Annotated in this window: 41 protein-coding genes; 16 read left to right on the plus strand and 25 right to left on the minus strand. The window is 53.9% G+C overall.

The window, feature by feature from the left end; translation table 11 throughout:
* Window positions 1-133: 133 nt before the first annotated feature.
* The 4 genes from ACVBEJ_RS01900 (at window position 134) to ACVBEJ_RS01915 (ending at window position 6,044) form a co-directional block, all read left to right on the plus strand.
* Window positions 134-1,987, plus strand: a complete 1,854-nt coding sequence (locus ACVBEJ_RS01900) for a DUF294 nucleotidyltransferase-like domain-containing protein (RefSeq protein ID WP_447127900.1) — start codon at window positions 134-136, stop codon at window positions 1,985-1,987.
* Window positions 1,988-2,677, plus strand: a complete 690-nt coding sequence (locus ACVBEJ_RS01905; protein WP_447127901.1) for an exonuclease domain-containing protein — start codon at window positions 1,988-1,990, stop codon at window positions 2,675-2,677. It begins immediately after the preceding gene.
* Between the two features lie 450 nt (window positions 2,678-3,127).
* Window positions 3,128-5,026 carry a propionyl-CoA synthetase gene (locus tag ACVBEJ_RS01910; protein WP_447127902.1) on the plus strand — a complete coding sequence of 633 codons (1,899 nt, stop codon included), beginning with the start codon at window positions 3,128-3,130 and terminating at the stop codon, window positions 5,024-5,026.
* A gap of 13 nt (window positions 5,027-5,039) precedes the next feature.
* Window positions 5,040-6,044, plus strand: coding sequence for a YhdH/YhfP family quinone oxidoreductase (locus ACVBEJ_RS01915; RefSeq protein WP_447127903.1), 1,005 nt, complete (start codon window positions 5,040-5,042; stop codon window positions 6,042-6,044).
* 144 nt (window positions 6,045-6,188) lie between these two features.
* Here the strand turns inward: ACVBEJ_RS01915 and ACVBEJ_RS01920 are convergent, their stop codons facing one another.
* Entirely contained in the window at window positions 6,189-6,614 is a 426-nt protein-coding gene (locus ACVBEJ_RS01920; RefSeq protein WP_447127904.1) for a hypothetical protein, read from the minus strand.
* A gap of 83 nt (window positions 6,615-6,697) precedes the next feature.
* Entirely contained in the window at window positions 6,698-7,237 is a 540-nt protein-coding gene (locus ACVBEJ_RS01925; protein WP_447127905.1) for a pyridoxamine 5'-phosphate oxidase family protein, read from the minus strand.
* 87 nt (window positions 7,238-7,324) lie between these two features.
* Between ACVBEJ_RS01925 and ACVBEJ_RS01930 the strand changes: the two genes are divergently transcribed.
* Window positions 7,325-7,561, plus strand: coding sequence for a hypothetical protein (locus tag ACVBEJ_RS01930; protein ID WP_447127906.1), 237 nt, complete (start codon window positions 7,325-7,327; stop codon window positions 7,559-7,561).
* Here the strand turns inward: ACVBEJ_RS01930 and ACVBEJ_RS01935 are convergent.
* The 8 genes from ACVBEJ_RS01935 to ACVBEJ_RS01970 all read right to left on the minus strand — a co-directional run bounded on the left by ACVBEJ_RS01935 (window position 7,515) and on the right by ACVBEJ_RS01970 (window position 18,806).
* Window positions 7,515-8,150: a Fic/DOC family protein gene (locus ACVBEJ_RS01935; protein WP_447127907.1), complete on the minus strand. Its 636-nt coding sequence runs from the start codon at window positions 8,148-8,150 to the stop codon at window positions 7,515-7,517. The two genes, ACVBEJ_RS01930 and ACVBEJ_RS01935, sit on opposite strands and share 47 nt — an antisense overlap.
* A gap of 96 nt (window positions 8,151-8,246) precedes the next feature.
* Entirely contained in the window at window positions 8,247-8,741 is a 495-nt protein-coding gene (mobB, locus tag ACVBEJ_RS01940; RefSeq protein WP_447127908.1) for a molybdopterin-guanine dinucleotide biosynthesis protein B, read from the minus strand.
* Between the two features lie 248 nt (window positions 8,742-8,989).
* The gene (locus ACVBEJ_RS01945; protein ID WP_447127909.1) at window positions 8,990-9,826 is read right to left on the minus strand and encodes a peptidylprolyl isomerase; all 837 of its coding nucleotides are present in this window, start codon (window positions 9,824-9,826) and stop codon (window positions 8,990-8,992) included.
* A gap of 98 nt (window positions 9,827-9,924) precedes the next feature.
* Window positions 9,925-10,605 carry a respiratory nitrate reductase subunit gamma gene (gene narI / locus ACVBEJ_RS01950; protein ID WP_447127910.1) on the minus strand — a complete coding sequence of 227 codons (681 nt, stop codon included), beginning with the start codon at window positions 10,603-10,605 and terminating at the stop codon, window positions 9,925-9,927.
* An 81-nt stretch (window positions 10,606-10,686) separates the two neighbouring features.
* Complete coding sequence (gene narJ, locus ACVBEJ_RS01955) at window positions 10,687-11,424, minus strand: nitrate reductase molybdenum cofactor assembly chaperone (protein ID WP_447127911.1); 738 nt, start codon at window positions 11,422-11,424, stop codon at window positions 10,687-10,689.
* A 129-nt stretch (window positions 11,425-11,553) separates the two neighbouring features.
* Window positions 11,554-13,092 carry a nitrate reductase subunit beta gene (gene narH / locus ACVBEJ_RS01960; RefSeq protein WP_447127912.1) on the minus strand — a complete coding sequence of 513 codons (1,539 nt, stop codon included), beginning with the start codon at window positions 13,090-13,092 and terminating at the stop codon, window positions 11,554-11,556.
* A 100-nt stretch (window positions 13,093-13,192) separates the two neighbouring features.
* Window positions 13,193-16,990 carry a nitrate reductase subunit alpha gene (locus ACVBEJ_RS01965; RefSeq protein WP_447127913.1) on the minus strand — a complete coding sequence of 1,266 codons (3,798 nt, stop codon included), beginning with the start codon at window positions 16,988-16,990 and terminating at the stop codon, window positions 13,193-13,195.
* 199 nt (window positions 16,991-17,189) lie between these two features.
* The gene (locus ACVBEJ_RS01970; protein ID WP_447127914.1) at window positions 17,190-18,806 is read right to left on the minus strand and encodes an antiporter; all 1,617 of its coding nucleotides are present in this window, start codon (window positions 18,804-18,806) and stop codon (window positions 17,190-17,192) included.
* Window positions 18,807-19,227: 421 nt separating this feature from the next.
* Here ACVBEJ_RS01970 and ACVBEJ_RS01975 point away from each other — a divergent pair, with 421 nt between their 5' ends.
* Complete coding sequence (locus tag ACVBEJ_RS01975) at window positions 19,228-21,072, plus strand: histidine kinase (protein WP_447127915.1); 1,845 nt, start codon at window positions 19,228-19,230, stop codon at window positions 21,070-21,072.
* 183 nt (window positions 21,073-21,255) lie between these two features.
* Window positions 21,256-21,903, plus strand: coding sequence for a two-component system response regulator NarL (narL, locus tag ACVBEJ_RS01980; protein ID WP_447127916.1), 648 nt, complete (start codon window positions 21,256-21,258; stop codon window positions 21,901-21,903).
* 233 nt (window positions 21,904-22,136) lie between these two features.
* Here the strand turns inward: narL and ACVBEJ_RS01985 are convergent, their stop codons facing one another.
* The 3 genes from ACVBEJ_RS01985 to ACVBEJ_RS01995 all read right to left on the minus strand — a co-directional run bounded on the left by ACVBEJ_RS01985 (window position 22,137) and on the right by ACVBEJ_RS01995 (window position 28,152).
* Window positions 22,137-23,552, minus strand: a complete 1,416-nt coding sequence (locus ACVBEJ_RS01985; protein ID WP_447127917.1) for a redoxin domain-containing protein — start codon at window positions 23,550-23,552, stop codon at window positions 22,137-22,139.
* Window positions 23,553-23,667: 115 nt separating this feature from the next.
* Entirely contained in the window at window positions 23,668-26,973 is a 3,306-nt protein-coding gene (locus ACVBEJ_RS01990; RefSeq protein ID WP_447127918.1) for a TonB-dependent receptor domain-containing protein, read from the minus strand.
* Between the two features lie 171 nt (window positions 26,974-27,144).
* Window positions 27,145-28,152, minus strand: a complete 1,008-nt coding sequence (locus ACVBEJ_RS01995) for a FecR family protein (protein WP_447127919.1) — start codon at window positions 28,150-28,152, stop codon at window positions 27,145-27,147.
* A gap of 197 nt (window positions 28,153-28,349) precedes the next feature.
* Between ACVBEJ_RS01995 and ACVBEJ_RS02000 the strand changes: the two genes are divergently transcribed.
* From ACVBEJ_RS02000 to ACVBEJ_RS02010, 3 genes are all read left to right on the plus strand, one after another.
* The gene (locus ACVBEJ_RS02000; RefSeq protein ID WP_447127920.1) at window positions 28,350-28,931 is read left to right on the plus strand and encodes an RNA polymerase sigma factor; all 582 of its coding nucleotides are present in this window, start codon (window positions 28,350-28,352) and stop codon (window positions 28,929-28,931) included.
* A 375-nt stretch (window positions 28,932-29,306) separates the two neighbouring features.
* Window positions 29,307-31,070, plus strand: a complete 1,764-nt coding sequence (locus ACVBEJ_RS02005) for a CRTAC1 family protein (protein WP_447127921.1) — start codon at window positions 29,307-29,309, stop codon at window positions 31,068-31,070.
* Between the two features lie 315 nt (window positions 31,071-31,385).
* Window positions 31,386-33,089, plus strand: a complete 1,704-nt coding sequence (locus ACVBEJ_RS02010) for a GNAT family N-acyltransferase (protein WP_447127922.1) — start codon at window positions 31,386-31,388, stop codon at window positions 33,087-33,089.
* A gap of 169 nt (window positions 33,090-33,258) precedes the next feature.
* Here ACVBEJ_RS02010 and ACVBEJ_RS02015 read toward each other — a convergent pair whose 3' ends face one another.
* Complete coding sequence (locus ACVBEJ_RS02015) at window positions 33,259-33,474, minus strand: SlyX family protein (protein ID WP_447127923.1); 216 nt, start codon at window positions 33,472-33,474, stop codon at window positions 33,259-33,261.
* A 115-nt stretch (window positions 33,475-33,589) separates the two neighbouring features.
* Between ACVBEJ_RS02015 and ACVBEJ_RS02020 the strand changes: the two genes are divergently transcribed.
* Window positions 33,590-34,783 (plus strand): NAD/NADP octopine/nopaline dehydrogenase family protein, encoded by a 1,194-nt coding sequence (locus ACVBEJ_RS02020; protein ID WP_447127924.1) that lies wholly within the window; start codon window positions 33,590-33,592, stop codon window positions 34,781-34,783.
* 338 nt (window positions 34,784-35,121) lie between these two features.
* Here the strand turns inward: ACVBEJ_RS02020 and ACVBEJ_RS02025 are convergent, their stop codons facing one another.
* The 6 genes from ACVBEJ_RS02025 to ACVBEJ_RS02050 form a co-directional block, all read right to left on the minus strand.
* Complete coding sequence (locus ACVBEJ_RS02025) at window positions 35,122-36,165, minus strand: efflux RND transporter periplasmic adaptor subunit (RefSeq protein WP_447127925.1); 1,044 nt, start codon at window positions 36,163-36,165, stop codon at window positions 35,122-35,124.
* A gap of 17 nt (window positions 36,166-36,182) precedes the next feature.
* Window positions 36,183-39,290, minus strand: coding sequence for an efflux RND transporter permease subunit (locus ACVBEJ_RS02030; protein ID WP_447127926.1), 3,108 nt, complete (start codon window positions 39,288-39,290; stop codon window positions 36,183-36,185).
* Window positions 39,287-40,642, minus strand: a complete 1,356-nt coding sequence (pepQ, locus tag ACVBEJ_RS02035) for a Xaa-Pro dipeptidase (RefSeq protein WP_447127927.1) — start codon at window positions 40,640-40,642, stop codon at window positions 39,287-39,289. The genes ACVBEJ_RS02030 and pepQ overlap by 4 nt, the downstream gene beginning before the upstream one ends.
* 44 nt (window positions 40,643-40,686) lie before the next feature.
* Window positions 40,687-41,280: a hypothetical protein gene (locus tag ACVBEJ_RS02040; protein WP_447127928.1), complete on the minus strand. Its 594-nt coding sequence runs from the start codon at window positions 41,278-41,280 to the stop codon at window positions 40,687-40,689.
* Window positions 41,267-42,715 (minus strand): M64 family metallopeptidase, encoded by a 1,449-nt coding sequence (locus ACVBEJ_RS02045; RefSeq protein WP_447127929.1) that lies wholly within the window; start codon window positions 42,713-42,715, stop codon window positions 41,267-41,269. The genes ACVBEJ_RS02040 and ACVBEJ_RS02045 overlap by 14 nt, the downstream gene beginning before the upstream one ends.
* Window positions 42,716-43,188: 473 nt before the next feature.
* Window positions 43,189-43,788: a helix-turn-helix domain-containing protein gene (locus ACVBEJ_RS02050; RefSeq protein WP_447127930.1), complete on the minus strand. Its 600-nt coding sequence runs from the start codon at window positions 43,786-43,788 to the stop codon at window positions 43,189-43,191.
* Window positions 43,789-44,135: 347 nt separating this feature from the next.
* Between ACVBEJ_RS02050 and ACVBEJ_RS02055 the strand changes: the two genes are divergently transcribed.
* Together ACVBEJ_RS02055 and ACVBEJ_RS02060 are read left to right on the plus strand one after the other, a co-directional pair.
* Window positions 44,136-45,488, plus strand: coding sequence for a peptide MFS transporter (locus ACVBEJ_RS02055; protein ID WP_447127931.1), 1,353 nt, complete (start codon window positions 44,136-44,138; stop codon window positions 45,486-45,488).
* A gap of 16 nt (window positions 45,489-45,504) precedes the next feature.
* Entirely contained in the window at window positions 45,505-46,212 is a 708-nt protein-coding gene (locus tag ACVBEJ_RS02060; protein WP_447127932.1) for a peptidylprolyl isomerase, read from the plus strand.
* A 215-nt stretch (window positions 46,213-46,427) separates the two neighbouring features.
* Here the strand turns inward: ACVBEJ_RS02060 and ACVBEJ_RS02065 are convergent, their stop codons facing one another.
* From ACVBEJ_RS02065 to ACVBEJ_RS02075, 3 genes are all read right to left on the minus strand, one after another.
* Window positions 46,428-48,959 carry a TonB-dependent receptor gene (locus ACVBEJ_RS02065; protein WP_447127933.1) on the minus strand — a complete coding sequence of 844 codons (2,532 nt, stop codon included), beginning with the start codon at window positions 48,957-48,959 and terminating at the stop codon, window positions 46,428-46,430.
* 382 nt (window positions 48,960-49,341) lie between these two features.
* Window positions 49,342-51,117 (minus strand): DUF885 domain-containing protein, encoded by a 1,776-nt coding sequence (locus tag ACVBEJ_RS02070; RefSeq protein ID WP_447127934.1) that lies wholly within the window; start codon window positions 51,115-51,117, stop codon window positions 49,342-49,344.
* Between the two features lie 270 nt (window positions 51,118-51,387).
* Window positions 51,388-52,662 carry a DUF3422 family protein gene (locus ACVBEJ_RS02075; RefSeq protein WP_447127935.1) on the minus strand — a complete coding sequence of 425 codons (1,275 nt, stop codon included), beginning with the start codon at window positions 52,660-52,662 and terminating at the stop codon, window positions 51,388-51,390.
* A 407-nt stretch (window positions 52,663-53,069) separates the two neighbouring features.
* On the opposite strand from ACVBEJ_RS02075, the gene ACVBEJ_RS02080 reads away from it, so the two are divergent.
* Entirely contained in the window at window positions 53,070-53,546 is a 477-nt protein-coding gene (locus ACVBEJ_RS02080; RefSeq protein ID WP_447127936.1) for an Lrp/AsnC ligand binding domain-containing protein, read from the plus strand.
* Between the two features lie 209 nt (window positions 53,547-53,755).
* The gene (locus ACVBEJ_RS02085; RefSeq protein ID WP_447127937.1) at window positions 53,756-55,051 is read left to right on the plus strand and encodes an HlyC/CorC family transporter; all 1,296 of its coding nucleotides are present in this window, start codon (window positions 53,756-53,758) and stop codon (window positions 55,049-55,051) included.
* A gap of 86 nt (window positions 55,052-55,137) precedes the next feature.
* Here ACVBEJ_RS02085 and ACVBEJ_RS02090 read toward each other — a convergent pair whose 3' ends face one another.
* Together ACVBEJ_RS02090 and ACVBEJ_RS02095 are read right to left on the minus strand one after the other, a co-directional pair.
* A complete protein-coding gene (locus ACVBEJ_RS02090; RefSeq protein WP_447127938.1) occupies window positions 55,138-55,662 on the minus strand; it encodes an FMN-binding protein in 525 nt (174 codons plus the stop codon).
* A gap of 227 nt (window positions 55,663-55,889) precedes the next feature.
* Window positions 55,890-57,173, minus strand: coding sequence for a porin (locus ACVBEJ_RS02095; RefSeq protein WP_447127939.1), 1,284 nt, complete (start codon window positions 57,171-57,173; stop codon window positions 55,890-55,892).
* Window positions 57,174-57,417: 244 nt separating this feature from the next.
* On the opposite strand from ACVBEJ_RS02095, the gene ACVBEJ_RS02100 reads away from it, so the two are divergent.
* Complete coding sequence (locus ACVBEJ_RS02100; protein WP_447127940.1) at window positions 57,418-57,660, plus strand: FeoA family protein; 243 nt, start codon at window positions 57,418-57,420, stop codon at window positions 57,658-57,660.
* Window positions 57,661-57,671: the final 11 nt, after the last annotated feature.

Genomic DNA, 57,671 nt, shown 5'->3' on the forward strand with positions numbered 1-57,671 from the left:
TGCGAGTCTTCTTACGGTGTTTCTCAAAGCCATCTGTCAGGGATTGTTGGCGCATCGGTATCTCTGGTTTGTGGATATGCTGCTATTATCGCTCAAACGATGAATTAATCAGAGTTGCCTTAGAAGAAAACCGATGACCATCAGCATAGAAATTCAGGCAGTGCGCGAGTTTATTCAGCAATGCCCACCGTTCGATGAACTTCCAGACGATTTGCTCACGCTGGCAGCCTGCAATATCCAGATCGACTACCACCGCAAAGGCAGCGACCTGAACCTGACCACCCAGGCAACACCGCGACTGTATATTGTGCGCAGTGGCGCCTTTGAAATACGCAACGAACATAACGAGTTGCTGGACCGGGCAGAGCCCGGCGGTTATTTCGGCTTCCCTTCCCTGCTGACCGGCCAGGCCATCAGCAATCATGTTCATGCCCTGGAAGACGGCTTGATCTATCTTTTGGACGAAGACAGCTTTTCCCGGCTGCGTTCCAGCAATCGCGTATTCGACCGGTTTTTCAATCAGGCTCACGCCAAACGACTGCGCGGTGCACTGCGGGTGCGCGACAACAGCTTTCACCTGACCCAGCGGGTGGCGGAGCTGATTGGCCGCGAACCGGTGGTGGCCCAGCGCAGCGAAACCGTTGCCCAGGTAGCACAACGTATGACCGAACAACGGGTATCCGCCGTCATGGTGGTGGACCACGGCAAACTGTGCGGGCTGATCACCGACCGCGACCTGCGCGCCCGGGTACTGGCGGAAAACCGCAGCTACGACACCGAAGCCCACCGGGTAATGACCCACAATCTGACTACCATCAACCCCGACAGCCTGGTGTTTGAAGCCACGCTGCTGATGACCGAAAAAGACATTCACCACGTTCCCATAGTGGATGACAAGAAACCCATCGGCATGATTACCGCCACCGATCTGGTGCGCTCGCAAAAATCCGACCCGGTGTATTTGATTGGCGAACTGGGCAAACAAAAAGACACAGAAGGGTTGCAAAAAGTTTGCCGGGACATCCCGGAACTGTTGCGCAATCTGATTCAGGCAGACGCCAGCGCCGAACAGATTGGTCGCCTGCTCACTTCTGTTACCGACGCCCTGACCCGGCAACTGATCACCCAGGCCATAGACACCCTTGGTCCGGCACCGGTGCCTTTTGTATGGCTGGCGTTCGGCTCCCAGGGGCGGCGCGACCAGACCGCTGTATCCGACCAGGACAACGGCCTGCTGATCAGCAATAACCTGACGGCGGAGCAGGCCCCCTACTTTCAAAAACTCGCCCGCTACGTCAACGATGGCCTGAACCTGTGTGGCTACAAATACTGCCCCGGCGACATTATGGCCAGCACCCTGCGCTGGCGGCAGCCGCTGGAGCAATGGCAAAAAGAATTTACCCAGTGGATTCACCAGCCTTCCAGCAAAGCGTTGATGCACGCCAGTATTTTTTTCGATATGCGCCCGGTGTACGGCGACGATTATCTGTTCGATGAATTACAGCAGGGCATTCTGAATGCCGCCCGCAACAACGATATTTTTCTGGCACAACTGACCGCCAACGCCTTGCAACTCACACCGCCGCTGGGCTTTTTTAAAAACTTTGTTCTCGAACACAGCGGCGAACACAAAAACCGTTTCGACGTCAAACTGCGCGGCATCATGCCCCTGACCGACCTGGCGCGCATCTACGCATTGGCCAGCGGGGATGGCGAAATCAGCACTCGCCAGCGCTTGCTCAATGCCGTAGACAACGGCGTACTGTCGTTAAAAAGCGCCCGCAATTTGCTGGATGCCCAGGAATTTATTTGCCACCTGCGGCTGGAGCATCAGGGCGAACTGTTAAACCAGGGAAAAACCGCAGACAACTACATAGCCCCCCGCAACCTGTCCAGCCTGGTGCGCCACCAACTGCGCGATGCCTTTGCGGTAATCGTGGATGCGCAATCGGTCATGCGCAAAGAATTTACCGGCGGGTTGATGTAAATGTTCAGCCACTGGTTCAACAACCGCCGTCGCCAAAAGCTATTACAACAGTGCAGCGATACCACCATGCAAAGCTACCTGGCGACACAAACTCCAGCGCCCCAGGATGATTTTCGCAATGCCGAATACCTGGTCGCCGACCTGGAAATGACTGGCCTGAATCCCGCTGAGGATCATATTTTAAGTATCGGTTTTGTACCCATTATCAACGGCAAAATACTGCTCGCCCAGGCGCAACATATTCTGGTAAACAGCCGTTTGGGTGTGGGACAAAGCGCCACCATTCACGGCATTCACGACGCTGAACTGGAAAATGCCCTGCCCGTAGCAGACGCCCTGAAACACCTGCTTGACGCCCTGCGCGGGCGAGTACTAATCCTGCACAGCGGCACCATCGACCTGGCGTTTATCCAACCGTTGTGCAAGCAACTGTTTAATGTGCCGTTGCTGGCACCGCTGATCGACACTCTGGAAGTGGAAAAAAAACGCCTGGCCAATAGCGGCAAGCTAGACCAACTCCCCCAGGATGGGCTGCGCCTGTTTACCTGCCGGGAACGCTACAACCTGCCCCCTTACAACGCCCACAATGCTCTGGCAGATGCACTGGCCACAGCGGAGTTATTTTTGGCTCAGGTGAGTTATACCTGCGACCACAGACCGCTGCCATTGAAGTATTTTTTGAGCCGGTGATTTTTAGAAGCACCCAATAGATTTTTGTTCTTCCATTGTATAGTGGCGCTCAGGGGCTGATAGTGCTATTCCAGACACGCTGCAAGTACATCCCTGTAAGCTCGGATGCGACTTCCCTGTCGCATACGGTCTGGAATAGCACTATCAGCCCCTGAGCTTCATATCGTGCGTCGGCGTATTTTTCGATAGAGATAAAAGTGAGCGATAGTTGACATGAAAATCAGCGGCAGGAAGGGCTTTTCCAAACTGTATGCGACAAGGAAGTCGCATCCAAGCCTATAGGGATATATTCACGGCGTGTTTGGAAAAGCCCTTCCTGCCGCTGATTGCCACCAAACCAGAAAAAAACAACCTCGCTCACCAAAAAGAGTCCGACCAATGTCGAATTCTTACTCCGGCATATCTCAACTACAGTGTTCCTACTCTCAAGACGCTTAGCGAGACACAGCCATGGTCAGTCAACAGCCCTACCAACAGCAATATTGCCAATTCCAACAAGACCCGGAGCAATTCTGGCGCGAGCAGGCAGACTTGATTCAGTGGTATCGAAAGCCGCAAAGCATTCTCAGCAAAGACAACAACGACTACTACCGTTGGTACAGTGACGGTGAATTGAATACCAGCTACCTGTGTCTGGACTATCACATCGAACAGGGGCGAGGTAAGCAAGCTGCCATCATTTACGACTCACCGGTAACCAACACCCGGTACAGCCTGAGCTACGAACAACTGCGCGACCAGGTGGCGCAATTTGCCGGTGGCCTGCGCAGCCTGGGTGTTGAAAAAGGCGACCGGGTAGTGATTTACATGCCCATGGTGCCGGAAGCGGCGGTGGCCATGCTCGCCTGCGCCCGCCTGGGTGCGGTGCACTCGGTAGTATTTGGTGGCTTTGCTCCCCATGAACTGGCAGTGCGTATCGATGACGCCAAACCCAAAGTGCTGGTGACCGCCTCCTGCGGCATTGAGGTAGACAAAATCATCGCCTACAAACCATTGGTGGATACCGCCATTGCCAGCGCCGAGCACAAACCGCAGCACACCGTATTGCTGCAACGCAACCAGTGCCAGGCAGACATGAATGCTCCCATGGATATCGACTGGCAACAACTGATGGCCGATACCCAGCCCGCCGAGCCGGTACCGGTGCTGGGTACCGACCCGCTGTACATTTTGTACACCTCTGGCACCACCGGCAAACCCAAAGGCGTGGTGCGGGACAACGGCGGTCACGCGGTGGCCATGCGCTACAGCATGAACACCCTGTACGACGTTCAGCCCGGCGATGTGTACTGGGCCGCATCCGACGTGGGCTGGGTGGTGGGGCACTCCTACATTGTGTACGCACCACTGCTGACCGGCTGCACCACCATTTTGTTTGAGGGCAAACCGGTGCGCACACCGGATGCCGGTGCCTTCTGGCGGGTGTGCGCCGACCACAAGGTAAAAGTCATGTTTACCGCCCCCACCGCCTTCCGCGCCGTGCGCAAAGAAGACCCACAGGGCACCCTGCTGCAAGCCTGCGACATTGGCAGTCTGGAACGTATCTACCTGGCAGGAGAGCGTCTGGACCCATCCACCTACCAATGGCTCAGCAAACACACCGGGCTGCCGGTACTGGACCACTGGTGGCAAACGGAAACCGCCTGGGCCATTGCCGGCAATCCCGCCGGGCTGGAGTTACTGGAGCCCAAAGCCGGTTCCGCCACCGTGCCCATGCCCGGTTATCAGGTGGACATTCTCGACGAAAGTGGCGCACCGGTAAGCGCCAACAAACAGGGTTTGATTGCCATAAAACTGCCCCTGCCACCCGGCACGCTGGCCACCATCTGGGGCAACCACGAACGCTTTGTGGCGGGCTATCTCAAGCAATTCCCCGGCTACTATGTCACCGGCGACGAAGGCTACATGGACAACGACGGCTACCTGTATGTGATGGGCCGCGCCGACGACGTGATCAACGTGGCCGGCCACCGCTTGTCCACCGGCGAAATGGAAGAAATTGTCGGCGCCCACCAAGCCGTGGCCGAATGCGCCGTAATCGGCGTTGCCGACGAGCTGAAAGGACAAATGCCCCTGGGACTGGTGGTACTGAAAGACGGCCAGAACATCGACCCCGCCACCCTGTCAGAACAACTGCGTCAGGACGTGCGCAAACAGATCGGCGGCATCAGCTGCTACAAAAACACACTGGTGGTGGACCGCCTGCCAAAAACCCGCTCCGGCAAAATATTGCGCCGCACCATGCGCCAGATTGCCGATGGACGGGAATATCAGATACCCTCCACCATTGACGACCCTGCCATTCTCGACGAAATCAAACAGCAACTGGCCACCGCCAGCAGTTTATAAAACGGAGCCCACTATGAGCCAACAAAACTACACCGCCTTTGTGGTGGAAGAAATCAACGAGCAGTTTGCAGGCCGTTTGCAAAACCGCTCGCTGGACGCACTGCTGGAAGAACCGCTTGCGGACGAATTACTGGTTCGCGTCAGCTATTCATCCCTGAACTACAAGGACGCCCTGTCCAGCACCGGCAACAAAGGCGTTACCCGCCACTACCCCCACGTACCCGGCATTGATGCGGTGGGCACCGTTGCACAAAGCGGCAGCGAACAGTTCGCCGAGGGCGATACCGTGATCGTCACAGGCTTTGACCTGGGCATGAACACCGACGGCGGCTACAGCCAATACATTCGCGTACCCGCTGCCTGGGCCTTGCCACTGCCTGCCGGCCTGGATCAGCAGCAAGCCATGATACTCGGCACCGCCGGGCTGACTGCTGGCCTTAGCGTCAGCCGTATCTGCAATCAGTTAAACCCCGACGACGGCCCCATTGTGGTATCTGGCGCCAGCGGCGGTGTCGGCTCACTGGCAGTGGCCATGCTGGTAAAACTGGGTTATTCGGTCACCGCCATCTCTGGAAAAAATGCCGACTTTCTCAAGCAACTGGGGGCAACGGAAGTCGTACCCAGGGCAGAATTTGCAGAACCGGAAAAGCGGCCACTGTTAAAAGCCCGCTTCGCCGGAGCCGTGGATACCGTGGGCGGCGATATACTCGCCAATATCATCAAATCCATCCAGCCCGGCGGTGTCGTCACCTGCTGCGGCAACGCCGCCTCCCCCAACCTGCCGCTCACGGTATTCCCGTTTATCCTGCGTGGAATCACCCTGGTCGGTATCGACTCCCAGGACTGCCCGCTGCAAGAGCGCACACAGGTGTGGAACAAACTGGCCAGCGACTGGAAACCGGAGCAACTGTTAGCGCTGTATCAGGAAATCACCCTGCAAGAGCTGGATGAGAATATTGAACGTATTTTGCAGGGCAAAATTCAAGGTAGGGTTTTGGTGAATGTGTCGGGCGGTTAATGCCATGAAAATTTACTAAAACGTACGTTGAATACGCGATGTGGGCTTTTCAAGACCGTCGGCGACAAGGAAGCCGCTGTCGAGCGTACAAGGGTGCTTACTTTGAGGCAAAAGGCACAGCGTGTCTTGAAAAGACCATGTCGCCTATCTTGTGAACTCCTTAGCATCAATAAATCCCGGTCTGATAACCAACAGGGATTTATTGATATATCGGTTCTCGCCATCCCGATAAGTATCCAGAGACATATCCCCTGAAAGCTCATAAATCGCCCACCCGGATGAAAAGCTATCAAGCAACTCTTGATTCCCGAGGATAAAATCCTGAGCCTCTCCCGGGTTAGAAAAGGCAATACCGCCCGGATACAGCCCCCAAAACAGTGGGCCAAACTTGACGACACCCTTCCCTTCCGAAAGTGCCTTTTGGTAGCTTAAATCACCAATGGTAAATATTGGGGAATTTATCTCAGAACGCTGTATTGGATTGAAGGCATCCTTTACGCCCAGCCAGATAATCAATGCCGAAAAAACCAAAACAATGGCTGTGTATTTTATAAATTTCACTGTTTTCATAAATGCAGGATCGGGCTATAACGCTGTAGTTTTTGGCAGCCGTAGCAACCTAAACAGAAAAATAAATCTGCCCCCCCTTTTCGTTAGATTATTCCAGTTTTCTTACCATCAAGGCTTTTGGTATTTTTCTCTCGCCAATATTCCTCAACGCCTTCTCGACCTTTATTATCGGCCCATTTTCTCAGTGTCGGCCTCTCACCAACTAATTCATAAAAGGGCACAGCATAACCACATGATGTTTGAACTATATCTAAATCTAGCTCAAATATTTGACGTGCCCCAGTGTATTCGGGAAATAGCTTTACCTGACTAGGCCAATCGCCATCCCGAGGATGGATAACTTTTGCTTGGCCATACAGTCTCAATATAAGTGGTTGTTTATCAAATGAGCAGAACATTATGGTCATTCGATTATTTTCTAGAATGTGGGCAGCAGTTTCATTTCCACTTCCAGTAAGATTGAGCCACGCCACTTTAGAATGATTTATTACTCTAAAACTATCCATGCCTTTCGGGGAGACATTGACAGACCCTTCACTTGCAGCCGTACCAACAAAGAAAACATGTTGGTTCTTTATGAACTCAATATGCTTTTCAGTTAAGACTTCAAACTTTTCTGCCATATGACTTCCTTATGTGTAACAGCTCGTTAACGAGTCTTCGGCCCAATAACAATTATAATCGGGCCACCAAACCCGGAATGTAACATATTGAGTTTTAAAGAAAACAGCTTCAAACACATCAGTATTTCACGTAAAATGCCGCCTATGTCTACAAAAAAACTAACAACGACCAATCGCTACCTGACAGCTACCGAACGGCGTTCTATGCGCATTCGCACTATTGCCAGCTCCACCGCTATTGAAACTGGCGAAGATATTCAGGCTATCGAGAAAAAGCTTATTCGGGAAACCCGCTCTCGCTATCACGTAACACTTGCCGGATAAGTTTCCCCAGTGGTTCATAGTTGCAATCCCACCCCGCCTGAATGGCGCTGAAATACTGGCTCTTTTTGTTATCCAACAGGCTGAAATCAAGTTCCGGCCATCCGGCCTGAAGTGCCATAATATTCGCAAGTAGCCTCGCCAATCGGCCATTTCCCTCACGAAATGGATGCACCAGAATAAATTCAACGTGAATAGTGGCAATTGCCTGCACTAACTGTTCTTCGCTATATCCTTCGCAAGGGGTATAAACAGACAGGTATTTTCTGTCTAATTCATCCAGCAGACGTGAGATTTGCGATGCAGCAGCGAACTCTACATCTCCCTTTCCCATATTGACCGAGCGTTGCCTGCCAGCCCATTCGTAAACATTACCCAACCACCTGTGGTGCCAGGCAGACAAGTCTGCCGCCGTAATGACCTGGTCGGTGGAAACATCAGAAATTACATCTTCGTACAGGAGGTCAAGCAACTCCAGCTCTACCTGATCCATCTCTACCGACGAAGTAATGTCTAACTTATTTAACAGAACCTGATTATTAGACCCAGGCTGGTTGGCCTTCTGGGTTGCCCGAAGTGTCGTATCGATCATTCATTGCAGCCTGCCTTTTCTAAAGCCGGATTACCATTTTACTGAGGCAGTGTAACAAGCTCTGTCGAAAGTTGGATATATTGACGGCTTACCGCTTTAACAGGCATCGAGGATCGAGCATGCAATAACCTCTATTTCATTCAAATCCAAACCCAACTGTCCCGCCGCAATCACCGCTTTAGACATATCATCCGTCGCCACCGCCACCACATTCACCGCATCCGGCATTGGCTCCGGATTGTGATCTGGCCGCACTACTTGCAGCTTGGGGTGCGGGGCGTATTTGTAGCCTTCAACCAGCACTATATCTACCGGATCAAGTTTGGCGATCAGTTCATCCAATGAGGGTTCCTGTTGGCCGCGCAGTTCGCGGATCAGCGCCCAGCGATCCGGAGAGGCAACAATCACCTGACGGGCGCCAGCCATGCGGTGACGGTGGCTATCAGTGCCGGGGTCATCCACTTCAATGTCGCAATGGGCGTGTTTGATGGTGGCCACGCTCAGGCCTCGGCGCTCGAACTCGCCGATCAGATGGGTAATCAGGGTGGTTTTGCCAGAATTTTTCCAGCCGATGATGCCGAATATTTTCACTAGCTGGGCCTTGTGCATTTTAGTAATTCGAGCTTCGTAGATTGTGGTCGCACGTCTGACGTCGCAAGTCGCACGTTGTCGAGCACAGCTCGACGTTGGTGTGAAGCCATTCTGTAGCCCGGGTAGAGCGCAGCGTAACCCGGGGTTGTGGGCTAGCTTATTCCCGGGTTCCGCTGCGCTCTACCCGGGCTACGAGGTGCTTGGTTTTAGCGTGCGACGTCAGACGTGCGACGTGCGGCCCAGTGTTTTTACATCAAATTCTCATCCATATCACCAAGTTCAATCCCTTGAATATCTGCCTCTCGAACAAGGCGCTGCAGGTAGTTACTCAGGGCCCGGCGGTGGTTGCGTTCGCCAAGGTAGTTGGCGATTTTCTGGTGGGCGGCTTCGTAGGGTACGGTTTCGCCCTCCACTTTTTGATCCACCATTACCACGTGGTAACCGTAGCGGGTGGCGATGGGCAGTTGCGCCAGGCCTTGTGGCAGGTTGAACAGTTGGCGCTCGAATTCTTCCACGGTCTGACCTTTGCTCACTTGCCCCAGCGAACCGCCCTGCTCCCGGGACGGGCAGGCGGAAAACTGCTCTGCCAAAGCACCAAACTGTTGCGGATTGTCTTGTAATTTTTGCAACAGGTTTTCCGCATTGGCTTTGGCCAGTTCGCGGTCATCCAGTGCATCCGGTGCCGCTGGCAGCAAAATATGGCGCACTTCCATCAGTGGTGGCGAACAAAACTTCTCGATGTTGGCGTCGTAGTAACGGCGGCATTCGTCTTCGCTGGCATGCTGAGCCGGAATTTCTTTGTTCAGCAATTCGCTGATCAGGTCTTCCCTGTCGTTGGCGGCCACTTCTGCATCCGCTTGTATCAGGCCCAGTTTGCGCGCTTGCTGAATCAACAGCTCTTGCAATACCAAACCGCGAGCGGCGCTGAAGGCGGCGTCTTCGATGGACTCCGCCGGATGGTTTTGCAGCTCCATACGCAAAGCGTTTTTGTCGATGGCTTTGCCGTTGACGGTGATGTTTGGGGCCAAGAGCTTTTCTAATGGATCACTCTGGTCGCTGGCGATTAGATTTGGTGCGTCACTCATAATCTTCTCCGTTTGAAGTTCGACGTTGGACGTTCGACGAAAACTCCGATCCAGCTACGAAGCTTCTCGTCGAACTTCAAACGTCGAACGTCCAACTGTTATACCTTCTGCCGAACCAACTGATATTTGCGACCAAAATACCACACCGGAGCGCTAACGATATGCACTAATCGGGTAAAGGGAAACACGACAAACAAGGTCACACCGAGGAACACATGGGCCTTGTAAATAAAGTGTACCGGGGCGATATTGGCCACCGCTTCGGCCATGTTAAAGGTCACAATATTCTGTGCCCAGTTAGCCAGCATCACCATCACCGAGCCGTCCAGGTGACCGGTGGAAACCACAATGGTGCTCAGCCCCAAAATCAGTTGGATGTACAGCAGAATCAATACCAGAAAGTCAGAAAAGCGGGAATTGGCTTTTACTCGTTCGTCGCTAAAGCGGCGTACAATCAGTCCGGTAAGACCGACAAAACACAACAGGCCAAAGGCGCCACCGGTGACCATGGCAACCATTTGTTTGGCTTCGGTGCTGATCACGTAGTGGTAAACCGACTCTGGCGTCAGCAGGCCGGCGATGTGACCGCAGAGTACAAAGATAATGCCGATATGAAACCAGTTACTGGCCCAGCGCATGTTTTTTTTGCGCAACATCTGGCTGGAATCTGCACGCCAGCTGTAGGGTTCTTTTTCAAAGCGAATACAACTGGCGATCACGCAGATTGCAAAGGCAATGTAGGGATAAATCCCGAATAAAAATGTGTTGGAGAAAGACATTTTGTTACTCCTACCTTTTCAAGGCTTTTGAATTGGGTCTTGTCATTGCGAGCGCAGCGCGGCAATCCAGGGTCTTTAAAGTCACTGGATTGCCGCGTCACTACGCTCCTCGCAATGACGGCTGGCATCCATCCACTGCACTGGCTTTTCCGCGTCTCTGGGTATGTCCACTGGTTTGTTCAAACCGCAACTGGCACCACCGTCTGCCGGGTTGGAGAAGGTTACTGCTTCTTCCTCCCACAGCTTGTCGATGGCTTCCGGGGTGTCGTCACGGTCTTCGCTTTTGGCGGTTTCCAGCAGTTCGGCCATTTCCACCCTGGCTCCGGCGATCACCAGCAGGGCATCGAACAAACAGTGGTAATCACTGCTGCGCTCCTGCAGGCGGGCGCTGACCATGGCGAGTATTTCGCTCACATCCGCCAGGCCCACGCGGGCGTCGATGTCGTCGCGAGTGGACAGATATTCCAGATACAGGGGGATGTAATCCGGCAATTCTTTGACATCGATTAAAAAGCCCGCCTGTTCGTATTGGCTCATCAAATCCACCATGGCCTGACCGCGATCGCGGGATTCCCCGTGCACGTGTTCAAACAGCAACAGTGACAGTGCCCGACCGCGATCAAACAGGCTTGTGTAGATTTCCTGGGCGTCCATCAGGTCGCTGTCGCAGAGGCGATTGACCAGTGCGGCAAGCTGCTGGCGGGACGGCGGGGGAATTTCTTTTGCCGCAGCAATAGCCGCATTTAATTCATCCCGCCCAGCCTGCAACTCAGCGCTGGGGTAGTTCATTAGCAGGGAGATAACCTGGAGTATTTTCACGACATATTCTCCACACTTGGGCATACCGTAGGGTGGATTAGCCGTAGGCGTAATCCACCGGTTGTGGTGCGATGGTGGATTACGCTAACGCTAATCCACCCTACATTTACATCAAGCTCAAACATGCACTTATTCCTCCCACACCTGAACCGTCTTCAACACATCGCGACGATTGGTTTTTTTGGTGCCGAACATATTGTGATCGTTGGCGCCGGAGCAGCCGTTGCCAAAACTGAAACCGCAGCCACCGCGCTCCGCGTAGGCGTCCACCAGGGCGTCTTCGCGGTGGGCGGTGGGAATCACAAAGCGGTCTTCGTAGTTGGCAATGGCCAGGTAGCGGTACATTTCTTCCGCTTGTTTTTTCGTCAGCCCCGCCTGTTCCAGAACCTGCAAATCTTCGGCACCGTCTACGTGCTCGGCACGTTTGTAGGCGCGCATGGCGAGCAGTTTTTCCAACGCTTCCACTACCGGTTTTTCATCACCGGCGGTCAACATGTTGGCCAGATACTTCACCGGAATGCGCAGGGATTTGACATCGGGAATTACTCCGTCCATACCGATGCTGCCTTTTTCGGCGGCGGACTGAATGGGCGACAGTGGTGGCACATACCACACCATGGGCAGGGTGCGATATTCCGGGTGCAGGGGCAGCGCCAGTTTCCAGTCCATGGCCAGTTTATACACCGGCGACATTTGCGCGGCGTCCAGCACGGAATCGGGAATGCCGTCTTTGCGAGCCTGCTCAATCACCTCCGGGTCGAACGGATCGAGGAATACATCCAGTTGCTGTTGATACAGGTCTTCGTCGTGGGCGGTGCTGGCGGCTCCGCCAATTTTGTCAGCGTCGTACAACATCACACCCAGGTAGCGGATGCGGCCCACACAGGTTTCCGAACATACCGTAGGCTGGCCGGATTCGATGCGCGGGTAACAGAAAATACACTTCTCGGATTTGCCGGATTTCCAGTTGAAGTAAATTTTCTTGTAGGGGCAACCGCTGATGCACATACGCCAGCCCCGGCACTTGTCCTGGTCGATCAGTACAATGCCGTCTTCCTCGCGCTTGTAGATTGCACCACTGGGGCAGGATGCTACACAGGCCGGGTTCAGGCAGTGCTCACACAGGCGCGGCATATACATCATAAAGGTGTTTTCGAACTCGCCGTAAATGTCCTTTTGTACGTTGTCGAAGTTTTTATCTTTGGCGCGTTTTTCAAATTCGGTGCCGAGAATTTCTTCCCAGTTTGGCCCCCATTCGATTTTTTCCATGCGCTTGCCAGAGATCACCGAACGCGGTCTGGCAATAGGCTGGTGTTTGGAAATGGGCGCGCTGTGCAAATGCTGGTAGTCAAAATCGAACGGCTCGTAGTAGTCGTCGATTTCCGGCAAGTCCGGGTTGCTGAAAATATTGCTCAGCACTTTCAACTTGCTGCCAATACGCGGGTTTATGGAACCGTCCTGGTTACGTACCCAGCCGCCCTTCCACTTCTCCTGGTTTTCCCACTCTTTCGGGTAACCGATACCGGGCTTGGTTTCCACGTTGTTGAACCAGGCGTATTCCATGCCTTCGCGGGAGGTCCATACGTTTTTACAGGTGATGGAACAGGTGTGGCAACCGATGCATTTGTCGAGGTTTAAAACCATGCCGATTTGTGAACGAATTTTCATGACTTGTACCTCGCAAATTCGGTGCTATTAGAAAAGGCTTCGGCGTTGATGCTCATAGCACCATTCGCTCTTATCAAGTTCAGAGAACGAATTTTCATGACTAGGCCTCCTCAATGTCGGAAGTCACAGGGCGGGGAAGATCCCCACCGTTCGGATATTGGTCGTCGTCCAGCCAATCCACTTTATCCATCTTGCGTACCACCACCATTTCGTCGCGGTTACAGCCCACGGTGCCGTAGTAGTTAAACCCGTAGGCCTGTTGCGCGTAGCCGCCGATCATGTGAGTGGGTTTCATCACTACGCGAGTCACCGAATTGTGGTGGCCGCCGCGAGTTTGCGTCATTTCCGAACCGGGAATATTCACGATACGTTCCTGAGCGTGGTACATCATCACCATGCCCTCCATCACCCGCTGGCTGACCACCGCGCGACAGGCGATGGCACCGTTGGCGTTAAACACTTCCACCCAGTCGTTGTCTTCGATGCCCGCGGATTTGGCGTCGGTTTCGCTCATCCAGATAATCGGGCCACCGCGAGACAAAGTGAGCATCAACAGGTTGTCGGAATAGGTTGAGTGAATGCCCCACTTCTGGTGCGGGGTAATCCAGTTCAGCTCAATTTCCTTGTTGCCATTGGGCTTGGTGCCCTTCACCAGCTTGGTGGTTTTGGTTTTGATGGGCGGCCGGTAGCTGATCATCTGCTCGCCGAAAGCCTGCATCCACTTGTGATCCTGGTAAAACTGCTGGCGGCCGGTGATGGTGCGCCAGGGAATCAGCTCATGGACGTTGGTGTAACCGGCGTTGTAGCTGACGTGTTCGTCCTCCAGGCCGGACCAGGTGGGCGACGAAATAATTTTGCGCGGCTGGGCCTGAATATCCCGGAAGCGAATTTTCTCGTCGTGCTTGGGCTCCGCCAGGTGCTTGTGGTCGCGACCGGTTATTTTGCCCAATGCATCCCAGGCTTTAACCGATACGTTGCCGTTGGTTTCCGGCGCCAGCGACAGCACCACTTCGGCGGCGTCGATGGCGGTTTCAATTTTCGGCTGGCCTTTGGATACCCCTTCTTCGTGGTCCACATAATTCAGCTCACGGAGCAGAGCCACTTCTTCGTCGGTGTTCCAACTAATGCCTTTGCCGCCGTTGCCGAGTTTTTCCAGCAGCGGACCAACGGAGGTGAATTTTTTGTAGGTGTTGGGGTAATCCCGTTCCACCACCACCATATTGGGGGCGGTTTTGCCGGGCACCAGATCGCACTCGCCGTGCTTCCAGTCTTTCACGTCGAAGGGTTGCGCCAACTCCCCCGGAGTGTCGTGAAGCATCGGTACGGTAACGATGTCTTTTTCCACCCCCAGGTTGTTGTTGGCAGCGGCCACTTCGGAAAACGCCTTGGCAATGCCTTTGTAAATCTGCCAATCGGAGCGCGCTTCCCAGGCTGGGTCGGCGGCTTTCGACAGCGGGTGAATAAAGGGGTGCATATCCGAGGTATTCAAATCGTCTTTTTCGTACCAGGTAGCGGTAGGCAATACGATGTCGGAATACATACAGGTGGAGGACATGCGGAAGTCCAGGGTAGTCACCAGGTCGAGTTTGCCCTGAGCACCTTCGTCCAGCCACTCTGCTTCTTCCGGTATTACACCGTTGCCGCGTTTTTTGTTGTCTTCATTGAGCACGCCGTTTTTGGTGCCCAGCAGGTACTTGAGCATGTACTCGTGGCCCTTGCCGGAAGACCCCAACAAATTGGAACGCCAGATAAACAAATTGCGCGGGAAGTTGGCCGGGTTGTCCGGCTGCTCGGCGGCAAATTGAATATTGCCGCTTTGCAGTTGCTGCACCAGATAGTCTTTGGGCTCCATGCCCGCCGCTTCTGCCGCCCTGGTCACATCCAGCGGGTTTTGGTTAATCTGCGGTGCACTGGGCAGCCAGCCCATACGCTCGGCCTTGATGTTGTAATCCAGCATCGCCTCCGGGTAATCCGCCTTGTTCGCCTGGGGCGACAGCACTTCGTGAATGCTGACTTTTTCGTGACGCCACTGGGAGCTGTGGTTGTAGAAGAACGAGGTGGAGTTCATATGGCGCGGCGGACGGTGCCAGTCCAGGCCAAAGGCCAGAGGCAGCCAGCCGGTTTGCGGGCGCAGTTTTTCCTGGCCCACATAGTGCGCCCAGCCACCACCGGACTGACCCACACAGCCACACATGATCAGCATGTTGATCAGGCCGCGGTAGTTCATGTCCATGTGGTACCAGTGGTTCATGGCGGCACCGACAATCACCATGGCCTTGCCTTTGGTTTTGTCGGCGGTGGTGGCAAATTCACGGGCCACCTGAATCACTTTATCGCGGCTGACGCCGGTGATTTTTTCCTGCCAGGCGGGGGTGTAGGGCACGTTTTCGTCGTCGTAGCTGCTGGCTACGTTGTCACCGCCAAGGCCGCGATCAATGGCATAGTTGGCCATCATCAGGTCGTACACGGTGGCGACTTTGGCCTCGCTGCCATCTGCCAGTGTCAGAGTGCGGCAAGGCACGTTGCGCACCTGAATGTCGTCGCCCTCTTTGTGCTGCCAGAATTCGTGCTCTTCGCCGGCAAAGTACGGGAAGCCCACTTCGGCCAGTTCGTTATTATCGATCAGGGAAAGTTGCAGCTTGGTGTCTTTGCCCTCGCCGCCTTCACGGGCTTCGATATTCCATTTGCCCTTGCCTTCTTCGCCCCAGCGGTAACCAATGGCGCCCTGCGGGGAAACCAGTTGACCATCGGTTTCGTTGATGGCAATGGTTTTCCAATCCGGGTTGTTGTCCTGGCCAAGGTTGTCTGCCAAGTCGGAAGCACGCAGGAAGCGGGTACTTTTCAGGTGATTTGAATCGCCGTCTTTTTCCAGCATCACCAGCATGGGCATATCGGAGTAGCGGCGCACGTAATCGGTAAAGTATTCGCTGGGATTTTCCAGGTGGAATTCTTTCAAGATCACATGGCCAAACGCCATGCCGATGGCGGCATCGGTGCCCTGTTTGGGGTTGAGCCACTGGTCGGTGAGCTTGGCCACTTCGGAAAAGTCCGGAGTAATGGCCACGGTTTTGGCGCCCTTGTAACGCACTTCGGTAAAGAAGTGGGCGTCCGGGGTGCGGGTCTGGGGCACATTGGAACCCCAGGCAATAATGTAGTTGGAGTTGTACCAGTCGGCGGATTCCGGCACATCGGTCTGCTCACCCCACACCATGGGGGAAGACGGTGGCAGGTCGCAGTACCAGTCGTAAAAACTCATGCACACGCCACCAATCAGCGACATGTAACGGGACCCCGCAGCGTAAGACACCATGGACATGGCGGGAATGGGCGAGAAGCCGATAATGCGGTCCGGGCCAAATTTCTTGGCAGTGTACACATTGGCGGAGGCGATAATTTCATTCACCTCGTTCCAGGAGGAACGCACCATACCGCCCATGCCGCGTTTGGATTTATAGCTGGCGGTTTTTTCCTTGTCCTCAACGATAGACGCCCAGGCTTCCATGGGGTTGTCGTAGTGCTTGCGGGCCTCACGCCACAGCTTTAACAGCGGCTTGCGCACCATGGGGTATTTCAAACGGTTGGCGCTGTAGATGTACCAGGAATAACTGGCACCCCGGGGGCAGCCACGGGGTTCGTGGTTGGGCAGTTCCGGGCGGGTGCGCGGGTAATCGGTCTGCTGGGTTTCCCAGGTAATCAGGCCGTTTTTCACATAAATTTTCCAGCTGCAGGAGCCGGTGCAGTTAACGCCATGAGTCGACCGCACAACCTTGTCGTGCTGCCAGCGCTGGCGGTAGCTGTTTTCCCACTCCCGGCTTTCGCGAGTCACCTCGCCGTGGCCATTGGAAAATTCGCTTTGCTTGCGTTTGAAGAACTGTAATCTGTCTAATAAATGACTCATGGTTTTGCACCGTGTCGTATTTAATGAGTGGTCGCACGTCTGACGTCGCACGTCGCACGCTAAAACCAAGCACCCTGTAATAAGGCTTTCGCCTGTTCAAACTTGGAGCTTCGTAGCTGGATGCTTGATGGGCCGTTGCCCTATCTACAAAGCTCCATTCAAAGCGTGCGACGTCAGACGTGCGACGTGCGACTACTTTTTAGGGGTTATAAAACTCCCCATTCTTGCGCAGGTAGAACCACCAGTTAATCAGGATGCACACTCCGTAGAAGATGGCGAAACCGATTAACGCGGCTTCCGGTGTGGTGGCTTTAATCTGCTCGCCGAACACTTTGGGGATGTAGAAAGCACCGTAGGCGGCTACCGCAGAGGTCCAGCCCAACACCGGGCCAGCCTGTTCTTTGGGGAACACCATGGCGATGGTGCGGAAGGTGGAGCCGTTGCCTATACCGGTGGCAGCAAACAGCACCAGGAACAGTACAAAGAACGGTACAAAGTAGTCTTCCGGGGTAGCAGAGGCGTAGGCTTGCTTCAGGTAATAAGCCACACCCAGGGCACAGCCAACCATCACGAATGAGATAATCTGGGTCACCTTGGCACCGCCAATTTTGTCGGACACCCAACCACCCAGGGGGCGAATCAGTGCGCCAATAAAGGGGCCCATCCAGGCGTACATCAAAGCGCTGGGGCCGTTGGCGTTAATGGTGTCGTGAGTCATCACACCGTCGGCACCCACCACATGGCTGAAACCAAATACCACTTTGATGCACAGGGCAAAGGCGGCGGAGTAGCCAATAAAGGAGCCAAACGTCATGGTGTAAATCACACTCATGGCCCAGGTGTGCTTGTTGCCAAAAATTTTGTACTGGCGCTTGAGGTTACTGCCCACCTGCCCCGGCAGCATTTTCAGCAACAGTACGGTGGCGGTAATCACAAACAGCAGCACAATTTCCTTGGGTACGCCCCAGCCGGAACCGTTGGCGCTTTCCGGCAGCATCATCCACAGGCCGGCAGCGGCGGTGAAAAAGCCAATCAGCAACATGCCGGTAATGATGGAGAAAGAATTTACCGGGTTGCCGATATCCGGTGACACCTCCTGGGTGCGGATATTGTTCATGCCGAACCAGCCGAAGAACGCCAGCGGCACCAGAAACAACAACCACACCAGGCCGGCGTTTTGAATCCAGGTTTCAGAACCGGCGGGAATTTTGCCAATCAGCGTGCCGGAGGTATTCACCAACTCGCGGGATTCGCCACCCAACGCACCGAACAGGCCAAAGGTCATCACCAGTGGCACCAGAATCTGCATGGTGGTCACGCCAAAATTACCCAGGCCCGCATTCAGGCCCAGAGCCAGACCCTGCATTTTTTTCGGATAGAAAAAGCTGATGTTGGACATGGAGCTGGCGAAATTACCGCCACCAAAACCGGACAGCAGCGCCAGCAACTGGAACTGCCACAGGGGTGTTTCCGGGTTGCTCAATGCCATGCCCGCGCCCAGCGCCGGAATAATCAGCAGTGCGGTGGTAAAGAAGATGGTATTTCGGCCGCCGCACAAGCGCACGAAAAAGCTGCTGGGAATGCGCAGAGTGGCACCGGTCAAACCGGCAATGGCCATCAGCGTAAACAGCTCCGACTTGGCAAACGGGAAACCCAGGTTCAGCATTTGAACCGTAATAATTCCCCAATAGAGCCATACCGCGAAACCACACAACAAACTGGGGATGGAAATCCACAGGTTGCGGGTGGCGACTTTTTTGCCTTCGTTCTCCCAAAAGGCCGGATCTTCTACGTTCCAGTTTTTAATATCGGACATGATGTCCTCCGGTGCTTAGATGAAAATATTCGTTCGACGTTAGAGGTTTGACGTTGGACGACAGGCCCGCACTTCGTCGAACATCAAACGTCCAACGTCAAACTCCGCACTTCACACACTCCGTTTCAGCCAGAACTTTCGGAGCGCCATAAGCAATTTCTGATGGCATTAAAGAAAATGACTGCTGCGGCAAACATGACCTGTATCAACTGGGCACTGGGGAGACTCTGTTACAAAGGGCGCTCATACCACCTAAGTGGTATCGGAAGATATTGGATAAACAATTGATTTTGTTCTTCTTTTTTCAAATAATTTGAATTGCACAAAAAGAAAAACAAAGGCGCTGTTCTTTGGGGGTATGGGTATCCGGCCACTCTCACATAACGGCACAATGAAGGCCGGCATCACAACGAGGCAATTCATGGCCACCAAACACCCTGTTCGCAAACCCCTGACCCGGCGCATTGCCCTGGCGATGGTGGGCATTGCCCTGATGGTATTACTGAACATCGTCGGCTCCAGCTGGGTTGCGGACTCCACCAGCGGCGACGCCGCCGCCATCAACGATGCCGGCTCCCTGCGTATGCACAGTTGGCGTATTGCCTCGCAGTTGCAATCGTCCTCCATGGAGCCGCAACAGCGCATGGCGCTGGCGGACGAATTTGCCCAGCGCTACGCCCGTTCGGAACTGGCCAGCGCCACCGCCCAGGGCAATCGTGAGCTGCGGGTGGCCTATGAATCTATAGCCCAGCGCTGGAATGGTGAGCTGCGCCCCCTGGTGATTGAAGGCAACGTAACTGCTTACCTGCAACAAGTGGCGCAGTTTGTGTCGGAAATCGACAGCATGGTGAAACTGCTGGAACAACACACCGAAGCCAAAATCGGTATTTTGACCACCATACAAATATTCAGCCTGGCGATTACCCTGGTGGTTGTTTTTATCACCCTGTACAGCCTCAACAAAAAAGTCGCGGTTCCACTGCGGCAAATGATGGCTACCGCGCAAAGGCTGGGGGCCAAAGACCTGTCAGCACAATTTGACTACCAACACCCGGATGAACTGGGGCTGCTGAGCCAAACCCTCAACGAAATGGCCACCGAACTGTCGCAGCTCTACAACGAACTGGGGCAACGGGTAGAGGCCAAAACCCAACAACTGCAACGCAGCAACCAGGCCCTGCAACTGCTGTTTGAATCCACTCGCGAATTGAATTGCAGCGCCCAGGATCTGCAACAGCGCCTGCCCAAAGTGGTGGAAAACCTGCAGCGGGCCGCAGGCATCAAACGGGCCATTCTCTGCCTGATCAAAGAAGGGGCCAGTAACGCCTATCAATACCTGACCTCTGACCACTCCGGCAAACCGCCATTCTGCAGCGCCCCTAACTGCCACGAATGCATTCCCAAGCAGCTGGGCAGTGGCGATTCCATTCGCCTCAACGGTACCCATTTGCACAAAGTGGCGGTGGCCACCAAGTCCGATCACTACGGACACATACTGGTGGAGCCGGCAGACGGCTGCACCCTGGACGACAATCAGCGTCAGCTGCTGGATACCATCACCGACATTATTGCCAGCAGCATCGGTATCAGCCGCCAGGCGGATCAGGCCTCCAAACTGTTGTTGATGGAAGAACGTGCGGTGATTGCCAGAGAGCTGCACGATTCTCTGGCGCAATCCCTGTCCTACCAGAAAATGCAGGTCGCCCGCACCCGCAAGCTGTATCAGCGCGGTGCGGCAGAAGTGGTAATTTTTTCGGCACTGGACGACTTGCAGCAAGGGCTCAACACCGCCTACCGGCAACTGCGCGACCTGCTTACCACCTTCCGCCTGAAACCGGAACAGGCGGAACTGGGTAACGGCATCGCCGCTGCTGTCGCGGAATTTAACGAGCGCGGCAGTACACACATAGAACTGGATTACCAGTTACAACATTGCCCGCTAACACCGAATGAAGACATTCACTTGCTCCAGATCATCCGCGAAGGGCTATCAAATGTAGTACAACACTCCCAGGCCAAAGAAGCGCAGCTGTGCCTGCAACAACTGCAAAGCGGCGATATTGAAGTGCAACTGCAAGACAACGGCATCGGCATTCCCGACAACCCGGAAAAGGAAAACCACTTTGGCATGGTGATACTGCGGGAACGGGCCAGCAAATTGGGCGCCCGACTGCAATTGCACAAAAACCAGCTTGGCGGCACCACACTGCTGCTGCGCTTCTGCCCCGACTTTGTAAAAAGCGAACTTGTTGTTAACCCCCCCTAACTGACTGCTAAAACGTACGTTGGATAGGCGACATGGGCTTTTCAAGACACGCTGTGACTTTCGCTTTAAGGTAAGCATCCCTGTACGCTCGTCAGCGGCTTCCTTGCCGCTGACGGTCTTGAAAAGTCCATGTCACCTATCTTGTGAACTCCTTAATAACAGGCACCATGAACAGGTAACACCATGAGCGACATTATTGCCGACATTCTGATTATCGACGACCACCCCACCCTGCGCCGAGGTTTGATCCAACTGCTGGAACTGGAAGACGACCTCAACACCGTGGGCGAAGCAGGCAGCGGAAAGCAGGGAGTGGAGCTGGCCCGGAAACTCGATCCGGATTTGATTCTGGTGGATTTGAACATGCCGGAGATGGACGGTTTTGAAACCATCGCCAGCCTGCGGGACGCCGGCGTCAGCTCGCGCATTATTGTCTTTTCCGTATCCGAAGACCGGGAAGATGTGGTCAAAGCCCTGAAAACCGGCGCCGATGGCTACCTGTTAAAAGACATGGAACCGGAGCAACTGGTGGAAAACATTCGCTCCGCCGCCAACGGCAAAATGGCCATCAGCCACAAACTCACCGAAGCCCTGGCCATGGCCCTGCAACAGCGCGACAACAGCGACCGCCCTGCCTACGACAGCCTTACCAAACGGGAAAAGCAAGTACTCAAACTGATCGCCGGCGGCCTCAGCAACAAAATGATCGCCCGCAAACTGGACATCACCGAAGGCACCGTAAAAGTGCACGTCAAACGCCTGTTGCACAAACTGCATATGCGCTCACGGGTGGAAGCGGCGGTGTGGTTGACGGAGCAGAAAGGCGGATAACCTGTCCTTCAGAGCCACCGGTATTGGTAAAACTGTAGGGTGGATTAGCTGAAAGCGTAATCCACCGCACGGTGGCTATACTTTATGATTTATTAAACCGACAGACTTATAGGTTGTGTCATTGATGTCCCGTAAACGCTCAAAACATGAATTGGGTATTGCCTGATGTGACCGTAGCCAGCAGGGATGCTGGCCCCGAGCCCCTATTGAATGCGACACTTGCGTTCACCAAATCAGTTAAACAACTCTTCCAGTTTTTCATCCAGCTTGTGACCACGCAAATTCCTGGCAACCACCTTGCCGGTTGCACCATCCACCAGATAATTAGCTGGCACACCGGTTACTTCATATATTTTTGTAGGCTCGCTTTCGCTGCCAAAACCGGTATCGATCCAAGGCATCTGTTCCTGCTCTGAAGCTCCGGCCCAGTCGTCTTTATCGTCGTCAATGGTGAAGGAGAATATCTCAAAACCTTTATCGCTGAATTTTTCGTAGGCTTGTTTCATATGAGGAATCTCCGCACGACAGGGCCCGCACCAGGATGCCCAGAACTCCAGCAGAACGTATTTGTTTTTACCCCGCACGTCTTGGAGGGAAATCGTTTCACCGGACAGCGTAACGGCATCGAAATCTTTGATATCTCCACCAACTTTACCAATCTTTTTATTGCGCTCGCGCTTGGCGTAATAACTTTCCTGACTGGCAATAAACTCATTCACCCATGGATCTTCAGGGGCCGCTTCGCGTATTTTGTAAGCCGCATCCAACATCCAGCGACCACCCAGCCAAACGGTTTGTATGGCCAGCTTGCGAGCGAGAATATCCGGGTGGGTCAGTGCTACTTTTTCCCGGCCTTGTTTTTCCAATTCAAACAGTTTGTTTTGCGCTGCCGCTGCTTTATCCAGACGCATACGCTTCTGTTCTTCCGACTCATTTTCTACAGTGCGATACGATGTGTACATTTCTAGCTCAGTCGCCTTGTATTCCGGTGACAGTTTCCAGGAGTTATACACCGCATCATTGTACTTGCCACCGGTCACTGCAAAGCGAGAAAATTCGTTGAGGCTCATGGTCAGATTACCCGGTTCCAAAATAAAACCCTGGCCTTTGAGGGGTCCTATTCTGCCCCCTTCGGGAGAGATAGCATCCAGAACGTAAAAATACACGCGACGCACATTATCTACCTCACCAGACAGAGTAAATTTTCCGTTTTCCAGCTTGGTTTCGGCAACAATGTTAAGGCTATTGTAGAGTGCATTATTACCGCTACCAGCACTGCTCATAGACATGGCAGACCCCATGGCTTTGGCTCCGCTACCGGATTGCGCTTTCGTTTCGGCTTTTTTGGTACTGGCTGCAGACATACTGCTAGCCGCTGACATGCTGGTTGCAGCTGCCGTGCCGGTTACTGCAGTTTTGGTCGAAGCGGCCTTTTGCTTGGGCTCATCGATCCATACCACCAGATTACCATTGATATATTGTGAAGACAGGTCGCCAGACAATGTAAATGTCTGACCTTGCGCCTGTTGCACCGACTGAACACCAGCAGCAGAAGATACCGCAATCACCTGGGAGTTATTTGCCTCATCGACATTGCAAGCACCCAAAAACACACTCAAAGATGCCATTGATACAAAAAATTTACGCATTATCACCCTCCAAAACGAGATAAAATAAGGTACCCGACAACATCATCCCTATGCCAGAGCACCATATAAAAACAACACACATCCCTGTGTACTCATTGTTAACTACTCAGAGCGATTAAAACTCTTTCTGCAAACGCAGATTGAATACTCGCCCGCGACCCAAAGCGGTGAACGCATTGGCCCTGCTAACCTGTAACTCTCCAGTATCCACATTCAATGTGGTGCTTTCACTGAATGAATCGGTCAAGTTTTCAATACCCAAGGTACCGACAACGCCGCTCATCCAGGCCGGGGTATTAAACAGGTCGCCCGTCTCAAAGTCGTAGCTCAGTGTCAGATTGACAATATCTGCGGACTTGGTATTGCGAATAAAGGCGACTTCATCACTGGAATTCAGGGTGATCTGAGCCGTATCAGTGCGTCTGTTAGCACTCAGGGCAACGGTCATGCCTCTGTTCTCCCAACTGGCTTGCAGATTGGAAGAATTCTCAGGCACCGGAAAGAATCGACTGTCGGTGCTTTCACCCACAACGTCCACATCCGGGTCGGTAATGTCCGGGCGCGAATCCTGGCTGCTAATCCGGGAGAATGACCAGTCAAATGCAAAAGAGCCAACATCGGTATTCGCCACGTAATTCAAACGGGCATCAAAACCGGAGCGTTCAACCAGCGCCGCGTTTTTAAGCCGTGTATCCAGTCCCAGGCTGACCAGATCGCCGTTCTCATCCAGCTCCACAAACAAATCACTGGGGAACAGATTATTTTGGAAATCCTCCAGGGGAATAATGGCACCATTGCTGTTTAGTGACCCGATACGGTTGATATAACGGGTTTCTGCGTGGGCAATGCTGGCTGTCAGGCCCGGCAAAAAGTCCGGGGTAAATTCCAGCGAAATGGTTCGGGAGCGACTGGTTTCGTTTTCCAGCTGCGGGTTACCACCACCCAGTATCTGATCAAAAGGCCTGAATGCCAGACCACCATCGGGTTGTTCCACGAAGATAAAGGCGAAACCTCTGCTAAAGCGAGGGTCAGTGGAACGGAATAACTGGTTCAACTGCGGTGCCAGGAAGGCAGTCTGCCAGTTGGCACGCACTCTTACCTGGTCATTCAAACCCCAAATCAAACCCGCGCCCCAGGTGCTATCGCCACCAATGGCAACCGGGCTGTTAAAGGCTTCAAACTCCGCAACCGCCACTGGGTCACTCAAATCCAGAGGCACATCGATATTGCGCACTGCATCCGGTGCATCGTAGGAGTCATAACGCCCGGAGAAAGTAATATCCAGCGACTGCACAAACGGGATGGAGTTAGCCTCTCCAACCAGTGGCGCCAAACCTTCCACAAAAGCCGCCTGTGAATCACGGCTGATACTGGCATCAAATGGATTTGCGCCCACTGAAGAAGTATCCACTACACTCACGCTAAACTCAGAAGAAGAGTTGATTTTGCGACTTTGCCATTCAAATCCGACAGCTACCGACACATCACCAGCAGGTAGTGAAAACAGGGAACCATTAATCGTGGCACCCACAGTGGTGAGTTCATTGCGGGTGCTGGCCAATTGTTCTGGCAAAATAAATCCATTCAAACTGCCAAACGGACTGATGGGATCGGGTTCCGGGCAATCGTACACATCCGTGGGGGGAGCGCCAAAAACACCCGGTTGAGTACGATTAAACACACAGTCTGCAGATGGTGAGGGTGCACCGACCGGCACAGAGACTTCTTCTGTACCACCATTACTCAGCAAGCCAGCAGCCAGGGTTGTCGTATCCAGACGCGGCGCACGCACAGAATCCAGGGTACTGCGGCTGTATGTAGCATCGGCAGACCAGGACCACTCGTCATTAAAATCACCGTTTATCTCAAAGGCAAAGTCCCATTGGTCAGAGTCTGTATCGCTAAAGTTGCGCCCACCATCTGGCAGAATAGCCACATAAGAAAAAGTCTGAGCAAATGGGTTAAATGGGTTGCCGTCATCCACCCGACTGGAAACTGTGGGCAAAGCGCCACCAGTGAGAGTGTCACGAGTGCTGTAATTCACTGAGCCAAACAAAGAAAGACCGTTGTCTAAATCCTTGTTGACACTGACACCAAAAGCGTGACTCTCACGCTCTGGCAGCAACAGAGTACCTGCATCCGCCTCACCGGTACCAGTTACCGAGTTGTCGGTGGCCATCAGGGTAACAATATCGTTAAGACTACTGTTTTCATTAAAGCCAGCTGGCAATGTAGCGACATTGATGCCAGTAAACGCGGCCTGATCCGCAGGATCAAGAGCATTAAATGCATCGACAGTGATGTTGTTGCCACTGCCATCTGAATAAAACAGCGGTACCGAACCAACCACCTGAGGGTCAAAGCCTGCTCTGGGAACGTTAAAAAGATTCAAAGAAGCTGTTTGTGGATCAATCAAGCCCAAGCGACTGTCATCAGACACCAGCCCTGTATGCTGGTTGTATTCGTAGTTAAATGCCCAGCTACCCCCCCCCCATTCGGCACCACCGCTCAGAGTAAACTTGTACTCATTAAAAGCGCCCACATCCGGCTCGATGTATTCAATACCGGCGATAATGCCCTGATAATCCTTTTTCGTGATGATATTAACCACACCACCCACCGCATCGGAACCATAAATAGCTGAGGCACCATCCAGAACAACCTCAACCCGTTCCACTTGGGATAGCGGAATACCACTAATATCTGTCACCCCACCCAGCAGGCCATTACTACCACGGCGGCGACCATCTACCAGAATCAGGGTTGAGTTACTGCCAAACCCGCGCAAGTTAACTGTGGAAGCACCGGTCAGGTTAGTGGCATTATTAAGTTGACTCCCTGCAAACTCTGTTGTGCTCTGGAAGTTCTGAGGTAAACGGCGCAAAAAACGCTCCAATGTAGTTTCACCAGATACCTTGATATAAGCCTCGTCATAACTGATAAATTGCGCTGCTATTTTTCCCGGGTCAGTAGCCAGGCGACTACCGGTAACAATCACCTCTTCATCCGCTTTAGCGGCGGTCAACTTTTTTGCTGGTTCAGAACCCTCCGCCTCTTTGATTACAACGGTATCGTCTTCGCGGAACTGGTAAATCAATCCACTATCGGAAAGCAACTGGGCCAATGCTGTGTCGCTGCGCAGTTCCCCGGAAAGCTCAGGAGCTTTAAACTGGCGCACCGCGTCGCCATTAACCACTAGCTGCAAACCACTTTGTGTAGAGAACTTGACCAGTGCCTCATTCAATGGCTGGGCTTTAATAGAAAATTCACGCACATCCGCTGCACCCGCCCAACTGGTACAGGCAACAGAGGCAAGTAATGTCGATACAGCCAACTTTTTACTGGCACAACAGATCGCATTAGATAATTTATTCTGCTTGGCTATTACCCGGAACTGCGAATTTGCTGATTTGACGCTCATGGTTTTCCCTCACTATCTGTTTTTGATTCTTACCCATACGGGTTTTCTGTAGAGTTAAGCCAGCAATCAAACTGGCCTACCCTATACATACGAACAAACAGTTAATTTTGGGAACAGAAAGAATAGTTTTTTTGCAAAACGCCATGCTATTACATTGGCAGAAAAGAAATATTATTGCCTGGAAGTCAGGTAAACACCATCTGGATTGTTGACAACCCGGACAGGGAACACTTCCGGCAACAGGGAGATCATCGAATCCATATTATCTTTATGAACAGAGCCTGTATAACGCAGCTGTTTGAGTTCGTCAGCAATCACCACCGGCGTTTCCCGATAGCGGTTGAGGCGCTCAAATACTTCCTGAAATGGTTGATCAACAAATACCAACTGACCTTTCTGCCAGGCAATCATGGAGCTGGCATCCACTTTGTGAACATCACCGACCGTTCCATCCGCAGTCACTGTCACAGACTCATTGGCAACCAAACGCGGGAAATTGGTACCGTCATAAGCAGCGTCATTCGTGTCGCGCAATCGGGCTTGCACAACACCTTCCACAACCGTAAGAGTAGAATGATTACTGGTCAGTTCTACATTAAATACCGTACCCAACGCCATGTACTGACCAGCCCCCGCCGAGACGATAAAAGGCTTGTCCGGATCTTTTGCCACATCGAAACTGGCTTCACCTTTAACCAGGAAAACCTTGCGCTCGGTATCGCTATAGGCCAGCTGAATCCTGGAATCAGCACCCAGTTCAATAACCGTACCATCCGGCATTTTATGGCTGGCGTGCTCGGCAGTAGCGGTTTTTAGCCCGGTAATGGAACCCAGAGCTGTAATGGGGACAGATTCAGTTTTGGGGAACAAAAGAACAACCGCCATTACCAGAGCGGCGGCGGCAGCCATTGATTGCCACAACCAACGGGGCTTTCGGGCAGGAAGGGCAATAACATTTGTTTCCTCCTGAACGCCAGCCCCCTCAGGCAACTGGTCTGCCAGTGACCACAGCTTCAGCATCTTTTCGTAGCAATCCCTGTGGTGTGGGCTGGCATCAATCCAGCTGCGCCACTGGGCAAGAGTCTCATCCGATAAACTGCCATCATTCATGGTAAGCAACCAGTCGGCGGCTTCGCCTTCAATGCGCTCCAGTTCTTCCGGTAGCAAGTTGTTTTCCATGAATAACCTTCAAAGATTCTTTCCCAACCAATATTGGGCGGTATTATACAAAAAACACAAAGCAGCAGAATTTCTGCCCCTACATATAACTTACGAACAAGACATCAATTTTGGGAACACGGCACGGAAAATTGCTGAAAATATAAAGATAAGCTAATCTTCAGCACAGCAAAGCGCGTAACTTTATACGAACAGCCATGACCTTACGACAATCTGGTGCCAACAAAGAAGACTTGGCAACCATGCTATCTCGCCAAGGAATTGAGGAAAAAGGCGATCATACTGCGTATTACACTCGCCTCTACACTCAACACCGAGTGTGGATGTTGCGGCATGTCATGAAGTTTGGCGTATCTGAAGAGGATGCCGAAGAAGTGGTACAAGAGGCTTTCGTTCGTCTGTTGCGCCTGGATGAGCCCGACACTCACAGTTATTTACGCTCCTACCTGCAACGCATTGCCAGCAACATAGCCATTGACCGCTATCGGCGCAGCCAGCGCTCACCAGAGGTTGTAGCAAACCCGGAAGATGACAGTCATCAAGGTATCCACCAGCTATCACCGGAACGGATACAACAATCCCGGCAAACCCTTAACGAATTGCAAAAATGCCTGGCACAACTGTCGCCAAAATGCCGTGTCGCTTTCACGCAATATAAAATCCAGGGCAAAAGCTACAGCGAAATTGCCCAGTCCATGGGTGTTTCGGAAAGCATGGTGCGCAAATATGTGCTACAGGCACTGCGTTTTAGCTACGCTGAGTTACAACATCTACTGTAACTTTTGTCAAAATATAAGGTTTATGATTGTCGTAAGGCGGATTATCTGCAAACCCTGTATGGATAACCATCAGTATCAAACGGTGGATTACACCTTCGGCTAATCCACCCTACAGAAACTGACCATGCTCTGCATCTTCAGGCGAATACCCGCCCAGCCGCAGCACGTCATCTCTCACAACTATAACTCCACGGATACCCTATAAAACAATTAAATTTTTTCACCACAAGCTATATCGTTGGATTGAACTACCTAGATAAACAATTGTTCGGTTTCGTAAAGTTCCATTCTCTGAGCCGTTATTTAGCTATCGATATTGATTATTCCAATCAAATGTAAAATCATAAAAATACGTTCAACCTGCACGAGGGGATTATGAATTTCAGCATTACCAAGCCCTATACATGGCCGTTTAAACCTGCATTACTGGTATCTTCACTGATGCTTTTACTGACTGCCTGTGGCGGTGGGGGCGGCAGTGGCAATACCCAGCCAGCGGCTACACCAACTCCCACCCCTACACCTACTCCAACTCCAACACCAACACCTGGAGAACCCGGCCCACCAATTACCAGCGGCCAGCAGTTTATAGATGCCACTGCTTCTAGTGGCATTGCCTACGAACACGGCTACCAGAGCCCCAGTGTTAATGATTTTCTCAGGGCCGTAGAGGATTTTGGCGGTGGCGTAGCCGCCGGAGACTACGATAGCGACGGAGATATCGATCTGTTTATTGTGCGCGGTGATATTGGCCCCAATCTGCTCTATCGCAACGATGGCAATGGGGCATTTACCGATATTGCAGCAGAAGCTGGCCTCGCTTTTACCAAATCGAACACCGAAAACTATCGACACAGCGGCCCTACCTTTGCCGATATAGATGGCGACAGGGATCTGGACTTGTTTATTGGCGGTATTATTGGTGACCCGTCTCTGGTATTTGCCAATAACGGTGATAGTACCTTTACCAATGTTACCGCCACCTCCGGTCTGGACGCCCTGACAGATACTCACAATATCTCCGCCGCTTTTGGCGATTACGATCTGGATGGCGATCTTGATATGTTTGTTACACACTGGGGAACACAACGGGATCCCGCCGACCCGGGAGATACCGGCAACCTGTGGCGCAACGATTCTGACCAGACTGGCATTCGCTTTACCAGCGTCAGCCTTGAGTCTGGTATATCACCGTCCATTATTGTGGAAACCACCCAGCCAGGAGGGGAAGATGACCGGGAATATACCTTTGCTCCCACCTTTGTACGCCTCGACGGAGACTTGTACCCGGATATTGTGGTTTCTGGTGACTTCAATACCAGCCAGGTATTTATCAACCTGCAAAATGGCCAATACCTTCGCACCACTAATCCCAATGTAATTACCGATAACAACGCCATGGGCTCCACTGTTGGTGATTTTGACAACGATGGGGATATGGACTGGTTTGTGTCGGCTATTTACGCTCCCAATCAACGAGACGACTGGCTAGGCAACCGCCTGTATCGCAACGACGGCAATGGCACTTTTGAAGATGCTACCGATGAAGCTGGTGTACGCGAGGGAGAATGGGGTTGGGGCTCCTGTTTTATGGATTTCGACAACGATGGCGACCTGGACCTTTATCAGACAAACGGCTGGACACAACAGAGCGACTTTATAGCAGATATCACCCGCGCCTTTGTTAACAATGGCCAAGGAGTGTTTACTGAAGCCGCCTCTGGTCTGGGGCTGGATGACACTCAAGATGCTCGAGGGGTAGTCTGTGCCGATTTTGATAACGATGGCGATCTGGATATCATCCAAGTGCACCGGGGGCAGGATCAAAACAGTGCCACTTCCTACTACCGCAACGATCTGAACAAGAACAACCACCTGTTTGTTCAACTCAACGGCCTGGCACCCAATACCGAAGCCGCTGGCGCACGTATCCAGATCACCATTAACGGTATTACCCAAACACGGGAAGTGATGATCGGCAATAACTTCACCTCACAAAACCCCACAGGGCAACTGTTTGGTTTGGGTGAAGCCACTCAAGTGGATGAACTATATATTCAATGGCCGGATGGTATGGAAACAAGGATGCAAAATGTGGCTGCGGGGCAGCGTATGTTTATTGATCATCCGAATTTGTAAGGCAGCATCAGATAAAAGTTTTATCAAGTTTTGATGAACCCCGGACAAACACGCTGTTGTCCGGGGTCTGAGATAACCGCCCAAGTCGTCATCGCGATGATGAGTTTTTAAGTTTCGTGGCTCTCGATTTAACCACGGGCTTCGTAGAAGTAAAGCTATGCTGTCAACGTAAAGTAGAAATATCCACTTTAGCCTGTCACCGACACCAAAGCACGATAACTCCCCTTCAATCCCGTCACCAAACTGACACAAATCTGATACATGCCTGTCATTGCGGCCCGCTAGTTTGATGAAAAACTGGCTACAGGCTCGCTTATGCTCGACGTGGACAACCTTGTTCAGCAGCACTGCCCCAAGGCGGTGGAAAACAAACCCCTGATCGCCCGGCCTCTTACCCGGGTGTTGCGTTTGCTGTTTCACGAAAAAGATTTCACGCAGTTTGAGCGCAACTACGCGCACCTGGAAGGTTTCGATTTTGTGGAGCAGTGCCTGGCCCATTTCGGTTTCAGCTACCGGGTGCGGGACAACGAACGGGAATCGGTTCCCAGCACCGGGCGCGTTGTGATTATTGCCAACCACCCCATCGGTTCTCTGGACGGCCTCGCCCTGCTGAAAATGGTGCGCGAAGTGCGCCCGGATGTAAAAGTGGTGGCCAATGAATTGTTGGCCAGTATCACGCCACTGCAATCCCTGTTGCTGGCCAATCCCACCAGCAGAGAGCAGATGACAGACGTTCGTCAGCAGCTGGAAAACGAAGGCGCGCTTATTGTATTCCCCGCCGACGATGTCTCCCGCCCCGGCCTGAAAGGGGTGCGCGACAAAAAGTGGAACTCCACTTTTTTGCGTCTGGCCAGCAGCACCAAAGCGCCGGTGCTGCCAGTGTATGTGGACGGTCGCAACTCCGCGTTTTTTTACGCCCTGAGTTTTATGGCGCGGCCAGTGTCAACCCTGTGGCGGGTGCGGGAAATGTTTCGCCACGCCAGTAACTGCATCGACATGCGCATTGGCGCACCCATCAGCTACGACAGTTATCAGCAGGTAGCGGTGCCCATGCGCGGTAAAGTGCGCCTGTTCAAGCATCACCTGTACCGCATTGGCAAAGGTAAACGGGGCGTATTCAGCACCGAGGTGGCGGTTTCCCACCCGGAAAACCGCGCCTTGCTGAAAGAAGAAATAGAACAGTGCAAACGGCTGGGCGAAACCGGTGACAACAAACAGATTTACCTGTACCACTACCAGGCCAACTCCAGCATCATGCGCGAAGTGGGCCGCCTGCGGGAAATTGCTTTTCGTGCGGTGGGCGAAGGTTCCGGCAGCCGCCGCGACAATGACCTGTACGACCAGCACTACCTGCACTTGCTGTTGTGGGACCCGGTCGAGCTGGAAATCGCCGGCGCTTACCGCTTTTGCGATGCCCGCAAAGCCCTGGAAAACATGGGTAGTGGCAGCCTTTACTCCGCCACCCTGTTCAACTACCGCAGCGCCATGAAACCCTACTTTGAGCGTGGCCTGGAACTGGGGCGCAGTTTTGTGCAGCCCAAATACTGGGGCAAGCGCAGCCTGGAATACCTGTGGTACGGCATCGGCGCATTTTTGCGGGAACACCCCGAGTACCGCTACCTGTTCGGCCCGGTAACTTTAAGTGACACCTACTCCCAGCACGCCAAAGACATGATCGTGCACTTTTACAGCAGTCACTTTCCGGCCCTGCAAAATCTGCTGGACTGCACTCTGCCCTACACCATTGCCAGCGATCGCAAAGCACAGTTGCAACAACAGTTCCCCGGTGTGGATTACCGGGAGGAATTTACTGCGCTAAAAAGTCAGCTCAGCCACATGAATTACAGCGTGCCTACCCTCTACAAGCAGTACACCGAAATTTGCGAACCCAACGGCGTGCAATTTGCCGGTTTTAATATCGATCCGGATTTCAAAAACGCCATCGACGGTTTGATTATGGTGGACTTGGCAAAACTGAAACCCAACCGCCGGGAACGTTATCTGGGAATTTCTTCCTGACGCAAACAAATACCTTTCACCTGAATACCCCCTCGCGACAGTGAGTTTGCCCCCGGAAACAGGGGGCTTTTTTTTGCACGACTATTGGCGCTCTTTAAGCAAGCAACCTCAATCCGTGAATGGTACTTACTGAATTTTCCATTAAGATAAGCACCATTCGAATCAGACCTCAATAATGCGGTGGCGGCGGCTCATTAGCATCACCGCCGTCTGCTGCACTCATATCCGCAGCGTTAAAACGCTCAATCAAGGTTTCACAGGCCAATTGCAATTGATCCAACTGATCCTGTTGTTTACACACCACCTGATTCAATGCCTGAATAGTGTCTTCCTGATAGGCCAGCCTGGTTTCCAGTTCGATAATGCGGTCGTCGTCGGTACTCATAGGGGCAATTGTCCTCTGTCAATCAGGCGTAATAATACCTTATCCAACAGCCCCATTTGCCACAGGGAGCGAGTATCATTGCTGGGTAAACAATCATCCTCCAAGAGAGCCGCCCATGAGCGCCAGCCCCACATTCAACGTAGAAAACCCCACCGTGTGCATTATCGGCGGAGGCAATGCCGCCCACGTGTTAGCGGCTTTGCTGCCATCCCGGGGCATTGCCACCCGAGTGCTGACCACCTATGGCGATGAAGCACAGCTCATGGCCAGCGGTGTAGCCGAACAGGGGCACATTAGCGCCGAATTCGCCGCCCACAATCCGGTGGCAGGCACGGTTACCGGAACACCGGAAATCATTTCCAGCGATCCGGCAGACGTTATTCCCGGCAGCGATGTACTGCTGCTGCCCCTGCCCTCGTTCGCTTACGGCACCGTGCTGCAAACCATCAAGCCCCACCTGCGCCCCGGCATGGCAATTGGCGTGACACCGGGCCAGGGCGGGTTTGATTGGGTAGCCAGAGAAGTGCTGGGAGATTTGATGGACCAACTGGCGCTGTTTGCCATTTTGCCCATGCCTTTTAACTGCCGTATTACCGACTACGGCAAACGGGTAGAAGTGCAGGAATTCAAGCACAACTACCGGGTGGGCGTGCTGCCCACCAGCGCCACCGATGCCATTATCGCCCTGAACAAAAAACTGTTCGGCCACACTGAAAGCTGCGGCCACTTTCTCAGCGCCACCCTGTACCCGGTAAACGCCATACTGCACCCTTCCCGGCTTTATACACTTTGCAAAGACTGGCAACCGGGCGAAGCACTGGCGGAAAACCCGCTGTTTTACGAAGACATGAGCGCAGCTGCCGGCGAGATGATGAACACCCTGAACGCCGAGCTGCTAGCCATCGCCGATGGGTTAAAAGCCGCAGGTATGAACGATATTCAGGTGCCGCATATTTACGACTTCCTCACCCGCTACGTGTACGAAGACAACGCCCCCGACCTGACCACCTTCTTCCGCACCAACTCCGCCTATAAGGGCTTCCGCTGTCCCTTTAAAGAAGTACCCGGCGGCTGGCAGCCGGACTTTGACAACCGCTACTTTACCGAAGACATTCCTCTGGGGCTGTGTGTGTACAAAGGCGTGGCGGATATCGTTGACGTTGCCACCCCCACCATGGATAAAGTCATTACCTGGGCGCAGCAGCATATGGACAAGGAATATGTGGTTGATGGCAAATTACGCGGAAAAGATGTGCGCGAAACTCATGCACCCCAGCGGTTTGGGATTACAGAACCGGGCCAGTTATAAAGTGATATGGAAGAATGGATGGAGATTGCCGAGGGGTATCTCCTGTCATCCTGAGCGTCTTCTTCGTCATCCTGAGCGTCTTCTTTGTCATCCTGAGCGCAGCGAAGGATCTCTTGGCTTCGCCCAGCCGGAGATTCTTCGCTGCGCTCAGAATGACGGGTACTTTTTGACAACCCCTTAACGTTAAGAGCAGAGGTAGGTAGCGCTTTTCTGGACCGTATGCGACAGGGATGTCGCATACGAGCGTACAAGGAAGTATTTACCGTGTGTCCAGTAAAGCGCTACCTGCCTCTGATCGCCACCCAGAGGACCGAAGTAGTCCATATACACAATGACGATTAGTGAACCACCACCCGCTGCCCATCCCGCAACCGTTCGCCACCACGTACAACTACCCGGTCACCGGCAGTAATATCTCCACTAACCGCAATAAAATCTCCGGCACCTTCCCCGGTGACAACCGCTATTTGCCGGGCGATATTGTCGGCACCCACCCGGTAAACATAGGTTTGCCGCTCGCGCAGAATCAGCGCGTCGCGGGGCACGGTAAGTCGTTCGCTGCTGACGCCATTGGCCAGCTCCACCTTGACTGCTTCGCCAATCACCCATGGCCCTGCAGTCAGGTTCACCCGCACCTGCAAAGTGCGCGAACGCTGATCCCCCACCGGCACAATACGGCGAATACTGGTTGAGACGACCTCGGAATCGTTTTTCACCCGCACCGGAGACTGGTCCTGAACATGACGATAAACACTCACCGGGGCCTGGGCACTGACTTCAATCTGGTCCAGATTCACCAGGCGCACCACTTCATCGCCAGTGTTGATGTACTCGCCCCGGCGCTGTGAACGCGCCACCACAATGCCCGCAAAGGGCGCGGTGATGCGGGTGCGTTCAATATCGTAACGAGTGCGGTCGCGGCGGATTTTTGCGGCGATTACCTGTTGCTGCAACACGGCCTTTTCGGTTTGCAACCGATCCAGCTCCGCTTCGGCGGTGTTGTTGGTGCGAGCCAGTTTATTCACCCGCTCCACCTGGCGGCTGAGAAAGGCCAGATTGGTTTGCAGGCTTTTGATATTGGCCTGGTCGTCGCGCAACTGTAACTGCAACACATGATCGCCAATCCGGGCCAGCACATCTCCTTTGTCCACCCGGGCGCCCACCTCCGCCACCTGCACCAGCTTGCCCGACACCTCGGCGGCAATGCGCGCATCGTTGCGACCAATCACCGTACCCGGCACCCAGATTTTTGGCGCTACAGTTTGCAATTGCGCGGGCCGGGTTTCCACCGTGGCGACATCGGCCTCCTGAGCAATGGATGCCAACACAGTCAACATCAATGCGGCGCACAGTGGCCACCGAAAAATATCAGGGTTTCTCATTAAAGATCTCTTTGAATTCAGGCTACGGATTCCAGCCGGGGTCGTTCGGTGTCGGTTTTGTCTCTTGCATCTGGCTGGCCGGGTCGAGCCTTGCCCATGCGCAGGAAGCAGGGCAGCAGAACCAGGGTAAACAGGGTACTGACACACATGCCACCAACGATCACCGCCGCCAGACCACGGTAAATCACACTGCCCTCCCCGGGCACCAGCAACAGCGGCAACATGCCAAAAATACTGGTCAGGGTACTCATAAAGATGGGCCGCAGGCGCAGGCGCAATGCCTGCTCCACCGCCTGATGACGGCCCAGCCCCTCGCCTTCGGCTGTGCGGGTTTGGTGTACCAGCAAAATGGCGTTATTGACCACCAGCCCCAGCAGAATCACAAAGCCGATCATGGTCAGCAGATCCATGGGCTGATGCGTCACCAGGTTCAGTACCCGGATGGCAACAATGCCGCCCACCATGGCCAGAGGCATGGACAGCACCACCAGCAGGCTGTCTTTGGTAGAGCGGAACAGCGCGCTCATCAGCAGGAACAATACCACCAGAGCCACCAGGAAATTTTCCGTCATGGTCACCAGTGCCTTGTTCAGATTATCGGCACTGCCGCCGTACAACAAACTGCCATCGGCGGGCATGGCGGCTTTGATTTTCGGCTCCACCTGCTGCCGCAAAATGCGCACGGCTTTTTCCAGCGACATATCTTCCGGTGGTCGCACGCTCAAGGTCATGGTGCGCTTGCGGTCGATGCGGCGAATCTGGTCCGGCCCCACGGTGCGCTCCAGGCTGACGAAGCGACTCAGGGGCACTACCGACCCCGCCGGTGTTGCCAGGGGTACGGAGGTCAGCTCTTCCGGCGCCTGCCACTTTTTGGCGCGCAGAATAATATCCATGCGTTTGCTGCCATCAAAATACTCGCCCACATAAGTGCCACTGCCCAGCGCCCGCACAATGGCTCCCATATCGGCCCTGGCCATGCCCTGCTCCTGCAGGGCGCGGTCGTCCGGAATCATGCGCAACTCCGGCTCCGACTGTTGCAGGCCAGGCTGTGGCCTGACCTGGGCATCGGGCATGGCGTCTTTAATCCAGTCCATCGCTTTGCCGGCCAGCTCCGCCAGCGCCCGGCTATCGCTGGATTGCAAATGCAGGGGAATGGAACGGCTGCCGCCAAAGCCACCGAACAAGTTGCCCTGGGCGCTGTAGGCCTTGAGGTCCGGCAGCCCGGCGGTGAATTCCTCATTGACTACCCGTTCCAGCTCCTTGACCCGGGATTGGTCCACCGCCCGCGCGCCCATCATGCCACCGCCGGACCACACCAGAATAAAGTAATTTTTCAGGGCCGGTTGCTTGTCGCCAGACATGTAGGGCGCCACCCGCTTTTCAATGACCTGGACAATATCTTTGTCAATGGTTTCGATATTGGTGGCCGGGGGCATCTGGAACTGGGTATCCACCGCATCGCGTTTTACCGGCGGCAGATAATCCAGCTCCGGCAACAGGAACCAGCTAGCCACCAGTGGCACCAGAATCAGTCCGGCCACCAATTGATAGCGCCGCCGCGCGGTACTGGTGAGGTGCATCACCCACTGGGTGATGCTGTCCCAAAGCCCGGTGTGGGTGTCCTCCAAAGAGGCATTGGCCAGCCATTTGCGCGCCGCCAGCGGCACAATGGTCATGGCCACCAGCAGCGAGATAGACACGGCAATGGCGATGGTCATGGCCAGGTCGCTGAACAGCTGCCCCTCCACATTTTTGAGGAACACCACCGGCACAAAAATCGCCACGGTGGTGATGGTGGATGCCACCAGCGCGCCCCACACCTGAGACGCCCCCTTGAGCGCAGCGTCAAAGCCACTCAGCCCTTTCTCCCGCAGCCGCACCACGTTTTCCAGCACCACAATGGCCGCATCCAGCACCATGCCAACGGCAAAGGCCAGCCCCGCCAGGGAGATCACATTCAGGGTGCGGCCGGTGAGTTTAAGGACAATAAAAGTGCTCAGCAGTGATACCGGAATGGCCAGGGCAACGATCAGGGTGGCGCGCAGTCGGCGCAGAAACCACCACAGAATCCCCACCGCCAGCAATACACCGATCAGCAGGTTTCCGGTCACCAGGCCAATGGCGCGATAAATAAACACCGAGGCGTCGAAGGATTGTTGCAGTGCCACCTGGTGTTCTTTCAGCGGCCCGGCTTGCAATTCGTCGATCACCACTTTCACCCGGTTCAGGGTTTCCAGGTCGTTGGCGCCGCTTTCCCGGTCGATGCGAATACCCAGCGCCGCGTTGCCATTCTGACGGGCCAGACTGGTGCGCTCGCGCCGGTCTACCTTGATGTCCGCCACATCCCCCAGGGTGATGGGTCGCCCATCGCGCCATTCCAGCACCAGCGCCCCCAGTTGCTCCGGGGTATAGCGCCCGGCAAAGCGCAGGGTGTACTGACGCCGGCCAACATCGATAAAGCCACCGGAAACGTCATCCGCCCGCCCCAGAGCGTTGCTGATGGCGGGAATCTGTATGCCGAGCTGGGCGGCGCGGTAGGGGTCGAACAGTATCTGCAACTCCTGTTCGCGGTTGGTTCCGGCACCCTCCGGGCGAGCCCGGGCCACACCGGGTATGGCTTCCAGCGCCGGGCTGATGACGTCTTCCACCAGGGCGTGATAACTGTCTACCGGGCGGTCGTTGCCCGGCAGCACCTGCAAAAAGTACCAGATCAGTGCCGAGCCGCCACTGCCAGAACCGCTCAGCCTGACCGTGGGTTGCGAGGCGTCCCTGGGCAGAGGATCCAGCCGGTTCATGCGGCCGATCACATCCACCAGGGTTTTCTGCATATCGGTTTCCAGGCCAAAGCTCAGGCTGATATCCGCAGACCCGGCACTGGCGGAGGCGGACATTTCTTCCACCCCTGGCAACCCCTGCAGCACCGCTTCGATGGGCTCGACAATTTCCGCTTCCACCTCTTTGGGGGAAGCGGCCCGCCAGCTGGCTTCTATGCTGATTTGCGGCCGTTCAATATCCGGGAACAGTTGTATGGGCAATTTGCTCAGGCTGTACAACCCCAGCAGCACAATAATGGCCACCGCCACCGCGGTTGCCGCTGGCTGTCGCAAGGCACCAGAGGTCATCATGTGGCGGTGTTCCCGGCACCCCCCGTGCACTGATCTGCAAAGGCATCGCGGGTCATGTTTTCCAGACCTTGATCGGTCAGCACCACATTGTCTTCAACGCGAATGCCACCGTAGGGGCTCAGTTGCTCAACCAGCTTCCAATTGACCAGATCGGCCTGCGGCCCTTCCCGCAGGGGCCTCAACAAAGGCTCGATAAAATACAGGCCCGGCTCCACGGTCACTACCTGGTTGTACTCCAGGGTTCGGGTGGAACGCAGGTAAGGGTGAGCTTCCGGCGGTTCAATAATATCGCCCTGGGGGTTGGCCAGCATGCCGCCGCGATCGTGCACGTAGGCGCCCAGCAGGTGCCCCAGGCCGTGGGGAAAAAAGGCGCGCACCAGGCCCTGCTCCATCATCTGTTCTGTGGAGGCGTTGACAAGATTCGCCTGACGCAAAACATCGGCCATTTTCTCCATGGCCCCGATATGAAACTCGGTGTAGGGCACGCCGGGGGCCAGCTCTGCGACAATTTGCTGCTGCATGCGGTCAACCGCTTCCAGCAGGTCGGCAAAGTCGCCGGGGCCGTTGGCATAGGTGCGGGTGATATCCGAGGCATAGCCTTTGCAGGCCGCCCCCGCATCAATCAGCAGTGACAGGTTTTCAGTTGGTGCCACCGTGTCCAGAATTTGATGGTGCAACACCGCAGCGTGCCGGTTGAGGCCAATAATATTGTCGTAGGGCAGCTCGCATTCGCGAAAACCAATGGCCCGCAAATACCCCATGTGTATGTCGTATTCCGATGCGCCGGCGCGAAACAGCTGCTCGGCCCGCAGGTGGCCTTTGACCGCAAGTCGGTTGGCCTGGCGAATGCAGTGGGTTTCCCAGGGGCTTTTTTCCGCTCGATAATAATCCAGGTAGTTGAGCAGCTGCTCGGGGTTTACTGCCACATTATCCGGCCACTGCGGGGTCGCCGCGCTGTCGATGACCAGTGTTGTGCCCTCTCCGGCAATCTGCTGAGCCACTTTTTGGGGTTCTGTGTAACCCACCACATCCAGCAAGCGGTGCAGCTCCTCGCTGACAGGCTCAGGATCGCTGTGCCAGTAGTCTTCCAGGTCGGCAAAATAGAGCGTTGCCTGTGGTGTGTCTCTGTCGACCACCAGATAACAACCCTGTCGGTTCAGGGGCACGTGCTCCAGAAAATACGGATTGGCCCTGAAGGGGTAGCCGAGATCGTCCTGAAAACGCAACAGCACCTGCCCTGAGGCGATAATAATCCGCTGGGCCTGGCAGGTTTGCAGGGCCTGCCTGAGCCGTTGCAGTTTGCCCTGCAGGTGCTCGCCATAACTACCCGCACAATCAATTTGACAATTCATGTTCACGCTCTCAACAAGTATCGGTTTCGTGGCCGCAGTCATGGTTACCAGTCCCTGGCTCTGTAGTCGTCGCCGTCCAGTACGCCATCGCCGTTGATATCGCCGTGGGTGCCGTCCTGACTCAACAGGTGTTGGATTTCATGTTCGGGGGCATTGAATGCTTTCATGGCTTTCAACTGGAAGGCGTTGCACTGGCGTTCGGCTTCAAACCCGGCCCATTGGTCCTGTTCCACCTCGCCATCTTTGGATTTGGCCAGCGCCTCGAAATACAGGTAGGAGTGGTAACTGTCGTGAACAATAGTAGAGGCGTACCAGGTGCGCGATGCATTGGCGGTAGCCGCCCCCACGTAAAAAGTCGGCGGTGTTTCATAGGCCGCCATGCCGCTTCGCTGCGACTGCTTGATGCGCTTTACGTAACGGGCGATAAAGTTCGTCAACTCAGGGTCGGTGGTGTGCAGCAGCTCCAGGGCGGCGCGGGTTTTTTGAGTAAAATCCTCATCCCCTTCGATAACAAGTTCAGACCGGTAATCAATGTTTGCAGGGGCACTTTGTTCAACAGTAGCCACCTCTTTGTTTGCCGCACAAGCAGGCAGCAATGCAACAATGAGAGCTGCGACAAAAGCGTTAGTGATTTTCATGGGACTGTCCGCTGTGGTAGAGAATAAATGCCTCCAGCGTGTGGCTGCAGACAGGGCAAAATCTGGGTGCTTCGGCACGGAACATAATGCAGTCGGCGGCGGGCCTGAACAGGGTATCGGTGTACCCGGCCCCGGCAAACGCGCCTACTTTGTCGGCCATTTCATGGCTGGCAAAAAAGTGGTTCAGCGCTTCCCGGTCGTGGGTGATGCTTTCGTACTTTTTTTGGTCCCAGGGGGTTGGCACCGGAATACCTTCTGACAGGAAGTGCTGCCACTTGATAGTTGCTGCATCCGCATTGGCGGTGATATTGGGCTCCGGCGGTTCGGTGCCTTCCGGGTAGTAATCATTGTAAGGCACCCCTGACACGTAGTATTCGTCCGCAAGCCCGGCAAACAGGTGGGCAAATTCGTGCACAAAAAGAGCGTGGCCATTGGGGTGATCCGAGGTGGCAAAACCCATGTTGTTGTAGCCGCCGGAACCGGCCCAGACATCGGAATTAACCAGTACCACCGCATAGTCGTAGGGCACCGCCCCCGCCATGTCACGGATACTGCGGTTGTCTTCCGAGCCCAGCAATCGCGGCAACCCCAGCATATCCAGGGAGGCACCCAGCACCGTATCGCGGAAGTCCCCTTCGCTGGGGTCGTCCAGGCCACTGTCCGCAGAGGCCTTGAAAATACCGGTAACATTAAAGGCATCCCGGTAACGGGAGTACGGTTCTTCGGTAAAGAAATCCGCCACCATACGAGCAAGGTCAGTGCGGAATTTGTCCTGTTCTTCTGCGCGATAACCCTCTGCCAGAATCACCAGGTCAACCCGTTTGGCCCTGTCGCCAATATCACCCACCGGAACAATCACCGATGGCTCCACCTGGCGCTGTTTAACGGCTTGCAGGCGCTGTGCTGAAAAATCCCCGGTAAATATCCGGTGGTTTTCCCGGTGTGCGTCGACAAAGTCGATTTCAACGGTCACCGCCTGCTTGGGGAACGGCATCAGTAGTGTCTGGTGATAGCTCTTGAGCGCATTGTTTTCCGCAGTCAATGAAATTTTGTACTCACGCAGGTCGGCAAAAAAGCTCTTGCCGTAAATGGCCCGCCCCGTGGCTTTGTCGCGCATGGTCAGGCGGTAGGAGGCATGTGTAAAAGGGTCCACCAGGTTTTCTTTCAGCCCGGCCCAGCCCGGCTGCCAATACAGGCTGTCTTCAGCCACGGATTCCGTATCGCGGTCACCGGTGTGGAGATAGTCAAAGCGCAGGGTTTTGTCATCGACAAAATAGTGCTCAAAGCCCTGTTCAGTATCAGCCGCCTTTTTTTGGTTTTGCACAGACCGTTCACAACCGGCAAGCCAGAGAGCAGACAGCACAATGGCCAGGCCACAGGTAAAACGGCGATGCAATCGGGCCGCACCCGAAACAGAGCTCGTTGGAGTTTTCATTGACACGACCCTTGGCAGGTTTTTTGAAGGCTAACGATGCGTCAATGCATTAAATCAACTTTATTTGATTTAATCAAATTTTTTGATGTGTAGAATATTTGACGCCTACCTCGTCAATGCGAGCCCCGCAGGGGTGCGGCAATCTCGATCAGAATGGCAGAGGTATCTGGCAATGCGGGGGTTATTGGATGGAGATCGCCGCGCTGCGCTCGCGATGACAGGACTTCTCCGTCATTGCGAGGAGCGAAGCGACGCGGCAATCTCGATCAGAGTGGCAGAGGTATCTGGCAATGCGGGGGTTATTGGATGGAGATCGCCGCGCTGCGCTCGCGATGACGGAGCTTCTCGCAATGACAGGAGTTGGCAGACGATCTCGCAATACCACTATTTACTAATATTCTATTTACTAGTATCAAAAATTTTGATAGAAATAAATTTATTGATAGCGTGAGACGAATGCAAGACCAGCAGGGTCACATAAAGCTGGGGGTACCCACATACAACAAGCGGGCTTTGCGCTTGCTTTTGTTGATGGCGGTATGGGGAATACGGGATTTGAAGTGCATGGAATCTCCGGCTTTGAGCAAGGTTTTGGTCTCCCCTACCTCGCAGTACAACTCGCCGCTGATCAGGTAGAGGAAGTCTTCGCCTTCGCGCTGGTCAACGGGAAATTCGTGGCCCGGTGGAATTTCCATCAGGATGGCATCCAGTTGCTGGTCGCGCATACCGGCACCCAGCTGGGTGTAACTGACCGGAGAATCCATATCGATGGCTACCGGCTGTTTCGCCCGATGTACGATTTGCTGGTCGTGGGGCACTTCAACAAAGTAGGTAAAGGGAACATCCAGGGCTTTTGCCAGCCCCAGCAGAGAAACCATGGAAGGCGTAGTCAAGCCGCGCTCAGCTTGAGACAAAAAAGGCGCAGACAGACCGGAGGCCTCTGCCAGCGCCTGCAGGGTCAGGCCGAGTTCTTTGCGGCGGCTTTTGATCTGCGCACCAATGGCAACCCCCGGATTTAAATGGGGTGTTTTTTTACCGAACTTGGCGTTTTTTTTATTGAAATCAGTTTTCACCACTGAGCTTCCGTGTTGTTGTGAAGGTTTAAATTGAAAGCACTTCTTCAAAGGCTTTCTGCATAAAAGCCTCAGCCAAATCGGTGGCAGCGAGGCTTAAAAACATCGTCATCGCGAGCGAAGCGTGGCGATCCAGAGGCTTTCTGTCAATCGGTGGCTTAAAAGACACTGGATTGCCACGCTTCGCTCGCAATGACAATCGGGTGGCTATCCCGAACGCTACTGTTATTAAGTATCAAAACAATTATGACTAAACTTAAAATTTTTGTAAATTTAATTGTTTATCCACACTTCCAAGACTTTCTGGCAAACAGGGTCTTGTCACCATCACCCAGGAGCCTTGTTCAGTGAATACCCCATACTCCACCCCCGCTGGTCACCCTCGCGGGCTGTACCTGCTGTTCGCCACAGAAATGTGGGAACGTTTCAGTTTTTACGGCATGCGCGCGGTGCTCGTGTTGACGTTGATCGCCAGCACCGAGAGCAACAATCCGGGCTTTGGCTGGACCTCTGCCGAAGCCCTGAAGCTCTACGGCTGGTACACCGGGTTTGTGTACTTCACCCCTATTATCGGCGCCTGGGTATCCGATCACTTCTGGGGCCAGCGCCGCTCGGTGATTGTCGGTGGTGTGGCCATGGCCTCCGGGCAGTTTGTGCTGGCGGCTTCCATACCCGGCAATGTTACCCTGTTCTACACCGGGCTGGTGTTGCTGATTATTGGCAACGGCTTTTTCAAGCCCAATATTTCCACCATGGTGGGCGAGCTGTACAGCGCCGATGATCCGCGCCGGGACAGTGCCTTCACCCTGTTTTACATGGGCATCAACCTGGGTGCTTTTATTGCGCCACTGGTGTGCTCGACGCTGGCGGAAAACCCCGCCTGGGGCTGGAAGTACGGCTATCTGGCCGCCGGTGTGGGCATGACCGTATCGGTGATTATTCAGGCGCTTCTGGGTAAAAAGCTGTTGGGGGATGTGGGAGTGGAACCGGCGGCGAAACGTTCCCTGCGCTCCAGCGGCGGCGTAAAAGAACCCCTCACCAAAGAAGAACGTGAACGCCTGCGGGTGATTTTTATGATCTTCGCCTTTGTGGTGGTGTTCTGGGCCTCTTACGAACAGGGCGGTGGGCTGATGAACATTTTCGCCCTGGAACACACCGACCGCTTTGTGTTTGATTTTGAAGTGCCGGCGGGCTGGTTGCAGTCACTGCCACCCCTGTACGTGATTCTGCTGGCGCCGGTGATCTCCCTGCTGTGGACCCGCATGGGAGCCGCCGCCCCTTCCACGCTGATGAAAATGGTGATCGGCCTGTTTTTCACCGCCGTCGGCTTTATGGCCATGATGGTCGCCGCCTGGCAGGTGCAGGCCGGTGATCAGGCCGCCATGATCTGGCTGGTGATTGCCTTTTTGTTTCTCTCGGTAGCGGAACTCTGCATTTCCCCCGTTGGCCTGTCCATGGTCACCCGGTTGTCGCCGCTGCGCCTGTCCAGCGTGATGATGGGGGTCTGGTTCCTGACCAACTTTGCCGGCAATCTGGTAGCGGGTTATGTGGGCGCCCTGTCGGAAAGCGCGGGGGCACTCACTGTGTTTACCGGTATCGTCATCACCAATGTGGTGTTTGCCATTGTGCTGTGGCTGCTGTCCGACCGCCTGGTGCGCTGGATGCATCTGGAAACAAACAACACCGAACCCTCAAAATAATCCAAGGATTACCCCAATGAAGCCTTCCACTTTTTCTGCCCTGGCACTCCTCAGCGGCGCGCTGCTGGCCAACGTCTCTGTTGCCGACAACAGATCGAAAACCGGCTTGGACATTCAGCAGACGCCCATACCCAATTCCTCAGAAACCATTGACCAGGTGGGAATACAGCCGCTGGGCGACCCCATCCAACCCGGCAACCCGCACCCTCAAGTGCGACTGGAAACCAGTTTTGGCAACGTACTGCTGCGCCTGCGACGGGACCGCGCTCCCATCACCGCAGACAATTTTCTTCGCTATGTGGTCAGCGGACGCTTTGACAATATCTGGATTCAGCGCATCGTCAAAGACTATGTAATCCAGTCCGGCGCCTTCAATCTGGACCTGAGCGAAATTGACACCTTCCCCCCCATCCCCACCGAATCCGGCAATGGCCTGAGCAACACAAAATACAGCCTGGCCATGGCCATGTGGCGGCCCCACACCGCGAAAGCGGATTTTTTTATCAATATGAAAGACAACCTGGAACTGAACCCGGCGTCTAGCCACTGGGGTTTTGCGGTGTTTGGTGAAGTGATCGACGGCTTTGACACCCTGGACAAAATCAACGCCCTGAAAACCGAAAAGCGCGAAGGCCAGGGTTTTGAAAATTTCCCCTCCGAGCAGTTGTTAATCAAGCGAGCGGTGTTGTTGCCGGTTGAGGATTTGCAACAGCAGGATAAATAACGCGCTTGTGGCTGGTGGATTACGCCTGCGGCTAATCCACCCTACGGGTTGCAGCAGTGCCATGACTGGCTCACAAAAAACCTGTAGGTAGATAAGTCGCGAAGCGGCGTAATGTCATTGCGAGCGCAGCGCGATGACAAGGGCCGGCACAAAAAAATGGGGCGGATCAGATTGCCTGATCCGCCCCTGGTACATCGGGATATGTCAAATAGTGATTAAAAGTTACCGCTAAAGGTCACACCAAAGGTTCGCGGCCAACCCAGGAAGCGCTGGGTACCCACCAACTGGCTGCTGAAGCGGGAAAATTCAAACAGTTCGTTGGTGACGTTTCTGGCAAACAGAGACAGACTGTATTTGTCGCCGGGGAACACGTAGGTGGTATTGATATTGAACAGGTTGTAATCGCCACCGGTAATTTCTTCCGGCTGAGTTGTCAGGCCAAACACACTGTCGCCCCGGTGCTGCCATTCACCCCGCAAGGTCAATTGACCACTGCTGCCGTTGTTGCCGAGGTTAAATGTACTTTGCAGTCCCAGAGTATGTTTGTATTTGGCATTGCCGGGAATTTCAAAGCCGGTAAAGTCTTCCAATTCACCGGTTACTGAGTCGGCAATAGGAGTACCAAAATCCGTATATTCCGACTCAATCCAGGCGGCTGCATAGTCAAGAACGGTACTATCGCCAAACAGGAAACGGCTATCCACTTCCAAGCCGTAGATTTCCGCTTCCGTATCGGACGTCACAAAAGTGCGTCTTTCAACCGCATCAGTTACCTGGAGTTGTATATCCGAATAATCGTAGAAAAAGGCGGTCAGGTTAACGGTACTACCATTGTTCAACGTAGACTTGATACCCAGTTCGTAGGACAGCAAATCTTCCTCATCAAACGGTGGTTGGAAAGGCGTCAAACCAACATCCGAAGCATCTACGATACCATCTCCATTGGAATCGGAAATCACCACATCAATATCAAAGGAGTTAAAGCCACCGCTTTTGAACCCCTTGGCGATGGAGCCATAAACCAAAATATCGCTGGTGGGGGTGTATTCAACAATGGCTCTGGGGGTAAAAGCATTGAACTGGGCGGTTTCCAGTGGGCGGGTAGCGCTCACATCAAATTGATCAAAGAAATCCACAAACCCCCTCAAGTTCTGACCCGGACCAAAGATGGAAGCGGGACCAGCACATTCCTCCAGCAAGTCACCGGTGGGGTTAAAGAAAGAAAACGCGCCATTATCAATCAAACCCTGACAGACGTCCTCAACAGTTTGCCCCTGTATAGCCAGGTTCTCCCCCTCAATAGGAGAGAACTGGCGGCGAACCGTACTGATAAAGGTTTTCTCCTCAGAGCTGTAACGGGCGCCCAGGTTTATGCGCCAGTTGTCGTTAAACCGGTAGCGGTATTCACCAAACAGGGCATAGGCTTCGGTTTCGTTTTCCGTAAAAAAGTCCGAGCGGTTACTGAACGGGAATTCCACAGAAAAGAAAGTGTTATCTACTGGATTATTCAATGCCGTAAACAGACCAGGCTGGAAGAAGGGACCACCATTGGACGAATCGTCCGAAGCATCTTCCGCAAAATAGAAGGCACCCAGAATCCAGTCTGATTTTTCTCCGATGGGGGAAGACAGCTGAAACTCCTGGCTATAAGACTTGGAGCGGTCGGTATTTTCAAAGAAGGTCAGTGGCAGTTCGGAACCATCGGAATCAAAAATAATGCGATTGGAAATTTCCCGGTAAGCGGTAATGGACTTCACCTGGTATTCATTAACGTCCCATACCACTTCCACGCTGCTGCCCCAGTTTTTCAGAAAACCTTCATTGGCGGGGAAGTCACTGCGAAATTCATAGGGATTATCGGAAATAATCGCGCCAAAATTACTTAAGGGATCAGTTTCTACTCCAGTGCTTATCAAGTTTTGGGAAAACACACCAGCACCGTCGTCTTCTTCCCAGTCACCGCGCCACAGCACAGAGAAGTTGTCATTGGGTTCGAACAACAGTGAGCCCGCAATGGCTTCGGAGTCCACCTGTCTCAGGCGCTCATTATTCAGCAAGTTGATGGAATAGCTGTCTTCCACCTGGCGGGACACGGAAAGCCGGCCACTGATGGTGTCGGTCAATGGCCCGGTGATGGCAACGGAAAAACCGCGACGGTCAAACTCGCCGACATTCACACGGAAGGAACCGCCAAACTCCCTTTCCGGCTTCTTTAGAATCACGTTAATGGCACCACCGGTGGCGTTGCGGCCATAAAGAGTACCCTGGGGGCCGCGCAGAATTTCCACACGTTCTATATCAATAAAGTCCTGGAAGGCGACAAAGTCACGGGCGATATAGGCGCCGTTCCAGTACAGGGCTACGTTGGAATCCACACCTGGGCCACCGATGCCGGTGCTCACTCCACGAATAGAAAAAGTACCACCACCTTCCTGACTGGGGGTAGCCTCCACACTGGGGGTGTGATTCAGCACATCCAGCAGGTCGGAAATATCGGATTGTTCCAGCTGCAACTCCGAAAAAGCCGATACCGCAATGGGCACGTCCTGAAGAAGTTCTTCACGCTTGTTGGCGGTGACCACAATTTCTTCGTGGGCAACCACCTTTTTCTCCGGCTCATTTTCCGCATCCTGAGCGGAGCTGACAGCGGGAAGCATGGACGCACCGGCAATAAAGCCCAGCGTACAAATGGGCAACCGGCGCTTTTTAAACAATGTGCTGCCTGTGTGAAATTCTTGAATTTTCATGACTACGTTACACCCTCTCGTTTATCTGTTCGTGGAGGGCAAATCACCACAGTTGTGTTTTTGCCCTCATTGTTGCTGCACCCCCTCCCCGCTCCTGGCTTTCGCTGTTACCAGGGAACCGCTCAAACCTGAAATCTGGGGCACAGTACCCATGACCTGAAGTCTGGGTGAAGAAATTTTGCCACATCAAAAAATTTGATGTCAAATATATTTTTTATGCGACTTATTATTAATTGCATATAACATTTAGTTAGCCGGAAAACCATCCAGCCGTCATTGCGAGCGCAGCGCGGCAATCCAGTGTATTTTAAGGCTCTGATTTACAAACTAAGCCGCTGGATCGCCGCGCTGCGCTCGCGACGACATTTAAGTCAGACAATACTCACCGCCCCACGGCAAGCTGCTGTTCCAGCCAGGCGTTAATCACATCGTCCAGCACCGCCAGCGGCAACGCGCCGTTTTCCAGCAGCTTGTCGTGGAAGGCGCGAATATCAAAGGCGCTGCCCAGAGCCGCCTCTGCCCGTGCTCGCAGTTCGCGGATTTTCAGCTCACCGATTTTGTAGGCCAGTGCCTGACCAGGCCAGGAAATATAGCGGTCCACTTCGGTGGTGATGTTATTGAGGGAAAGGCCGGTGTTGCTGGCCATGTAGTCGATGGCCTGCTGGCGGGTCCAGCCTTTGCTGTGCAGGCCGGTGTCTACTACCAGGCGGCAGGCGCGCCACATTTCGTAGCTCAGGCGGCCAAAGTTGGTGTAGGGGGTCTGGTAAAAACCCACTTCCAGACCCAGGCGCTCGGAGTACAGGCCCCAACCTTCAATATAGGCCGTGTGATCCGCATGGCGACGAAACGGCGGCAGATCCAGCTCTTGCGCCAGGGCAATCTGAAAGTGGTGTCCGGGCACGGCTTCGTGCAGGGTCAGTGCCTCCAGCTCATGCAGTGGCCGTGTGTCCAGCGCCGAAGTGTTGAGGTAGTAAAATCCGGCGCGGCTGCCATCCCCCGCCGAAGGCTGGTAATAGGCGGTTGAAGTTTTTTCGGCAATATCCGCCGGTATTTCTTTAAGCCCGTAAGACATGCGCGGCAAGCGGCCAAACAAGCGGGGCAGCTCACCATCCATTTTTTTGCTGATCACCGCTGCGGCCTGCATGCGCTCCTGGGGAGTCTTGGGGTAGAAATCCGGGTTGTTTCTGAGGTGGGCCAGCCATTCATCAAAGCTGCCGGAGAAGTCTGCTTCACGAATGACAACTTCCATCTCTGCGCGAATACGGGCAACTTCGTCGAGGCCGATCTGATGGATTTCGTCCGGGGTCAGGTCGGTGGTGGTGTGGTAGCCCGCCAGGTGAGCGTAGTAGGCATCGCCGTCAGGCAGGGCATTTGCCCCCAGGGTTTGGCGACAGGCTGGAGCGTACTGATCCACATAAAAACGATAAAAGTCAGCAAAAGCTGGCAGCACCTGCTCGCGAATAACAGCCCTGGCTTCTGCGGTCATTTGCTCAAAGCTGGCCGCGTCGATTGCCGCGGGCCGGGAGGCAAACGGCTTCATAAAGACGCTCTGCTCCACATCGTCTACCAGATGGGTCTGAATGGATTTTTCGTAACCGCGCATGGGGGCGCAGGGCTGCACCCAGCCCAGTTCCATGCCAGTGCTCATCGCCTCTGTTGACTGGCGCATATAGTCCGGAATGCCCCGCAACCGGGCCAGATAACTGCGGTAATCCGCTTCGTTAAAATAAGGCAATTGGTCCGGCAGTGTGGCCAGCGTCAGGTGTGGCCCGGCACGACTGCTGACGAGAAGGTATTTATCACCGAAGGCAGCGGCTGCTATGTTTTCCTCAATCTGCATAACCAGCAGGCTGTGATTGAGTTGATTGTCGGCACTGAGCGCCGCCACATCCACCTCCGCGAGTTGTCGCAGAAAATCCTTGTCCTGCTCGACATTGCGAGCCTGGGCCGCAAGGGACTGGTCGCCCAGTTGATTATCGTAATCCCGCACTCCGAGACTGGTGGCAAATACCGGGCTGCGGCGCAACCCCTGTTGCCAGTGATCCGCCATAATGGTTTCAAATTGTTGATTGGCACCGCCCTCCCCGGATGAGGAAGGTGGCTGCTGCTCGCTACAGGCCTGAAGCAGCAATATTGAAACAAGAAACAGGTATTTCATACACACCCCGATGTTATAGAAACAATGTGAAGTTGCGCCCCCGGTTCCTCTACCAACTCGGAAGCATTAGCTGTCATCGCGAGGAGCGGAGCGACGTGGCGATCTCCATCCAACTACCACCTCACTACCCGACCCCTCTGCCATTTCTGAATGAGATCGCCGCGCTTCGCTCGCGATGACAGGGCGATGTTAGGTAGCGCTATCGGTTTTGATTAAATCAAAAGATATTATATGTATCAAATATTTTGATTTGGCAAACTACCCACTACCTTACCCAACACCGGCCTTTTTCTGCATCCGCCGCCGCACCCACCACACCAGCAGCATCACCAGTGGAATAGAGGCCGCGCGGATACCGGTAGGGTTTCCGATCAGGCCGGCACTGTGTAATGCATCCATTTCGTCGAACAGCAAAGACAGAAAGTAATAGCTGATAACAACCACCGACAACCCTTCCACCACCTGCTGTAATTTCAGTTGCAGGCTGACTCGCTTGTCCATGGACTCCAGCAGGTCCCGGGACTGGCGTTCCATATTGACGTTAATGCGGGTGCGCAGCAGGTCGTACACCCGGGTCAGGCGTGCAGACAGGTCCTGATGCCGCAGGCGCACTGCCTCACAGGTGCGAAAGGCCGGTGTCACCCGTCGGCCGGTGATGTCTTCCAGGGTCATGCGGTTGCCATGGCGCTGCTCCCGCAACTGTTGCAGGCGATCCATGGCCAGGTGGTAATAGGCGTCTGTGGCACCCAGGCGGTAGTTGATTTGGGAAGAAATGTGTTCCATTTCAAAGGACATGTCCGACAACCGGTCCAGCAGTTGTTCTTCATCTTTGTCGCCCCGCTTCAGGGCTGCCATGATTTCCGTGAGCCCTTCGTCCAAGCGGTTCAGTTTCGGCGCGGTGGACTGGGCCAGGGGCAAACCCAACAGAGCGAGCTTGCGGTAGTTGCCCATTTCCAGAAGCTGCTGGGCCAGTAACCCGGTGCTGCTGCGGTCCAGGCTGCAGTCCTCCACCAGCAGGTGACCGCAACCGTCTTCGTGAATGCGGAAGTTGGTCCACACCCGAGCCGCGCCATCCAGCAATTCGCTGCAGGCGCAGTGGTCCAGGTCGAAATAGGCCTGCAGGCTCTGTTCATCGAGGGCTTCGCCTTTTTCCAGCACCGCCAGCTTCATGCTGCGCAACAGCAGGCCCGGCAATTTCCCGGCCCAATCCGACGGCAGTTGGCTGGGCGGTATATCTAAAAAAGGATCGCCAAATGGCCCGGACACGTAAAGGGTATAGGTGGAAAATTCCGTATGCCGCTCCCAGCGCAGCACCGCATCTTCCAGCTGCAGGGAAAAATGTTTCTCGTCTCTGCCCGGCGGGGTCTGCCGGTGCAGCCTGCACAGTTCAGCAACATGCCGATATTCCTGCTCCCGTTCCGCCTCCGTTACCAACATCAGCATATGGTAGGCCCGGAAAGGGCCGGTCAGCACCGGGTAGTTGCGCGCATGCAGTTCTTCACTCAACACATGGCGCAACTGGTGTTCGTTAATGGGTGTGGTCATATTTACGGTTATCCGTTTAGATATGGCTGATTTTTATTTCAGTGCAGAATCATTACTGTCCCGCGAACTCGAACAACATGAATTGGGTATTGCTTGCTGTGACACGCCGTAGACCCATCCATGGGGGCTCGAGGTCACATCAAACAATACCCAATTCATGTCTGCTGCAGACCTAAACTCTTTGACGGCCTTATTTTTCCTGTGATTCAGGGATAAAGGCTCAAAGTTTATGGGACAGCAATGGTGCAGAATAGAGAAAAATCAACAGCAGATGCTGGCGAAATTTACGGGTTTGACGGCACAAAATAGGGCGAATCGACGTACCCACAGCAGGGTGTGCTGACCACGTAGTGATCAACCGGGGCTTTTGCTATGCTTTTGAGATATGACTGGTTACGCAATCATTTATGAATAACAAATCACAAACACTAGACAGGATCGACCGGAAAATTCTCGATATCCTGCAACGGGAAGGCAGAATTGCCAACAACGAACTGGCCAAACGGGTCAACCTCAGTCCCTCACCCTGCCTGGAGCGGGTTCGGCGGCTTGAACAAAACAACTACATTCTGGAATACGTTGCGCGCCTCAACCCCGAACTGCTGGACGCAGGCATGGTGGCCTACATCGAAGTCGCCCTCACCAACACCACCGCCGCCGATCTGGAGCTGTTCAACCGCGCCATGGGCGAACTGGATGAAGTGATTGAATGCGCCATGGTTGGTGGCGGCTTTGACTACCTGATCAAGATACGCACCAAAGACATGCACAGCTACCGCAAATTCCTCGGCGAAAAACTCGCCACCATCGAGGGCGTTGCGCAAACCCACACCTACGCGGTGATGGAAGAAGTAAAGTGCACACACAGGCTGGTGCTGGATTAATATCGTTTGTCCCAACCCCTCTGCCACACAGCCAAGATTGCCGCGGCCTTCGGCCTGGCAATGACGAGAGGTATTTCCCGCCATTACGAACGCAGCTAAGCACGATTACCCTGGGGCGGTTTCAGGATGTGTGGTCAGGATATGGTTGACCTGCCCACAGGGTTGCCTCAACATAGCTACCCCATAACAAACAAAGGTTCATCCTTACTTTGGACGCGACCCCCCTGTGGCTATTGTGTAGCCTGTTGGCCTTCCTGCTGCTCTGTTCCGCATTCTTCTCCAGCTCTGAAACCGGCATGATGGCGATTAACCGCTATCGCCTGAAACACCTGCAAAAAAAACACCGTGGCGCGCGCCGGGTCAGCCAGTTGCTGGAGCGCCCGGATCGTTTGATCGGGGTGATTTTGATTGGCAACAACGCCGTCAATATTTTTGCCGCCTCCATCGCCACCATTATCGCCACCCGACTGTGGGGGGATGCGGGGCTGATTATCTCAACCGTTGGCCTGACTTTTCTGGTACTGATTTTTTCCGAGGTAACCCCCAAGACCATTGCCGCCCTGCACCCGGAAAAAGTCGCCTTCCCGTTCAGTGTCTTGCTCAAACCCATGCTCACTTTGCTGTACCCGTTTGTGTGGTTGGTGAACTACCTGTCCAACGGCCTGGTGCGGCTGTTCGGTGTTGACCCGAACAAAGCCAGTGACGACGCCCTGAGCAAAGACGAGCTGCGCACGGTGGTGGACGAGTCCGGCTCCAATATTTCCGACGACAACCAGGGCATGCTGCTCAATATTCTGGAGCTGGAAGACGTTACCGTGGACGATATCATGGTGCCCCGTAACGAAATTTACGGCATTGACCTGGAAGACGACCTGGACACCATCACCGACCGCATTGTCACCAGTGAATACACCCGGTTGCCGGTGTACGAAGACAACATTAACGAAGTGTCCGGGCTGCTCCACATTCGCAGCGCCAGCCGCCTGCTGCGGGGCAACGCCGGGGAAATGAGCAAAGAGGCCATCAAGCGTTTTGCCACCGAGCCCTACTTTGTGCCGGAAAATACGCCGTTGCACACTCAGTTGATGAACTTCCGCCGCACCAAACACCGCACTGCACTGGTAGTAGACGAATACGGTGAAGTGCAAGGGCTGGTGACTCTGGAAGATATTCTGGAAGAAATTGTCGGCGAGTTCACCACCAATCAGGCAGAAGAAGCCAGCCAGGATATTGTGCCGCAGAAAGACGGCACTTTTATCATCGACGCCACCGCCACCATTCGCGATATCAACAAGGCAACGGACTGGGAATTGCCCACCGACGGCCCCAAAACCCTCAACGGATTGGCCATTGAGCAGCTGGAAAACATTCCCGATGGTAACGTCTGTTTTATGGTGGGCAACTACCGTTTTGAAACCGTACTGCTGGATGAAATGAAAGTGATCAAACTGCGGGCAAACCGCATACTTGGCGCAGGGGATCAAGGTGATGAGGATGCTTTGTAGCGGAGCTATTGAATGGAGATTGTCGCGTCGTCCTGCGGACTCCTCGCAATAGGTTTAGAAGTTTAACCAGGCAGCAACGATACCCTTTACTCGTTAGCCAGATGTTTTTTACCTAATTGACTGTGAAAAAACAGCGCCAGGGTAGCGACTTTTTTTACCGCCCGAACGGACAAGGTTGCACCGGTGATGCCATCTATTGAGGAATCCAGGCGGTGACGTTTTTTGTGGCTTAACCGAACGCCAACAAACTGATCGGTAAAAAACGGGTAGCGCACTTCCCAGCCCCGGCTTTCGCGAAACTCTAGAATCTTTACCGCTTCAATCGCATCTTCACAAACCACTACACCAATGGTAATCGGCCGCTCCTTGCCTATTTCATCCAGCACCCAGGCGGTGCGCTGGCCACTTTGCCAATAGCGCACCCGCAAACCGGCAAAGCGATGCCCCAGCACAGACTCCACCGCACGGCGCTGCTCGCCATTGAGCCACAGCATTCCGGCCGTGGGCTCTGTTTCGCTGAAAACATCAGACACAAATTCACTGGCACTGATGCCCTTGGCCGCACCCAGGCACGGCAAAAGCGACAGTATTACCAGGGCAATCAATTTCATAAGCAATTCTTAAAAATGCCAAAAGGGGCGCATGCGCCCCTAGTAGTGCTGCAAGTTATAATTTTGCCGGGTACAGTGCCCACAGGCCTTTTCAGACACGCTGTGAATACATCCTTGTACGCTCGGTGGCCGCTATCCTTGCGGCCAACGGTCTGAAAAGGCCTACGGGCACTTCACCAGTACATTCGACAATATTAAATTGAAAGACTACAAGGGGATGTTAACAATCAGTCAAACGACCAACCAATACCCAGGTTAAAGCCGTCCAGGTCATCGCCGTTATCCCGGTCATTTTCAAACTGGATATCGCCTTTCAACACCACTCTGTCGGTCAGCCAGTAATTCGCCCCGACAAGAATGCGGCGCTCTTCACTGGTGTTGTCGTTATCGCCTGCGGTTTCGTCCACCGATTCATAGCGCGTGAACAAACCAAAGTTTTCAGTGAGTTTGTAGGAAGGTTCAATATACCAGCCCTCCTGCTCGTCGCGACCGACTCCACCCAGTGCTTCAATTTCATCATCAATATCCCACTGGGCGTACAGGGCACGCAGACCAAAGGGGCCATTCTGGTAGATAGCGTGCGTCTCTGTCAGCAAACCGGAAATGCTCGGCCCGGAAAATGCCGGGCGACCCAGACGGGAGTTGCCGATGTTGTCCTGAATCAGATCACTTTGATAGTGCAGCGCCAGGCCCAGCTCCAGGCCCTGAATACCGGTAAATTTGATGCGACCGGTACTTGCCAGCTCCTCGGCGTTGGCACGGGAACCACCCTGACGACTGCTGCGAACACTGAAGTTGCTGGCCAGTTGCAGGCCTTCGTGAACAGCAAAATCGTAGCTCCAGCCGGGAGACAGCTCACCTTTGAATTTAACGCCATTTACCCGGTAGGTGGTTGGGATAATGCGGGACTCGATACGGTTGCGCTCTACCCCGTAGAAAGTCTCCGGTTCGTGGGTTTCGTTAAGAATACCCACGGGCACCAGATGCAAACCCGCCAGCACGCTGTGCTTGTCGGCGTAGTCCCATTCAATGTATGCCTGTTCCAGCTCCACTTCACCAGCACCGGCTGTATTGGTGTGCTCCACTTCCAGTTCGGAGAAAAAGCGCACGTCTTCAGTAAATTCGTGGCCCAGATAAGTCACAAAGCGCTGCACATCAATTTCTTTGTTGGGGTTGCTGGGAGATGCATTGTCGGAACGCTGGGTACCGTTGTTGTACAGCACCTCACCATAGGCGCCAATGCGGGTTTTTTCGGCCCAGCTCGCCGCTCTGGATACCGGCGCTACCACCACCTGCTCTACCGCTTCGGCAGTGGCAACCACTTTCACTTCCGTCTCCTGAAGCTGCTGGTCGGTTTCGTTGAGCTTTTTCTTCAATGCGTTGATTTCGGCATTTTGCTGCTGAATGATCTTCCACATTTCTTCCAGGGGAGGCAGGGATTTATCGTTTTCAGCAACAGCGGTGGCGGATAAGGCAGCAATGGTGACTGCAACCAGGCTTTTCTTGAACATCTTCAGTACAACTCCTTGATAAGTAGTGGGCGTTGGGCCCTGTTTTTAATATGACCGCAAATATACCTTAATGATAATTATTATCAACTATAAAATGAAAATAATTCTCGATTGATATAGAATCGCCATTAATTCATAGTCGCAACAAAAAAGAACTGACCGAGATCAATCAAACGCTATCGGCGGGCATCGACACAGCCGCTATACTGCGGGCCTTGATGTATTGCACTCACAACGGATCAACATGAACAAACCTTTGCATTTTCTGGCGGACCTGGCCATTGGCGAGCGCGCCATCATTCGCCACTACAACGGCATTGATGCCGACTACCGAAATCGCTTGATGAGCCTGGGGCTGACTCCGGGCACGCCCTTCTCCATAGAACAGGTAGCCCCACTGGGGGACCCCATGGATATTCAAGTCCGGGGCTTTCGCCTGAGCTTGCGCCGCGCTGAAGCGGGCAGTATCCAGGTAGAAAAACTCTAACCTTCACCTAT

The organism is Porticoccus sp. GXU_MW_L64 (assembly GCF_052983295.1).

Coding starts and splice junctions, on each gene's coding strand:
- narH (WP_447127912.1), bottom strand. CDS start 13,092: ATGAAAATTCGTTCACAAATCGGCATGGTTTTAAACCTCGACAAATGC.
- ACVBEJ_RS02025 (WP_447127925.1), bottom strand. CDS start 36,165: ATGAGAAACCCTGATATTTTTCGGTGGCCACTGTGCGCCGCATTGATG.
- ACVBEJ_RS02020 (WP_447127924.1), top strand. CDS start 33,590: ATGAGCGCCAGCCCCACATTCAACGTAGAAAACCCCACCGTGTGCATT.
- ACVBEJ_RS02065 (WP_447127933.1), bottom strand. CDS start 48,959: ATGAAAATTCAAGAATTTCACACAGGCAGCACATTGTTTAAAAAGCGC.
- ACVBEJ_RS01970 (WP_447127914.1), bottom strand. CDS start 18,806: ATGTCCGATATTAAAAACTGGAACGTAGAAGATCCGGCCTTTTGGGAG.
- ACVBEJ_RS01915 (WP_447127903.1), top strand. CDS start 5,040: ATGAGCCAACAAAACTACACCGCCTTTGTGGTGGAAGAAATCAACGAG.
- ACVBEJ_RS02030 (WP_447127926.1), bottom strand. CDS start 39,290: ATGATGACCTCTGGTGCCTTGCGACAGCCAGCGGCAACCGCGGTGGCG.
- ACVBEJ_RS02015 (WP_447127923.1), bottom strand. CDS start 33,474: ATGAGTACCGACGACGACCGCATTATCGAACTGGAAACCAGGCTGGCC.
- ACVBEJ_RS01905 (WP_447127901.1), top strand. CDS start 1,988: ATGTTCAGCCACTGGTTCAACAACCGCCGTCGCCAAAAGCTATTACAA.
- ACVBEJ_RS01965 (WP_447127913.1), bottom strand. CDS start 16,990: ATGAGTCATTTATTAGACAGATTACAGTTCTTCAAACGCAAGCAAAGC.
- ACVBEJ_RS02095 (WP_447127939.1), bottom strand. CDS start 57,173: ATGTTCAAGAAAAGCCTGGTTGCAGTCACCATTGCTGCCTTATCCGCC.
- ACVBEJ_RS02000 (WP_447127920.1), top strand. CDS start 28,350: ATGACCTTACGACAATCTGGTGCCAACAAAGAAGACTTGGCAACCATG.
- ACVBEJ_RS02045 (WP_447127929.1), bottom strand. CDS start 42,715: ATGAAAACTCCAACGAGCTCTGTTTCGGGTGCGGCCCGATTGCATCGC.
- ACVBEJ_RS01935 (WP_447127907.1), bottom strand. CDS start 8,150: ATGATCGATACGACACTTCGGGCAACCCAGAAGGCCAACCAGCCTGGG.
- ACVBEJ_RS01920 (WP_447127904.1), bottom strand. CDS start 6,614: ATGAAAACAGTGAAATTTATAAAATACACAGCCATTGTTTTGGTTTTT.
- ACVBEJ_RS01990 (WP_447127918.1), bottom strand. CDS start 26,973: ATGAGCGTCAAATCAGCAAATTCGCAGTTCCGGGTAATAGCCAAGCAG.
- ACVBEJ_RS02040 (WP_447127928.1), bottom strand. CDS start 41,280: ATGAAAATCACTAACGCTTTTGTCGCAGCTCTCATTGTTGCATTGCTG.
- ACVBEJ_RS02075 (WP_447127935.1), bottom strand. CDS start 52,662: ATGACCACACCCATTAACGAACACCAGTTGCGCCATGTGTTGAGTGAA.
- ACVBEJ_RS01985 (WP_447127917.1), bottom strand. CDS start 23,552: ATGCGTAAATTTTTTGTATCAATGGCATCTTTGAGTGTGTTTTTGGGT.
- ACVBEJ_RS01925 (WP_447127905.1), bottom strand. CDS start 7,237: ATGGCAGAAAAGTTTGAAGTCTTAACTGAAAAGCATATTGAGTTCATA.
- ACVBEJ_RS01910 (WP_447127902.1), top strand. CDS start 3,128: ATGGTCAGTCAACAGCCCTACCAACAGCAATATTGCCAATTCCAACAA.
- ACVBEJ_RS01975 (WP_447127915.1), top strand. CDS start 19,228: ATGGCCACCAAACACCCTGTTCGCAAACCCCTGACCCGGCGCATTGCC.
- ACVBEJ_RS01995 (WP_447127919.1), bottom strand. CDS start 28,152: ATGGAAAACAACTTGCTACCGGAAGAACTGGAGCGCATTGAAGGCGAA.
- ACVBEJ_RS02060 (WP_447127932.1), top strand. CDS start 45,505: ATGAAGCCTTCCACTTTTTCTGCCCTGGCACTCCTCAGCGGCGCGCTG.
- ACVBEJ_RS01900 (WP_447127900.1), top strand. CDS start 134: ATGACCATCAGCATAGAAATTCAGGCAGTGCGCGAGTTTATTCAGCAA.
- ACVBEJ_RS02080 (WP_447127936.1), top strand. CDS start 53,070: ATGAATAACAAATCACAAACACTAGACAGGATCGACCGGAAAATTCTC.
- ACVBEJ_RS02010 (WP_447127922.1), top strand. CDS start 31,386: ATGCTCGACGTGGACAACCTTGTTCAGCAGCACTGCCCCAAGGCGGTG.
- ACVBEJ_RS02100 (WP_447127940.1), top strand. CDS start 57,418: ATGAACAAACCTTTGCATTTTCTGGCGGACCTGGCCATTGGCGAGCGC.
- ACVBEJ_RS02070 (WP_447127934.1), bottom strand. CDS start 51,117: ATGAAATACCTGTTTCTTGTTTCAATATTGCTGCTTCAGGCCTGTAGC.
- narI (WP_447127910.1), bottom strand. CDS start 10,605: ATGTCTTTCTCCAACACATTTTTATTCGGGATTTATCCCTACATTGCC.
- ACVBEJ_RS02005 (WP_447127921.1), top strand. CDS start 29,307: ATGAATTTCAGCATTACCAAGCCCTATACATGGCCGTTTAAACCTGCA.
- ACVBEJ_RS01945 (WP_447127909.1), bottom strand. CDS start 9,826: ATGAGTGACGCACCAAATCTAATCGCCAGCGACCAGAGTGATCCATTA.
- pepQ (WP_447127927.1), bottom strand. CDS start 40,642: ATGAATTGTCAAATTGATTGTGCGGGTAGTTATGGCGAGCACCTGCAG.
- narL (WP_447127916.1), top strand. CDS start 21,256: ATGAGCGACATTATTGCCGACATTCTGATTATCGACGACCACCCCACC.
- ACVBEJ_RS02090 (WP_447127938.1), bottom strand. CDS start 55,662: ATGAAATTGATTGCCCTGGTAATACTGTCGCTTTTGCCGTGCCTGGGT.